Genomic DNA, 56404 nt, shown 5'->3' with positions numbered 1-56404 from the left:
TTGGCGCGGAGTCGGGTGCGGGCGTGCGGCCCGCGGTGGAGGAGGTGCTGGTGGGGGCGTGCCCGTGGCCCGCGGCGGGTCACGTCGGCCCCTCGGCTTCCCGCACGCGGCTCAGGTGGTCGTGGGCGCGCCGGATCTCGGTGTCCAGCGCGGAGACCGTGCTGGACATGGAGTCGGCGGCGCGGGCCTTGAACGTGTCGATCGCGTCGATCGCCGCGTAGATCTGGTCGAACGAGGTCCGCACCGCGTCGATGCCCACGGCCGGGGTCGAGGCGATGCGCTGGATCTCCTCGCCCTGCAACGACATCAGCGTCGCGTTCGAGCGCAGGATCGAGTCGGTGAGGCCGCGCACGGCGTCGACCTGGTCGATCACCTCGCGCTGCCCGGCCAGTGCCGCCGCCACCGCCACGCCGATCCGCAACGCCGTGACGGTCGTGCTGACCGCCCGTTCGATGCCCTTGACCAGCTCGTCGTTGTTGCGGCGCACCACGTCCAGCGCCATGTACCCCTGCGCGCACACGGCGAGCTGGGTGAGCAGGTCCTGATGCCGTTGCCGCAGCCCGAAAAGCACGTCGGCACGCAACGCCTGGGCGCGGCCGGGCTCGGCCAGGTCCAGGATCGCGACCTGCCGTTCGACGGCCTCGTCCATCTCGGCGGCCAGCGCGGCGTCCTGCGACAGCTTGGTCATCAGGTCCCACAACCGCTGCCGCTCGCCCTTGATCGCGGCGTTGTCGCGCTTCAGCGCGTCCTGGCCGGACCGCAGCTTCAGCACGATGCGGTTGAGCGGCTCGTCGGCCGCGCGCAGCCGTGCCAGCAGACCGCGGGCCGAGTTGCCGCCGGGGATGAACCCGAGGATCTTCCGGCCGGTCAGCTTGCTCAGGTCCTGCGGGTCGAGCTCGCGAACGGACCGCCGCAGCTCGGTCAGGCTGGTCGAGACCTGGGCGCCGTGCGGTGACGAGACGGACGCGAGCGTGCGGTCGAGCAGCCGGCCCGCGATCTGCGCCGCCAGCCGCATCTCCGCCTCACCGAGCACCAGTGCCTCGTCGGCGATGCGGCTGAAGTCCGGTGACTGCGGGTCGACGGCACCCAACGCCGAGATGAAGGCCTCGGCGCGCGACGACAGCTCGACCTTGGCGTCGTCGGCGACGGGGATGAGCCCGGCCGCGCGGTCGACCGGCACGGGCTCGACGGGATCCGGTGGTGTCAGAACGAAATCGGTCATGGTCAATACTGCTTCGCGATCGCTTCGAGCATCCGCTCCAGCGTCTCGTGCGCGGGCGGTTCGACCACGTCCACGATCGTCTGCGGCACGGTCAGGCTCTTCTCCTTGACGATGTCGTTGAAGTGCTTGGGATCGGCGGTGCGGAACCCGAACGTCGCGGCGAGCCTGCCCAGTTCGGCGTCGCTCTGCAGCAGCTGCCCGACGCGGTCACCGGACTCGCGCAACGGCACGAGCGTGTGCTTGGACAGCACCGTCGGCGCCGGGTAGAGCAGCTTCATGTCCGGCCGGATCGAGGAGTCGCCCCGCACCACCCTGTCCACGAACTGCGCCTCGTACGCCAGCACCAGCGGCGTCTTGCCCATCCCCGCGGACAGGTAGTCCTCGAACGGTCCCTCGGTGCTGCTCTGCGTGTATCCCTGGTCCAGGAACAGCTTCGACACCGCCGGCACCACCCTGGCCTCGGCGTCCTGCGACGACACCACCCCGCCGTTGGCGACGAACGACGTGATCGCCAGGTACATCGCCGCCGAGTTCGAGTCACGCGGATCGGTCGTGGTGACCAGCAGGTTCTTGCGCGCGGGATAGGAGGTGTTGCCCGGCAACTGGTCCCAGCGCGTGCCCTTCGCCGCGAGCTCCAGGTAGGCCTGCACGTCGAACGTCGGGTAGCCCGGCCCGGACTTCACCACGCCCGCCTTCGTCAGCAGGTCGACGATCGGGTCGAACGTGGCGACCACCATCGGCGACGAGAACGGCGCGTACGTCCGCGCGGCCTTGCGATCGCGCTGGATCTTCTCCGCCGCCGGGGCGCTCGAGGGAAACGCGAAGTCGTACGAGTTCAGGTCCGTGGCGGTCGCGATCTGGCGCGACCCGGCCGGATCCACCTCGACCTTGAGCCCGTGCTTCGCGAACACGTCCTTGACCCGCTGGTCGGCGAAGAAGGCGAGCTTCTCCGAGCCGATCACCCCGCGCACGGTCTGGAGCTGGGCCGGTTCGCCGCCGCCCTGTCCCAGGACGATGGCTGTCACGACACCCACGAGCAGCACGACCGCAAGACCGATGCCGAGCGTTCTCTTCACTGTCCACCTCTGCCGAAAAGCCCTGTCAGGGAACAGATCTTTCGTGACTTGGACGCCCGGCCGGGGTGGGTCGTCGCAATCGTGAGGTGAACAGTCGGTGAACGGACCGACGAGTTTCGGGAGGCTCAGGAGTCGGTATGGCTGAAGAGTCCGAATCGAGGAGGTTCCACGATGAAGTTCGTGACGATCGGCTACGGAGAGCGTGCGGACTATGACCGAACGGCGCCGGCCGTTCGCGATGAGGCGCACGCCCACGACGAACGACTGAGGGCGGCGGGGGTCGAGATGGGGATCGCCGGAGCACCGGTCCAGGTCCGCAACCACGGCAACGCCGGCACGACCGTGGAGGACGGTCCGTTCCTCAAGTCCGACCTGCCGATCGCGGGTTTCGCGATCATCGAGGCGGAGTCCGTGGAAGAGGCTGTGCGCATGGTGGCCGGGACTCCGTGCGCGGTCGCGCACGGAGTCGTCGAGGTGTGGCCGCTGCAATCAGCCCAGGGGTGATCGGTCGCCCACGGACCACTTGTGGCCGAACGGATCCGTGAAGCCGCCCTGCCGGTGGGTGCCCCAAGGCGCTTCATGACTCACGACCGCGGAACCAGCTGCTCCCGCGGCCACGGCCTGGGCGACGACGCCGTCGGGGTCGTCGGTGAACAGCTCGATCCGCACGCTGGTGACTCCGCCGGGACTGGACTCCGCGGGGTTGTCCGGGTTGACCGCGTGGACGAAGAACGGCGCGCCGCCGATCTCCAGACCGGCGACGCCGCCGAGGTTCCACAGCTCCGTGGCGCCCAACGCGGCCTTGTACCAGGCAACGGCCGCGTCGGCGTCCGGAACGATCAGCATCACCGAGATCACCGGAGGTGTCGACATGGCGCTCAGCCTGCCGGATCAGCTCACGGATCGCCGGACGATCAACGGCGACGCAACCGCTTGTCCTGGGACCTAACTCAGCAGCCAAGCGACGTCGCGCACCAGCGCGTGCCGCCAGCCCGCCCGGTCGTGCCCGGCGGGGGAGCGGTTCACCCGCACCGTCGCACCCGCCTGCGCCGCAAGCTCTTCCACGGCCTCGCAGTGCCGGTGCATCCTCGGCTCGTGCTCGCCGACGTCGAACGCGACGCGCAGCCCGGACAGATCCGGCAGGGCTCCCAGGCGTTCGGCCGTGTCACCGCCGGCCGGGCCGTCGAGCGAAAGACCGTGTTCGGGCAGGTCACGCGCCCACCAGAACGACCCGGACTGGCAGGCCACCTTCGACACCAGGTCCGGGAAGTCCAGTGCGGCACGGAACGCGCTGAGCCCGCCCAGACTCTGACCCGCGACCACGAACCGCGCCAGGTCCACGGTCACGCCGTTCTCCGAGAGCAACGGCAGCAGCTCGTCCCTGATCGCCTGCCACAGCGCGGAAGAGCTGTACTCGGCATCGCGATCACGAGGTGTGGGAAGGAAGACCAGCGTGGCGGGCGGCATCTCGCCGTTCTTCACCGCCGACTCGAACGCGGCCACGGCCGGGTGCACGTACATCCAGTCGTCGCCGTCGAGCAGCAGCACGACCGGCTCACCGCCCTGGTGCACGCGAACTGTCTTGCGCCCCAACGCTCCGTTCCACCGGATGCGCAGTGAAGGCACGTCCAGCACCTCGTCCGGGCCGACGACCGGCCAGTGCGGCTGCGGTTCGAGATCAGGGGTGGCGAAGATCGACCGGTTCGGGCCCGCGCCGGACGGATTCGACGGATCGGCGTGTTCGTCGCCGTCGAAGAAGTGGTACGTCACCCGCAGCCGGGCCGGCATCTCGACCTCGGCGGACCAGAGGTCGTCCTTCTCGTGGGTCAGCTCGACCGGCTCCAGCACGCTCTCGAACCGCACCGACGCCGGGCCGCCACGCCACTCGAACCTCGTCATCGGGCCACCGCCAGCTGGTAGGAGGAGTCACGGCCGAGCAGTTCGCGGTGCGTGCCCTCGGACGTCACCGAGCCGTCGTCGAGCACGATCACCCGGTCGGCCACGTCGAGCAACGCCGGGCTGCTGGTGATCACGATCGTCGTGCGGCCGCGGCGCAACGCGGTGAGGTTGCGGGCGATGAGCTGCTCGGTCACCGCGTCGACCGCCGTGGTCGGGTCGTGCAGCACCAGGATCTCCGGGTTCGCGGCCAACGCACGGGCCAGCGACAACCGCTGCCGCTGCCCGCCGGACAGGTTCGCACCCCGGTCGCGCACGGCGTAGTCGAGGCCGTCGGAGTGCAGGGCCACGACGTCGGTCAGCATCGCGGCGGACACCGCTTCCTCCAACAGTGCGCTGGAACCGGCCGGATCCACGTTCTCCCGCAACGTTCCCGCGAACACCTCGTGGTGCGACGGGTTGACCAGCAGGTGGGTGCGCACGCTCTCGATCGTCAGCGACGCGACCTCCTGCTTGCCCACGCGCACAACGCCTTCGTAGGAAGCCGGCGGCACGTCGACCGACAGCACCGACGCCAGTTCGGCCGCCGCCTGTGGCTGGTAGGCCGCGATCGCCACGAACTCGCCGGGCTGCACGGAGAACGTCAAGTCCCGCAACGTTCCGTGCGTGACGCCGGAAACCTCGAGCCCGCTCTCCGGACCGGGTTCTTCGACACCGGGCGTCATCAGCGCGGGGGCCGCCAGGATCAACGCCATCCGTTCCGCCGAGGCCCGCGCGATCATCACGTACTTGGGCATCTCCGAGAACAGCTTCAGCGGCTCGATCAGGAACTGCGCCAGGCCGACCGCCATCACGAGCTGACCGATGGTGATCTCGCCCTGGAACGTCAGCAGGCCCGCCCACAGCGTCACCGCCGCCGCCAGCAACGAGTTCAGCGCCAGCGCCAGCCCGGCGTAGACACCGTTCACGCGGGCCACGACGATCGACTGCTTCTTCGCCTCGGTGCTGACCCGGCGGTAGGCCTGGAAAGCCGCGTAGCTGCCGCCGAACCCGTGCAGCGGCCGCAGTCCGGCGATCAGGTCGGACACCTTCGCCCCGGCCCGCGCGACCTTCGCCTGCTGCACCTGGGTGTTCGTGCCGATCCGCCGCGACATCACGCTGAGCACGCTCAGGATCGCGGCCGTGCCGACGAACACCAGCACGCCGAGCGGCACGCTGATCACCGCCAGCACGACACCCGTGATCACCACCGACACCAGCGAGCTGATCAGCAGCGGCACCACCTCGATGATGTCCGCGGTCTGGTCGGCGTCCTCGGTGGCGATGGTGAGCACCTCGCCGGACTTCACGTCGACCTCGCGCGCCACCGGCTGCAGGCCGCGGTCCGCGACCTCGACCCGCCAGCGGTGTGCCTCGGTCGTGTTCGCCTTCTGCAGGATGCGCATGCCGAACCGCCACGAGTACGACACCGTGGCCATCACGAGGCCGAGCGCGAGCAGCGCCAGCCCGAGCGAGCTGAGCCGCCCGCCGCGCAACGCGTACTCGACGATCACGCCGAGCAGGATCGGCACGGCGGTCTCGGCGGCCTGGTAGGACCCCATCAGCAGGGTCCCGGACGCCATGGCGCCTCGGTTGCGGCGCAGGGCGACCCGCAGGATCTCCTTGCCGGTGCGGACTTCAGTGTTCGTCAACGTGCCGCGCAATCGCTTCGGGGGTGGAGAGGGACAGCAGGTCGCGGATCGTGACCACGGGACCGAACTCGCGGCGGAGCAGACCGATCAGCCGGACCGCGAGCATCGAGTGCCCGCCCAGGTCGGTGAAGCCGCTCGTCATGCCCACCTCGTCGTCGTCGAGATCGAGCGCCTCCGCGAACATCTCGCGGACGACGATCTCGGTCTCGGTCAGTTCGCGTTCCTCGACCTTGGTCATCAGCGTGCCGAGCGGACGGGCCTCGGGCAAGGCAGACGTGTCCGCCTTGCCGTTGACCGTGAGCGGGATCGCGTCCACCGCGGCGTAGTGCGAGGGCCGCAGGTAGTCGGGCAGGCCGGCCCCGACCTCCGCCGCGATCGACGGGATGTCCGCACCGTCCGCGAGTACGAGGTAGGCGGCGAGCCGGTACGCGCCGTCGACCTGCGGGTCGGCCTGCGCGACGGCCGCGACGAACCGGACGCCGTCGTGGGCGGCGAACCGCGCCTCGACCTCGCCCAGCTCCACGCGGTGCCCGCGGATCTTGACCTGCTTGTCGGTGCGGCCCAGGTAGAGCAGGTTGCCGTCCGGGCGCCGGATGACCAGGTCGCCGGTCCGGTACATCCGCTCACCGGGCACCCACGGGCAGGCCACGAACCGTTCGGCGGACTGCCCCGGCTGCCCGAGGTAGCCCCGCGCGATGCCCACGCCCGACACGTACAGCTCGCCCGCGACACCGTCCGGCACGTGCCGCAGCCACGGGTCCAGGACGTAGACGTCGGTGTTGTCGATCGCCACGCCGACCACTGGGTCGACGCAGTCGAACGTGCCGACGCCCAGCGTGTTGATCGTGTACTCCGTTGGCCCGTAAAGGTTGTAGCCGATCGTCCCGGGGGTGTCCGCGAGCTGCTGCCACAACGTCGGCGTGACGGCCTCACCGCCCAGCAGCACCAGCGCGGGCCTGTGCTCTGCCGCGAGCAGGCCTTCGGCTACCAGTTGCTGCGCGTAGGTCGGCGTCACGTTGATGACGTCGATCTCGTGCCGGAGGCAGTACTCGACCAGCCCGGTGGCGTCGCGGCGCAGCTCCTCGTCGCAGATGTGCACCTCGTGGCCGTCGGCGAGCCAGAGCAGCTCCTCCCACGACATGTCGAAGGCGAACGACACGGTGTGCGCGATCCGGAACGTCCGGTGCCCGTGCTCGGCCAGCACCGGCTCGAAGATCCGCCGCTGGTGGTTGACCAGCATGTTCGTCAGGCCGGCGTACTCGGTCACGACGCCCTTGGGCTTGCCGGTCGAACCCGAGGTGTAGATCGTGTAGGCCGCGTGCTTGAGCCTGTTCGGATCCTCGGGCGCGAACGTGACCACCGGTTCGGCGTCCGGCCACGGCTCGTCCAGGTTGAAGGTCTCGCTCTGGATCCTCGGTGCTACGGCGCTGGTCGTGATGATCAACGACGGCTGGGCGTCCTCGATGATCGCGGCGATCCGCTCGTCCGGGTGGTCCAGCTCCAGCGGCACGTACGCCGCCCCGCAGCGCAGGATCCCGAACAGCGCGACGACCCAGTCCAGCGACCGCGGCACCGCGATGGCGACCGACGTCTCGACGCCGATTCCCTTGCCCGCCAGCACTCCGGCCAGATGACGGCTGCGGTCCCTGAGCTCCGCGAACGTCATCGTCTTGCCGTGCGCGACCAAAGCCGTTCGGCTCGGGTCGCGGTCGGCGGCCTGGTCGAACAGGTCGACGACGGTCAGGTTGCCGAAGTCGTTGGCGGGGTTGAGTTCCGGCTCCGGTCCCGTGCCGCGGATCGTGCCCAGCGGACCTTCGGTGGTGGCGAGGTCGCCGAGGATCCGCAGGTAGTCGTCGAACAGCCGCTCGGCCAGCGCGGGGTCGGTGACCTGCGGCCGGTACTCCAGCTTGACCGTGAGCTGACGGCCCGGCGTCACGACCCAGGTGAACGGGTAGTGCGTCGAGTCCTCCGACTCGTGGTCGACGATCCCGTTGCGCGCGTTGAGCTCGTCGAACGTGCTGTCGTCCAGGAAGTTCTGGAGCACGAACAGGTTGTCGAACAGCTGGTCGTGCCCGCTCGCCCGCTGGATCTCGCCGAGCCCGACGTGCTCGTGCTCCATGGCGTCGACCCGGGAGGCCTGCACGTTCGCGAGGAACTCGGCCGCGGTGTCGCCCGGCTTGGCCGACACCCGCATTGGCACGGTGTTGAGCAGCACGCCGACGATGTTCTCGGTGCCCTCTTCTTCACGCCCGGAGACCGTGACGCCGAAGACCGCGTCGCCCCGCCCGGTCTCGCTGCCGAGCATCAGCCCGAGCGCGCCGGTGACGACCGAGTTGAGCGTGACGCCGTGCCTGCTCGCCGCCTCACGGAGGCGGCTGGAGTCCTCTTCGGACAGCGTCCGCACGATCTTCGTCGGCAGAGTGTCCGAAGTGGACCCGTCGCCGAGCAGCGTCGGACCGGGAAGCTCCGCCAGGTACCGGGCCCAGAACTGTTCGGCAGCCTGCTGGTCCTTGGCCGCCAGCGCCCGGCAGTAGTTCTCGAAGCTCGGCGTCGCGGGCGTGGAGTCGACCGGCTCGCCCGCGAGGAGCGACTGGTAGGCGCCGAACAGGTCGCGCAGCACGATCTCGCGCGACCAGCCGTCCCACAGCAGCAGGTGGTAGCTGAACAGCAACGCGTCCCGGCCGTCCGGCAGCCGCAGCACGGTGAGCCGGACCAGCGGGGGCCGTTCGAGGTCGAAGCCCGTGCCGCGGTCCTCGATCCGCAGCGCGTCCACCGCGTCCTGGTTCAGCACGTCGACCGTGCGGACCTCGACCTGGCCACCGGACGTGAGGACCTGGACCGGCGTGCCGTCCTCGTCCGCGAAGCCCGCGCCGACGACCGGATGCTTGGCGATGACGTGCGCCATCGCCTTGCCGAGCTTGTCGGCGTCGAGGCGGCGGTCGAACGTGAAGTAGCTCTGCGCCACGTAATGTCCGGCCGCGCTCAGTGCGGCCTGGAAGTACAGACCGCGTTGCAACGGTGACACCGGCGCGGTACGGGTCGCGGTGACCGAGGTGTCCGCGATCCGTTCCAGCGCGAGCAGCCAGCGCGCCGCGATCTCGTCCGACACGTCCTCGCTGAGCGCGAACGTCGCCCGCAGACTGCCCGTGCCCGTGTCGACCCAGCAGTTGACCTCGACGGCGTACGGGCTCGGCTGCGAGCCCATGTCGAGGTTTATTGCCTGCGACTCGCTGCCCCGGCCGAGGTAATTGAACAGCACCTGCGGCCTCGGCAGCGCGGCCAGCACGGGCGCGGTCTGCGGGTTCAGGTACCGCAGCCGGCCGTACCCGACGTGCTGCTCCTCGTCCGGCTGACGCTGCACGAGCTCGCGTGCGGCATCGACGGGGTTGGTGTGCGGGCTGAGCTTCACGGGCGCGATGGAGGTGAACCAGCCGACCGTGCGCGTGTAGTCGTGATGCTCCAGCACCGGGACACGGCCGTGACGCTCCAGTTCGACCACCAGGTCTGTGGGCGTGCCCTGGATCTCGGTGAGTGCGGTGCGCAGCGCGCCTGCCAGCAGCTCGGTCAGGCCGATGCCGAGCGCGGTCGGCGCGGTGTGCACGACGCGGTCGGTGATGTCGGCGGACAGGTTGACCGTGACCTCGCGCTGGTCACCGATCTGCGGGGTGAGGGACGGGGTGTCGAGCACCTCGATCCAGTGGCGCAGGCCGGTGCCGGACTGGGCCTGGAGCGTGAGGGCCCTGGTGTAGGCGCTGAACGGGGTGGTGGCGGGTGCGAGAGTTTCGCCTCGCATGACCGCGTTGATGTCGTCGAGCAGGATCAGCCATGAGACGGCGTCCACGGCCAGGTGGTGGACCACGACGACGAGGGTCTGGGTGGATTCGAGCCACGTGAAGGCGGCCATCACACCGGCTTCGGGGGCTAGGCGACGAGCGGCCTCGTCGGCGGCCGCTTCAAGATCATCAGACCTGTCAGACCCGCTTGAGACGATTGGAGTGGGGACCCGATCCCCCCTGGGGGTCTGCGAGTCGGAATCGATTCCGAGCGCCCACACCCCGTCCGTGACCGTCAGCCGCATCCGCAGGGCGGCGTGAGCCTTCACCACGGCGTCGGCGGCACGTTGCGCGTCTGCCAGGCTCGCGCACTCGACCTGCCGCGCCTGGGCGAACAGGTTCAGCTCCCCGCCCAGCTCCCGCTGCCGCAGCACGATCGGCGTCGGCACCACCGGCCCGTCCTGCTCCGCGACCACGACCGGCGCGGCGGCAGGCGCCACCGCGAACTTCGCAGCCAACGCCCGCGGAGTCTTGTGCAGGAACAGGTCCCGAGGCGCGATCCGCACGCCGCAAGCCCGAGCCCGGTTCACCACCCCGATCGCGATGATGCTGTCCCCACCGGCCACGAAGAAGTCCGTGTCCGCGTCCACCACAGCGCCAGGCAGCACGTCCGCGAAGATGCCGACCAGCGAGTCCAAGGCAGGCGAGTCACCGGCAGCAACCGGCGCGTCCTCAGACACACGGGCACGCTCTTCCAACGCCTTGCGGTCGAGCTTGCCGTTGACCGTCAAAGGCAAGGCGTCCAGCGGGAGAACCCGCTGCGGCACCATGTGCACCGGCAGCTTCGACCCGAGCACGGCGAGAACATCGGAAGCAGGCGACCCCACCACGTGCGCGATCAGGTGGTCGGCGGTGTCCGCCACCGTCACGGCCACGTCGACCACGCCGGGCACCGAGCGAACAGCCGACTCGACCTCGCCCAGTTCGATCCGGAATCCCTTGAGCTGCACCTGGTTGTCGGCCCGTCCGACGAACTCCAACGAGCCGTCCACCGTGCGCCGGGCCAGGTCGCCCGAGTTGTACATCCGCGAACCATCAGCGGCAAAAGGGTCCGCCACGAACCGGCTGCACGTCAGATCCGGCCGGTTGTGATAGCCCAGAGCGAGCTGCGCGCCCGCCACGTAGATCGCGCCGACCTGTCCGGGAGCGACCGGACGCAACGACGAGTCCAGCAGGTACGTGCGCAGACCGGGGATCGGGCCGCCGATCGGGCTGACCTCGCGCCCTGATGCGAAGTCCGCGGAGTCCAGCACCCGATGCGTCACATGGACCGTGGTCTCGGTGATGCCGTACATGTTGACCAGTTCGGGCCGCGCGGCGCCGTAGCGCTCGACCCAGCCACGCATCCGCGACAGCTCCAGCGCCTCGCCGCCGAAGATCACCCGCCGCAACGCGGGCAGCGGCTCGTCCAGCCGGTCCGCCTCGATGAACTGGTAGAACGCCGACGGAGTCTGGTTCAGCACGGTGACACCACGCCGGCGAACCAGCTTGTGGAAGTCGACCGGCGAGCGGGTCAGGCCGTGGTCGGGGACGAGCAGCTCGCCGCCGTGGAGCAGCGCGCCCCACAGCTCCCAGACCGCGAAGTCGAACGAGTACGAGTGGAACTGCGTCCACACGTCGTCCGGCCCGAAGTTCATGTCCGGCTGGGTGTTCGCCAGCAGCGACACCACGCCGGCGTGCGACACGACGACGCCCTTGGGGCGGCCGGTCGAGCCGGACGTGTAGATCACGTAGGCCGGGTTGCGCCAGTCGAACGACGGCACCTGCGCCTCGCCGGGCACTTCCTCGCCGTACACCAGCACCCGCGCCGGCACGCCGGCCGCGACAAGCAGACGCTCGAAGCGTTCGCGATGCTCAGCCTCGACCAGCACCACCTGTGGCGCGGAGTCGGCGAGGACGTACTGAAGCCGCTCGTCCGGGTAGGCAAGATCCAAAGGCACGTACGCGCCACCCGCCGACACGATGCCGACGAGCGCGACGACCTGCTGCAACGAACGCCCGATCGCGACCGCGACCCGTTGGCGCGGAACGACTCCCGCGTTCACCAAACTACGAGCGAGCCGGTTCTTGGCGTCGGCCAGCATCCCGTACGACAGACCCTCGGCACTGCCGTCGAGGTGGCACATCGTCACGGCCCGCGCGGACGGGTCACGCACCGCGGCGGCGTCGAACAGCTGAGCCAGCGTCACAGGCTCAACCGAGGCCGCGGCCCGCGCGGACGAGAGCGAGACCGCGGGGATGTTCTCCTCGTGCAGCAACGAGTTCAGCGTGTCCGAGAAGGCCCGCAAGATCGTGCGGGCGCCGTCCGCGCGCACGACCGTCGTGTCGTAGATCAGATTGAACCGCAGCGCGCCGTCGAGGGACCGCTCGACCACCAGCGTCAACGGGTAGTGCGGCGCGCCCTCGTTCACGACCTCGGCGATCGTGAACGGGCCCTCCAACGCGGTCACGTCCGTGGCGACGTCGAAGACGACGAGCGTGTCGAACGCCGAACCGTGCGGTGCCTGGCGCCCGATCCGGGTCAGCGACACGTGCTGATGCGGCAGCACCGCGGTCTGGTGCGCCCGCACCGATTCCAGCAACGAACGCGCGGAAGAACCAGACCAGCCGACGCGCACGGGAATCGTGTTGATGAACAGTCCGACCATCTCGGCGATGCCGGGAACGTCGGCGTCACGACCGGACACCGTCGACCCGAACACGACGTCCTGGCTGCCCAGGATGCCGCCCAGCGTCACGCCCCACGCGCTGTGCACGGCGACGCTCAGCGACACACCGGCCGCACGCGCCGCGGCGTCCAGGTCGGGAGCCGCGTCGATCACCACGTCGTCGAACAGCTCGGACGGCGTGTGCCCCTCCGCCACGAACGAAGGCGCCGCAAGCCCGGCGAGCTCCTCGGACCAGACCCGGTCGCTCTCCGAGGCGTCGGCGTTCACCAGCCAGCGCACGTAGTCGGCGTAACCGCCACGCGGGTGCACCGAACCCGGTGTGGCGTACTCGGCCAGCAGCGCGCGCAGCATCGGCGGCACCGACCAGCCGTCCGCGATGATGTGGTGCACGGTCTGCACCAGCACAAAACGTTGCGGTGCCACCCGGATCAGCGTGAAGCGCATCAACGGGCCGCGCGCGAGATCGAACCCGGCGACGCGGTCTCGTTCGGCGTACTCCCCGATCTCCTCGTCGGTCATGCCCTGACCGTCCACAGTGGAGAACTCCGGCCGGACACCGGACTCCAGCACCGAGACGACCCGCCCGTCGGCGAGACCGACGAACCGGGCGGCGAGGTTCGGGAACAGCTCCAGCACGCGGGTCGCGGCCGCCTCGAGCCTGCGCGCGTCCACGGGCCCGGTCAGGGTGAGCAGCTGCTGCTCGACGTACCGGTGCGCCGACTCGTCGTCGAACACCGAGTGGAAGTAGAGGCCCTCCTGCAACGGCGTCAACGGCAGGATGTCGCGCAGAACAGCGGAATCCAGCGAGTCCACATCGGACTGAGTGAGCGGCAGCAGGTCGAAGTCGCTGGGGGAGTGGCCGCCCTGCGTCAACGCGGCGAGCCCCTCCAGCGCGGCCACGAAGTACGCGCCGATCCGCGCGGTGTCCTCGTCGCTGAACACCCCGGACGGCCACGAGATCACCGTGACCAGTTCCAGGTCGCCGTCCGCGCCGGGCTCGGCCGATGCGTTGAACTCCAGCGCCCGGGGCAGCCGCATCGCCGGGTCGCGCTTCTCGCCGAGCTGACCGGCGTTCTCCGCGAGCTGCCAGTCACCGGTCGCACCACCGGCGAACCGGCCGAGGTAGTTGAACAGCACCTGCGGCCGGGACGCGTCGAACTCCGCGCGCCCCAGGTACTTCAACGCGCCGTACGAGACACCGTTGCTCGGCACCCGAGCGAGGTCCTCCTTGACCCGCTTCAAAGCCGCACCCAGGTCATCGGCCGAACCCGGATCCACCGTCACCGGGAACAGCGTCGTGAACCAGCCGACCGTGCGCGACAGGTCGGGGTCGAGCGGCACGAACCGGCCTTCACGGCCGTGTCCCTCCAGCTCGATGTGCGCGAACGTCTGGTCCTGCCCGTTGTCACGGCGCCACCGGGCAAGCGCGACCGCGAGACCCGTCAGCAGCACGTCGTTGACCTTCGCGTGGAACAACGCCGGCACGTCACCCAGCAACGCGGCTGTGGCGGCGGATCCAACGATCACCGTGCGAACCTGTTCACCCGCGACGACATCGGCGTCGGTCAGCTCACGCCGGCCGAGCAGCTGATCCACCCCCGGCAACGCACGCTCGTAGTACGACCGGTCGCCCTCGAACCCGGCCTTCTCCAGCAGCTGGGTCCAGCGCCGGAACGACGTGCCGACCGGCCGCAGCTCGACCGGAACCCCGGAGGAGACCTGCTGCCAGGCCTGCGCGAGATCGTCGAAGAGGATGCGCCACGAGACACCGTCGATCACCACGTGGTGGATCACGATCACGAGCTGCCGAGCCTCAGAGCGCCACACCGCGCGCAGCATGACGCCCGCGTCCGGGTTCAGCCCCTCGGTCGCCGCCGCGACGCACTCCTCGAGAGAAGCATCGCTCTCCTCCCACAACGCGTTCCCGCCCGAAGGGATGTCGAACGACCACCGCTCGCCCCGAACGAGCTTGGCGCGCAACATGTCGTGCCGCGCGACCACCGCGTCGAGGATCTGGGTGAGCGCGTCTGCGGTCAAGGAAGCCGGTGCGTTGAGCACGACCGACTGCACGAACCCGTCGATCGCGTCCGTCGTCTCCCCGAGCCACTGCACGATCGGCAGCCCCGCGACCGGACCGGTCGGAACGTCGTCGTGGTCGACCGCGGCAGCGCCGTCACGTGACGCGACAGCGGCAAGCGCACGGGGAGTGCGGTTCACGAAGATCTGGGTGGCGGTGACGAACACGCCCTCCGCCCGCAACGCGCTGAGCAGCGAGATCGCCAGGATGCTGTCGCCGCCCAGCTCGAAGAAGTCCTGGTCGGCGCCGACCTGCTCGACCCGCAGCACCGACGCGACGGCGGCGCAGATCACGGCCTCGTCGTCGTTGGCCGCCGCCGTCACCGGCCCGGTCTCCACCACGGGCTCCGGCAGGGCGCGCCGGTCGAGCTTTCCGTTGGCGGTCAAAGGGAACTCGCTCATCACCACGATGTGCGTGGGAACCATGTACTCGACGAGGTTCTCGACCGCCCACTGCTTCACGGCGTCCGAGGTCAGGCCCGAGTCGGACGGCACGACGTACCCGACGAGGTAGTTGCCGCCCGCCGAGTTCTTCCTGACCACGACACAGGTGTGGCGGACCTGCGGGTGCTCGGCCAGCGCGACCTCGACGTCCTCCAGTTCGAGCCGCATGCCGCGGATCTTGACCTGGTTGTCGACGCGGCCGAGGAAGTCGAGCGACCCGTCCGGCGCGAACCGCGCCAGGTCACCGGTCCGGTAGAGGCGTGACCCGTCGGTGGCGAACGGGTTCGCCACGAACCGCGACGCCGTCAGGCCGGGAGCGTTCACATACCCGCGCCCCAGCAGGAAACCGCCGATGTACAGCTCGCCGCCGACACCGACCGGGCACGGCCGCAGCTCGTCGTCCAGCACGTAGAGGTCGGTGTTCGGGTTCGCCTTGCCGATCGACGTCGACAGCCGCTCGGCCTCGCCGCGATAGATCACGTGCGAGACGCCGATCGTCGCCTCGGCCGGGCCATAGCCGTGGTACATCGGGATGTCGAGCTGCGTGCGGAACCGGTCGTACAGCTCGGGAGTGAGTACCTCGCCGCCGCACCACACGTGCCGCAGGCTGGCCAGCTCGCCGTGGCCCGCGATGTTCAGCAGCACGTCCAGCATCGAGGACACCAGGTACACGAACGTCACGCGGTGGCGGTCGATCGTGTGCAGCAGGTGGTGCGGGTCGCGCTCGCCGCCGGACCGCACGACGACGGTCCGGCCGCCGCACACGAGCGGCAGGAAGATCTCGTTGATGGAGATGTCGAACGACAGCGGTGCCTTGAACAGCGACGCGTCGGAGTGTCCGAAGTGGAGGATCTGGTCGACCTGCCACAGCAGGCGTTCGCTGATCGCCTCGTGCCGGATCATCGCGCCCTTGGGGCGGCCGGTCGAGCCGGACGTGAACATCACGTACGCGAGCTGCGCGCCGCGGATCGTGACATCGGTGGGATCGCCCGAGTAGTCCGGGAAACCCCAGTCGGAGAGGTCGACCGCGACGGACGCGGGCTCGCCTTCCTGGCCACTGCCCAGAAGCAGGACGACCTGCGCGTCGGTGATCACGGACTCGCGGCGCGAGGCCGGCCACTGCGGGTCGAGCGGCACGAACGCCGCCCCGGCCTGGAGCACGGCGAGCAGGCTGATCACCATCTCGGCGGAGCGATCCAGCGAGATGCCGACGACCTGCTCTGCGGTGAGACCGCGTTCGAGCAGGTGGCGGGCGAGCTGGTTGGAACGGGTCAGCGCCTCGCCGTAGGTGAAGGCGCGGTCACCGTCGTTGATCGCGACGGCGTCCGGGCGCTGCCGGGCCTGTTCGCGGAACAGCTCCACGATGCTCGGCCGGTCACGCGGGAACTCGTTGTCGTTCCAGCGGGCCAGGTCCGCGAGCCGCTCGTCGAGCGTCTGGGAGGTCAGCGTGCCGATGGCGCGGTTGGGGAACTCGGCCAGGTCGTCCAGCGCGCGCTCGGCCTCGGCCAGGTCCACGCCGTCCGGAACAGGAACGGCCCAGCCGTCCGGTCGTTCGGTGACGTCGGAGGACTGGCCCTTGTCGGCCCACACGAGCAGGTCGCTGAACAGCGTCGCGGGCGTGAGCTCGAAGCCGTCGACCCGAAAACCGGGGGTCGCCCAGTGGTTCAGTGCGACGGCACTCGCGACGGCGATGGTCCGCTGCGGGTACTCACCGGCACGGCGCCGAACGGAGGCGATCCGGGCGGTCGAAAGAAGTACGTCACGGTCGGCCATCTGTTCCATCGACGACTCAGCCATCCCTTCACAATCGGTGAAGGAAGCCTAACCTAAGTAGTTGCCGTTCCGAATCGCCAAGCGGCCCAAAGAGCCGCGTAACGCCCATCACGCGCCACGAGTTCTTCGTGCGTTCCGTGTTCCAGCACGCGACCTGCGTCGAGCACGGCGATCCGGTCCGCGGCGATGGCCTGGGTCAGGCGGTGTGCGACCAGAAGTGTTGTGCGGCCCCGGCAAGCCGCGAGCGCGGCTCGTTCCAGCGCGGCGGCACCCTGGCTGCCCGCCTCGGCCGTCGACTCGTCCAGCACGACGACGGGGGAGCGGCCGAGCACCAGCCGGGCCAGCGCGATCTGGGCGATCTTGGTCACGTCGAGGCGTTCGCCACCCTCGCCGACGTCGGTCTGCAAGCCCAGAGGCAACGCCTCGACCCACGTGTCCGCGCCAACGGTCCGCAACGCGTCCATGAGCTCGTCGTCGGTCGCGTCCGGTGCTGCCAAACGCAGATCCTCGGCCAGCGGACCGGCGAAGACGTGGGCCTCCTGGGTCAGGATGCTGACCAACGCGCGTGCGCCTGCCTCGTCCAGATCGACGAGATCGGAGGAACCGATGTGCACGGACCCGGCCAGCGGAGTGCCGGTGCCGGCGACCAAAGCAGCCAACGTCGTCTTGCCCGCACCGGTCGCCCCGACCAGTGCGAGTGAGGTGCCGGCGGGGATCTCCAGGTCGATGTCCTGGAGCACGTCGTGCTCGGATTCGGGATAGCGGAAGGAAAGCCCGCGCACCGACACCGGAAGTGGTCGTGCGTCCGCGTCGACGGCCACCGCGCTGCGGACGAGTTCGTCGCCGTCGGACTCGGTGGTCACGCCGACCAGCCGCGTCAGCCCGGCACCGGACTTCTGCGCTTCGTCGAAGAACGCCATGATCAGGCCGAGCGGCACGAACAACTTGTGGAACAGCAGCGCGGCGACGGAGACCTGGCCCAGCGAGGACTGCTCGTTGGTCACCAGGAAGTAGCCGACGACGATGATCAGCCCGAGTCCGATGAACTCGGCACGGTTCTCCCTGCCGATGAACCGGCCGAAGAACCGGAAGACGTCGATGCCGATGTTGCGCACCCGCCACGACTCCGCGGTCACCTTGTCCCGGAAGACGTTCTCCAGGCGGTACGCGCGCACGGTGGCGATGCCGTCGAGGCCGCTGATCAACGCCTGCGCGCGATCGGCCTGCGCCTCGGAACGGGCGCGGTAGAGAGGCTGCGAGCGGGGCAGGTACCAGCGCAACGCCAGCCAGTAGGCGGGCAGCGCGCAGGCACCGGCGAGGCCGAGCCGCCAGTCGAGGCCGAACATGCCGGCGGTCGCGATCACGACCAGCACGACCGCCGAGAAGATCGTCGGAATGGCCGTGCGGAAGCCCTTGGAGATCACCGCGACGTCGTCACCGACGCGCGAAAGCACGTCACCGCGGCCGACCTCCTCGATGCGCGCGCTCGGCATCCCGAGCACCGCGCGCACCGCGCCCTCCCGCAGGCGCGCCAGCATCTCCGCGCCCACCCGGCCGACGAGATAGGTGGAGACCGCGGTCATGACCGCGCCGGCCAGAGCCGAGACGACGGTGGCGATGCCGATCGACCAGAGGATCGACGCGTCGCGGCCCTGGGTGACTCCGTCCACCACGGTGCCCAGCAGGAACACCGGGATGATCTGGAGCACCGCCCCGGCCGCCGTCGCCAGCACGGTGGCGATCGGCAGGCCGGGGGCGGACCGGCAGTGGTCGAGCACCCAGCGAGAGGCCTCCCGCCCGGACGCCGTGCGCAGGATCTTCGCCGGCGGGGCGGAGACGCTCGTGGTCACGAGGGGAGGCCTTTCGCTGGAACTGTTGTGTCAGAACGAGATCAGCCGACGGACTTGGCGGCCTTCACGAGCTCGTCCACCGCGTACGGCATGGACGCGAGGGTCGCCTGCGAGATCGCGGCACCGACGGCCGCGCCCTCGCTGTCGAGGATGTAGTGGACCTTGCCGGCCTTGACCGCGGGCAGGTTGTTGAAGAGCTCGAAACCCTTGAGCGCCTTCAGGTCCGCCTCGTCGTTGATGATGAAGATGCGGTCGACGTTCATCACGTCGATGCGCTCGGGGGACAGGGACACGAAGAACTTGCCGGCGGCGAGCTCGTCGACCTTCGTGTTGCCCTTGAAGCCGATGCCGGTGAGGACCTGGCTGCGCACGTCGGTCGTGGAGAACGGCCCGATGGCGTCCTTGTACCAGGACGCGACGACCGCGGTCTCGTTCGCCCAGGCCGGGTTCGCTTTCTTGGCCTCGGCGAGCTTGTCGTCGATCGCCTTGATGGCCTTGGCGCCCTCGTCACCCTTGCCGACCGCCTTCGCGACCTGGAGCGCGTTGTCCTGCCACTTGGCGGAGAAGGGCTCCTTCTCCTCCTTGGTGCGGCCGACCACCGGCGCGATCTTGGAGAGCTTGTCGTACCACTCCTGGGTCGCCTCGGAGTAGACGGCGACGATCAGGTCGGGACGCAGCTGCGCGATCTTCTCGAAGTTCGGCTCGGTGTCACCGTTCTTCATGACGACTTCGGGCGTGGTCGTACCCCACTTGTCCTTCACCCACGGCCACTGGGTGTTGATGTCGGGCGTCTTGCCCTCGGGGTTCGGGTACTGGTCGACCATGCCGACCGGGACGACGCCCAGCGCCAGCAGCGTCTGCTCGTCGGTGTAGCCGAGGGAGACGACGCGCTTGGGCGCTTCCTTGATCTCCGTCGTGCCGAAGAAGTGCTCGACCTTGGTCGGGAACGTGCCACCGGAGGCGCCGTTCGTCGCGGGGGTCGTTGCAGGCGTGGAAGAACCGCACCCGGCGAGGACGCTGGCACCGACAACGGCGGCTGCTGCCACAGCTGTCAGTCGCTTCCAGGTCATGGTCGTTCTCTGGCCCATTCGGCACCTCGTTCTTCGCTGCCCACGCGGCGGGGGAAATTAGGACAGGCGAACCTTATCACCCGGTTAGGGCAGGCTAACTTTCGTCTTGGTCACTCTTCGATACCACGTGGGTCCGGCCGATGGGGACGATCAACGGTCGCTCGCTGACGGGGTCGTCGATGACCTTCGCCTGCAGGCCGAACGTCTCCAGCAACAACCCGCTCGTGATCACTTCGCTCGGATGTCCTTGCGCGACAATGGATCCCGACTTCATCACGATCAGGTTGTCGCTGTAGCGGACGGCCAGGTTCAGGTCGTGCAGGACCATGACGATCGTGCAGCCGCCCTCGTGCAGGTCGTCGACGAGGTCGATCACGTCGATCGCGTGCGCGAGGTCCAGGTAGGTCGTCGGCTCGTCGAGCAGCAGCAGGTCCGTGCCCTGGGCGAGCGTCATGGAGATCCACACCCGCTGCCGCTGCCCGCCCGAGAGCGAGTCGACCGGGCGGTGGGCCAGATCGGCCACGCCCGTCATGTGCAACGCCTTGGCCACGACGTCCGCGTCGTCGCTCGACCACTGCCGCACCCAGCTCTGGTGCGGGTGCCGGCCGCGGGCCACGAGGTCGGCGACGGTGAGGCCCTCCGGCGCGATCGGGGTCTGCGGGAGCAGGCCCATCCTCTTCGCGACGTCCTTGGTCTTCAGGCGCGCGATGTCGCCGCCGTCGAGCAGCACCGTGCCCTGGCGCGGTTTGAGCAGCCGGCACAGCGTCCGCAGCAACGTCGACTTGCCGCAGCCGTTGGGGCCGATGACCGTCGTGATCACCCCGGTCGGGATGGCGACGTCCAGGTTGTCGAGCACGACCCGGTCGGCGTACCCGACCGTGACGCCCTTGGCGCCCAGTCGGGCGGCGTCGTTGCGCAGCGCGGTCATAGGGCAACCTTACTTAATGAAGGCTTGCCTCAGGGCGCGCGGTTCACGGCAGCGTCACCGAGACGACCAGGCCACCACCGTCACGGGGCTTCGCCCGCACGGAACCGCTGTGGGCGTGGGCGATCGAGGCGACGATCGACAGGCCGAGTCCGACCCCGCGGTTCGGGCCTGACCGGTCCCTGTCGAGCCGCACGAACGGTTCGAACAACGTCTCCGCGCGGTCCGCGGGCACCAGGCATCCGGTGTTGGCGACCTCGATCGCGGGACTGCCCCCGACCCGGACCTCGACGGTGCCGCCGTTGTTGTACTTGATCGCGTTGTCCAGGAGGTTGGTCACCAGGCGTTCGAGCAGGACGGGGTCGCCGCGCACGGTGCGCCGCGCGATGTCCGGGTGCAGCCGCACGCCGGCCTGGGCGAGCGCCGGTCCGGTGGCGACGAGGACCTGGCTCACGAGCCGGTCCAGCGGCACGTCCTCCAGGTGCTCCAGCCCGCTGTCGGTACTGGCCAGCACGAGCAGCCCCTCGATCAGGTCCTCGCTGCGCGCGTTGACCACCAGGAGCTTCTCGCACAGCTCCCTGGTGGCCCGGTCCTTGCCCAGCTTCACCAGGGCGACCTCGACCATGGTGCGCTGGGTGGCCAACGGTGTGCGCAGCTCGTGCGAGGCGTTGGCGACGAACCGCCGTTGGCTGTCGAACGAGCGGGCCAGCCGGTCGAGCATCTCGTCGAACGTGTCGGCCAGCTCGGTCAGCTCGTCCTTCGGCCCCGGCAGATGGATGCGCTGGTCGAGGTTGTCGGCGCTGAGCTTGCGGGCGGTGGCCACCACCTGGTGCACCGGCCGCAGCATCCCCGCGGCGGCGAGCCTGCCCAGCAGCAGCGCGATCGCGCCCGCGCCGGCCAGGGCGATGCCCGACTGGATGAGCAGCGTCCGGAGCACGTCGGACCGGTACTGCTCGATGGTCATCGGACGGACGACGCTCTGCGCGTTCGCGCTGTCCTCGTGCGTCTGCGGCGCGTCGGTGGCGTTCGACGATCCCGCGGCGGCCGGCCCGCCGTCCTCCAGCAGCGCGCCGCGAACGAGCAGGTAGTTCGTCGTCAGCAGCAGCGCGCCGCTGAACAGCAGCAGCGTGCCGATCAGCAACGACAGCCTGGTCTTGACCGAGAACCGCTTCCGCTTCACCCGGCGAGCTGGTAGCCCACCCCCGGCAGGGTCCTGATCACCGCCGGCAGGCCCAGTTTCCTGCGCAACGTGACCATCGTGACCCGCACCGCGTTCGTGAACGGGTCGATGTGCTCGTCCCATGCCTGCTCCAGCAACTCCTCGGCGCTGACGACGGACCCGTTCGCCCGCATGAGCACTTCCAGGACGGCGAACTCCTTGCGGGACAAGTAGATGAACCTGTCCTCACGCGACACCTGGTGCCGCGGCACGTTCATCTCGATGTCGCCCCACCGCAGCACGGGCGGCAGGGCGGGCTGTGCGCGCCTGCCCAGCGCGTGCACCCTGGCGACCAGTTCCGCGAGGGCGAACGGCTTCGTCAGGTAGTCGTCGGCGCCGATGCCGAGGCCGTGCACCCGTTCCATGACGTTGCGGGCCGCGGTCAGCATGATCACTCGCGTGGTGCTGTGCGAGGACACGAGCGTCTGGCACACCTGGTCGCCGTGCACGTGCGGCAGGTCGCGGTCGAGCACGACGATGTCGTAGCGGTTGACCGCCACGCGTTCCAGCGCGGCCGCTCCGTCGAAGCACACGTCGACGGCCATCGCCTGCTGCCTCAGCCCCTCGGCAATGGCTTCGGCGAGCATCTCCTCGTCTTCGACCACCAGAACTCGCATGCGCCCCATTATGCGCAGCGGGCCGTAAGCAAACCATATGCATTCCCCTTACGGGGTAGAGATCCACTCGTCGGTAGAACTGGTCCGCAAAGGTGGTTTCTCATTCGGAGGCGATTCATGGGTATCCGTACCGGCGGTATTCTCGTCGCATTGGCATGCGTGCTGACCGTGGGTGCCTGCTCCAGTGGCAACGGGGCGGCCGGCGTGCCCTCGCTGCCCGGTGCCCCCTCCAGCGGAGCCTCCACGGGCTCCTCCTCGCTCGGCGAGGACGCGTTCACCAAGTGCATGAAGGAGAACGGGGTCGACGTCAACACACCCGACCAGGAGGGGCAGGGGAAGTCGGAGAGCACCTCGTCGCCGGGTGATCAGGGCCGGTACGACCAGGCGCTGGAGAAATGCCGGAAGTTCATGCCCGACGGTGGCACGAACCCGAAGGCGAGCGAGGAGGAGTTGCGCAAGGCCGTCGAATTCGCCAAGTGCATGCGCGCCAAAGGCGTGAACTATCCCGACCCTGATCCGAATGCCGGTGCGGGAAACGGGGCGGTGCGAATTCCTGAGGGTGTGGACGGCAACGATCCCGTGTTCCGCGAGAAGATGAAGACCTGTCTGCGCGAGTCGAGCGGTCTCGTCCCGGAGGGCGGCAAGTGACCGCGCCGGATGGACGGGAAGCGCTCCGCAGACGCGTGCGGCGCCGGCTGCTGGTGACCACCGTCGTGCTCGTGGTGCTCGCCACGGGAGGCGTCGTGCTGGCCACCGGGGTCGCGACCTCGCCGCGGTCCGCGCCGAAGTCCGCGCCACCGCCTCCGGCCACGGCGAAGATCGTGAAGACCGACCTGGTCGACCAGGTCAAGGTGGACGGCACCGTGGGGCACGGCACCGCGACCGCGCTGGCCGGGCGCAAGGCGGGCACGCTGACGTGGCTGCCGGAGCAGGGCAAGGTGATCGGCCGCGGCGAGTCGCTCTACGCCGTCGACGCGGTCGGCGTGAAGCTGCTGCTCGGCACGACCCCGCTGTACCGGGAGATCCGCGCCGGCGTGCCGCCGGGGCCGGACGTCACCGTGCTGCAGGAGAACCTGGTGGCGCTCGGGCACAAGGACGCGGGACCGCCCGACGGGGAGTTCGGGGCGAAGACCGAGCGTGCGCTGAAGAAGTGGCAGAAGGCGGCCGGGCTGCCGCAGACCGGCACGCTGGGTCCCGGCGACGCCCTGGTGCTGCCGGCCGCGGTGCGGGTCGACGCCGTCACCGCGCAGCTCGGCGCGGCCGCGGAGGGCGAGCTGATGAAGGTCACCGGAACCGGACGGCTGGTGACCGCCAAGATCGACCAGGCGCGCCGGGCCTACGTCGCGGTCGGAGCGAAGGTGGAGGTCGTGCTGCCCGGCTCGCGGACCGTTCCGGGCAAGGTGCTCTCGGTGGCGACGGGCACCGGCAAGGAGCAGGAGAACGACCTGGTGGCCGTGATCGGCCTCGACGACCCGGCGGCGGTCCCGGAGTCCGGCCAGGTGTCGGTCGTGCTGTCCGGCGCGCGACGGGACGGCGTGCTCGCCGTGCCGGTGCGGGCGCTCGTGGCTCCGGCCGGTGGCGGTTACGCCGTGGAGGTCGTGCGCGACGGACGGCGCGACCTGATCAGGGTCGAGCCGGGCATGTTCGCGTCCGGCCTCGTCGAGGTGTCGGGTGAAGGCCTGGCCGAAGGCGCCGAGGTGGTGATCGCGTCATGACGGCGGTCCTCGAACTGGTCGACGTGTCGAAGGTCCACCCCGGCCCGGTGGTGGCGCTGCGGGGCGCGTCGATCCGGGTGGTCCCCGGTGAACTGGTCGCCATCGTCGGACCCTCCGGTTCCGGCAAGTCGACGATGCTGCACCTGCTGGGCGCACTCGACCTGCCCAGCACCGGCCGGGTCCTGGTCAACGGGCACGACGTGAGCGAGCTGACCGACCGGCGGCTGTCCGCGCTGCGGGCGTCGTGGCTGGGCTTCGTGTTCCAGCAGTTCCACCTGACCGAGGGACTGACCGCACGGGAGAACGTGGTGGCCGCCGAGGTCTACCGCGGCGTGCCGAGGCGGGAACGGCGCGCCCGCGCGGACGAGGCACTGGCCCGCGTCGGGCTGACCCACCGGGCCGACCACTTCCCCTCCGAGCTGTCCGGCGGCGAGAAGCAGCGGGTCGCGATCGCCCGCGCGGTGGTGAACCGGCCCGCCGTCGTGCTGGCCGACGAACCGACCGGGAACCTCGACTCCGCCTCCGGCACGGAGGTGCTCGCGTTGCTGCGGGAGCTGAACGCCACGGGCACGACGGTCGTGCTGATCACGCACGACCGCGCCATCGCCGAGGCCACGCCCCGGCGCGTGGAGGTCCTCGACGGCCGGATCAGCCTCGACACCGGAGGCCGAGCATGATCCCGCTGCCGAAACCCAACCGCCTCCCACCGCGCGACGTCCTGGTGCTGGGCCTCGCGGGATTGCGCACCCGGCTGACCCGCACCGCGCTCGCCGCGCTCGGCATCTCCATCGGGATCGCCGCGCTGGTCGCCGTGGTCGGCGTGCCGGCGTCGAGCCAGGCCGCGCTCCGGGCGCAGCTCGCCGCGCTCGGACCGAACCTGCTGACCGTGGCGCCGGGCGAGGACCTGCTCAGCTCGTCCAAGGCCAAGCTCCCGCCGGACTCGCTGGCCATGATCCGGCGCATCCCGCCGGTGCAGGCCGTGTCCGCCACCGGCGCGACGACGGCGACGGTGCGGCGCAGCGATCTGGTTCCGCGCGACGAGAACGGCGGCATCAGGGTCGCGGCGAGCGCGCTCGACCTGCTCGCCGTGGTGCAGGGCCGGGTCCGCGCCGGGGCGTTCCTCTCGACCGCGACCGAGGGGTACCCGGTGGTGGTGCTGGGAGACCGGGCCGCCCGCGTGCTGGGGGTCGAGCCGCGTGAGGACGGGGCCGCGTCCTCGGTGTGGATCGCGGACCGGCAGTTCGTGGTGGCGGGAGTGCTGGAGCCGGTGCCGCTCGCGCCGGAGCTCGACAGCTCCGCGCTGGTGGGATGGTCCGCCGCGCAGCGCTACCTCGGCTTCGACGGCACACCGGGTCTCGTCTACGTGCGGGCGGCGGAGCACGCCGTCGAGGCGGTGAAGGCGGTGCTGGGACGCACGGTCAACCCGGAGCGTCCGAACGAGGTGCTGGTCAGCAGGCCGTCCGACGTGCTGGTCGCGCAGCGGGCCACCGAACGCGCGTACTCCGCGCTGTTCCTGGGGCTCGGCGCGGTGGCACTGCTCGTCGGCGGCATCGGGGTGGCCAACACGATGGTCATCTCGGTGCTGGAACGGCGCAGGGAGATCGGGCTGCGCCGGGCCCTGGGGGCGACCCGGCGCCAGATCGGTGCCCAGTTCCTCACCGAGTCGGTCGGGCTCGCCGTGGCCGGTGGCCTCGCGGGCGTCCTGCTCGGCACCGCGGTCACGACCGGTTACTCGATCGTGCAGGGCTGGCCGGCTGTGCTTCCCCTGCCCGTGTTGCTCGGCGGAGTCGGCGCCGCAGTGGTCATCGGCGTCCTCGCCGGTGTGTATCCGGCGATCCGCGCGGCGCGCCTACCCCCCACGGCAGCGCTCGCGGACGCCTGAGCGACACGCGGAAGCGGTCCCCGGCAGCAGCGCCGGGGACCGCGTTCGTGACAGGACTGCGCGAGATCAGCCTCTGCTCTGGATACCGGAGCCGGTGCGGTAGTAGCCGGACGGGCAGACCTGGAGGATGTACCAGGACCCGCGACCGAGCCACCGGGTGTAGTAGGTCCAGCCGTTGCTGCAGGACAGGTACGACCGGATCTCCCCGGAGTTGACGGTGCAGTCGCGCTCCACGCCGTTGCTGTAGAGCACGCTGTAGCAGCTCCAGACCGCTGCCGTCGACGGTGGCGCCGCCTCGACGACCGGCGCGGCCTGCACCGCCGCCGACTGGGGCGCGGCCGAGGCCCCCTGCGCTCCCAGGGCACCCCCGGCGACGAGGACGAGCGACAGGACCAGCATCTTGAACAGGCGCGTGAAGGGCGCACTCGTGTGACGGATGTTCATCGGCGGACTGTCCTCCTTGGATTGAAACAATTGCGGACGGCAGAATTCTGACCGCAAATCCCAGGAGTCATGAGTAATGGAAGTAAATACTTCCAGGTCGCATAAATTTGTCATGGCGAATCGTTGCCGCCGCAATGCCGCTAGCACGCCGGCGGCGCCGAGGGAAGTCGTGGAAGCGGTGTCTTCCGTGTGTCCTTCGGGGTCATCCGGATGGCGCAGCCGAATGGTCGGCTTATGATTTTCTTATGCGGCTGGTGGCACACTCGTTGCGGGGAGCATCGCGCAGGGGGGAATATTCCGCCGCAGGACTATTCCATCCGCGATGGTCGTCTGCGCCGGAGGGGGAAGCCGGATGGAAAGTTCAGAACCGCATAGAAGTCGTTCGTCACCGTGGAGACGATCTCCTGGCCGGCCGCGCCACGGGAGGGAGGCCCCGGTGCTGAACGTGGACGAGTTCGCGGCGGCGATCGGGGTGACGACCCGCACGGTCCGCGCCTACCACGCGCGGGGGCTGTTGCCGCCGCCGGTGAGGGCCGGGCGCACGCCGTACTACCTGCGCGGGCATCTGGTTCGCATGCGGCAGGTCCTGTGGTTTCAGCGGCAGGGGCTGTCGCTGGACGCCGTTCAGGCACTGCTCGAACCGGACGCGTTCCTGAGTCGCGTGCTGACGGTAGGCCGCGGCGTGACCGAGGCGATCCGCGAGCGCGCCGACCTGACGGAGTCGATGGTGGAGGGCGGCCTGCTGGCCAGGCGGGCGGACGGCACGGTGGAGGTCTGCGCGCCGCGAGCTCTGCTGCTCGCCTCCGCCCAGGGAACGTCCACGGTCGCCGCGCTGGTACGGCTCGCCGAGGTCGCGGAGGACATCGCGCCCCAGGCGGACGCGGTGCTCGACGTGTTGTGGCGGGCGAATCCCTGCCCGACCGGGAACAACGGACTGACCCTCGAAGAACTGGCCGCTCTCGCCATCGAGGTCATTCGCGCGCGGGTAACGCACGTGGTGCGCCAGCAAAGCCTGCTCGTCCCGCCTGGCTGAAACTCCGCCGAGGTGTTTCGTCGAATCGCGGAAAATCACTTCTCATTCATTCCGGCGAGCGGGTGAATTCCTGGAGTCGCGACCCCGTGCACATTAGGCGAAGACGTCAGGCCGCGCGCTTCACGTTCGCGCGCACCAGCAGGTAGACCAGGAATGGTCCGCCGATGATCGCCGTGACGACGCCCACCGGGAGATCGTTGGGCAGCACGCTCCGCGCGAGCAGATCGGAGCCGATCAGCAGCAGCGCGCCGAACAGACCGGACGCCAGCAACGGCGGCACGGGGGAGCGCAGCAGTCGCATGGTGATCTGCGGCGCGACCAGGGCGACGAACGGCACCGGGCCCGCGGCGGAGACCGCGACGCCCGCGAGCAGCACCGCGCACAACAACAGGACGGCGCGCACGGCCGAGTACCGGACGCCGAGTCCGGCGGCGACGTCGTCGCCGAAGTGCATCGGCTGGAGCTGGAAGGCGATCACCATCACCACGACGACCAGCGCGATCGTGACCCAGAGCGTCGTCCAGACCTCGGTCCACCTCCGCGAGTCGAGCGACCCGACGAGCCAGCGTTGCGCGCGGGCGACGTCGCGGATGTCGGCCAGCACCAGCAGCCACGTCGTGAGCGCCTGCATGACCGCGCTGACCGAGACGCCGATGAGGATCAGCCGGAACCCGTCGATGCCCTTCTTCCACGTCATGAAGTAGACGAGCAACCCCGTCAGCAGGCCGCCGGTCAGCGCCGCCGCCGGCAGTCCCATGGCGCCGCCGATCGCCGTGCCACCACCGGCCGTCACGATGAACACCGCGGTCGCGCTGGCTCCGCCGGTGATGCCGAGCACGTCCGGGCTGGCCAGCGCGTTGCGGGCGATCGACTGCGTCAGCGCGCCGGAGATCCCGAGCGAGACCCCGGCGATGAGACCGACCAGGGCGCGCGGCATCCGCAGGTCCATGATCACGAACTCGTCGACCCGCTCGCCCTGCCCGAACAGCGTCCTGACCACCGCGGGCAGCTCGATCGTGAAGTCGCCGATCGAGATCGACACGCAGAAGATCAGAAACGTCAGCGCGGCCAGCACGACCGTCACGAGCACGACCCACGGCCGCCAGACCCAGGACCAGCCGCCGACGCGGACGCCGCGGTGCATTTCGGGTGCGTTGATCATGCCTGCCTGAACTTCCCGAGCCAGACCAGCACCGCGAAGAACGGGGCGCCGATGAGGGCGATGACGATGCCGGCCTGCAGTTCGGCGGGCCGTACGACGAGCCGTCCCGCGATGTCGCCGAGCAGCAGCACGGCCGCGCCGAGCAACCCCGCGTACGGCACGAGCCAGCGGTAGTCCGGTCCGGTGAGCCACCGCGCGATGTGCGCGACCATCAGACCGAGGAACGCGATAGGCCCGCACGCCGCCGTGGCCGCGCCCGCGAGCAGCGTGACGGCGACGACGCCGACGGTGCGTCCCGCCGCGATGTTCACGCCGAGGCCGCGCGCGACGTCGTCACCGAGGTTGAACAGGTTGAGCACCGGCAGGTTGACCAGCGCCAGTACGAGCCCGACGGCGACGAAGATCGCCGCGACCACGATCACGTCCCACCCGACGCCCTGCACCGAGCCCGCGTTCCAGAACCGCAGCACGTCGAGCGTCTGCTTGTCGCCCAACGCCACCGCGGTCGTCATCGCGGCCAGGAACACCGTGACGCCCTGACCCGCCAACGCGAGCGTGAGCGGGTTGCCCGCGCCGCGGCCCAGGCTCGACAGCCCGAACACCACCACGCCCGCCGCCGCGGCGCCGAGGAACGCGAACCACATGTACTGGACCGGGTTCTGCAGGCCGAACAGGTAGACCGACAACACCACGGCGAACGACGCCCCGGAGTTGACGCCGAGCAGACCGGTGTCCGCGATGGGGTTGCGCGTGTGTCCCTGGATCAACGCGCCCGCGACGCCGAGCGCGAGGCCCGCCACGAGCGCGAGCACCGTCCGCGGCACGCGCAGCGTCTGCACGATCAACGTGATCTCGGTGAGCCGCTGGTCGCCGCCGGGATCGCCGAACAGCCCCTGCCACACCTCGGCCGGGGTGAGCGACCGCGCGCCGACCACCAGCGACAGCACCGATGCCACGGCCAGCAACACCAGCAACCCCACCAGCCCGAGACGCCGTCGCCGGTGCGGGCGCTCCTGTGCTGGCGCGGGTTCGAGCCCGCGTTGCTCCACGACCATGCTCACGACGGGTTACGTTAGCTGCCGCCCGGCGCGTTGACCTAGGGCACCCTTACCTAACCCCGGGTCTCGATGGCCTTCACGGTCTTCGCGAGAGCTCCGCCGAGCACCTTCCCGCCGAGCAGCCCGAGTGCGAGACCGAGCAGCTTTCCCTTGAGGTTCTTGCCTTCGCGCACCACTTCGGCGCGCACGAGCGTCGTGCCGTCGGCCTGCCTGGTGAACGTGTAGGTGTGACCGGAACGGCCGCCCCACACGTTGGAGTCGACGGTGGTCAGCACGACGTGGCTGAGATCGGACCAGTCGTAGTGCAGGCGTTCCCAGATGCCGCCGGACCCCTCGGTGACGTCGGCGAACGTGTCGCCCCGGTCGTGCACCCGCAGGTCGGCGTCGGCGCTGTTGGGAAAGAGCTCCGCGCGGCCGGGGCCGAAGTCGGTGAGCCCGGCGACGAACTGCTCGGGCGTCGCGGTGGTCTGCTGGGTCAGGGTGATGGTGGGCATGTCGTCCGCTCCTCGTGCTGCTGTGTGCAGGAGTCAGACTTCCCGGGCCGGGCGGTTGTTCGCGCCCGTGAGTGTCCCTGGTCCGAGTTGGGCGGGGAACACCCGGCCGCGGTGCGGTTGGCGGTGAAACCGAGCCACGCCGCCGCTGCCACACCGGTAGTCCGGCCGCGACTGGCACGGCCTCCAGGAGAAGCCGGCGTCTTGCCATGCGCACCGCGTCCTCGTCGACGATTCTGGGAGCGCTCCCAGAATTCGGTCCGGATCGTCGAGGGCCAAGACGACGTTCGGAGTCTTCGCGCAAGCCGAGACCGTCCACATTCGACAGTCGAATCGAGTCGAATGCTTTGGGGGAATGAGGAAACCGGAGACGTGATGTCAGGACGGTTGGCCGAGGTCCGGCAGCCCCCGCGGCTCGAGGCGGCCACGTCTGTCACTCAATGCACCGTTGCGATCTCGGAGGGTGATGGATAAGGTGAAATTGGGAGCGCTCCCAGATCGATCGCTGTTGCTCGATCATCGGAGAATGGAGGCTCAACCATGCGTCTGCACACTTCCTCCGGTTCCGTCGCCAGACGTAGAGGCATTGTTGCCGTGATCGTCGGAATGCTGGCCTGCACCGCCCTCTGGGCCCCGCCGGCCTCGGCGCACGGCACCATCGTCGGCCCCGCGACCCGCGCCTACCAGTGCTGGAAGACCTGGGGCAGCCAGCACACGAATCCCGCTATGCAGCAACAGGATCCCATGTGCTGGCAAGCCTTCCAGGCCAACGCCGACACGATGTGGAACTGGATGAGCGCGCTGCGGGACGGGCTCGGCCGAAACTTCCAGGGGGCGACCCCGGACGGGCAGCTCTGCAGCAACGCCCTCTCCCGCAACAACTCCCTGAACACACCTGGCCGGTGGAAGACCACCAACGTCGGCAGCACCTTCTCGATGCACCTGTACGACCAGGCGACTCACGGTGCCGACTTCTTCCGGGTCTACGTGAGCAAGAACGGGTACGACCCCACCACTCAGAGACTCGGGTGGGGCAACCTGGACTTCATCATGCAGACCGGCAGGTACGCCCCGGCCAAGGACATCACGTTCAACGTCCAGACCTCCGGCGCCTACCGCGGTCACCACGTCGTGTTCACGATCTGGCAGGCGTCGCACCTGGACCAGGCCTACATGTGGTGCAGTGACGTGAACTTCGGTTAGAAGGTCCATCCGATGTGGTGCGTGCCCTCGGTGCTTCCCGTGGGCACGCACCCGCGTCGTCAGCCGGCGACCAGGCGCCGGCGGTCGTCCGTGCTGCCGCTGCCGGGGTGGTGATCAACGTCCATCTGCGGTCGGCGGTGCCGTCGGCGTTCGGGGTTGGAGTTGCTCGCGCAGGCGCCCGGCCTCCTCCTCGCGGCCCTGTTGTTCGAGCATGCCCAACGCCCGTTGCCAGACCTTCGCGGCCTGTTCGGACTGTCCGAGCGCGAGGTGGGTGCGGCCGAGGTTCATCAACGTGTTGGCGGTGCCGTAGTCGTCGTCCGCCGTCCGGTACAGCTCGATCGCGCGCTCGTAGCCTTGTCACGGAGCTTCCGGAACCGCGCGAGGTCCACAGGCGACTCGTCCGCGACGAGCACGTGTCCGGAAGGCCCGCCGGCCAGTGTGACCGCGTCGGCGAAGGCGTGGCGCAACCGCGAGAGGTAGCTGTGCAACGTGGCCCGCGACCGCTGCGGCGGGTCGGCGCCCCAGACGTGTTCGGTCAGCTGCCGCACGGTCACGACCTTGCCGACGTCGATCGCCAGCGCGGCCGGCACGCACCGCTGCCGCGCGTGCCCCAGTTCGACGGGGTGGCCGTCGACCCGCGCGCTCACCTCTCCGAGCAGCGCGATCTCGACCGTCACGACCGCCCTCCGATCAGCTGTCCTTCTCGGCGGCGAGAAGCGACACGACGGCCAGCCCGGTGTTGACGGCGGAGATGATCGTGGTCAGCTTCGCCGCCCTGGCCGGCAGCTCGCCGCGCCTGCCGGCGTAGACAGCGGCAGCGGTGTCCGTGGCGTGAATGAGCACGGCCTGCCGCAACACCCGGCGGGCGTTCGCGTCACCGCTCTTCAACGTCAGCAGGTCCACGCCGAGGACGAGCGTGCGGATGCCGAACATGCGGGCCGGGTAGACGAACCTCTTGTCGTCGCCCAGTTCGTCGCCGAGGCTCTTCGCCATCCGTTCGGCGGCGACCAGTCCCAGCGCGCCGTTGAAGATCCGGACGCAGGCCAGAGCGGTCCGCGTGACATCGCCCAGCTTCATGTCGCCACCTCGTGTCGATCACCCTTGAGCGGAGTTTAGGTGTTCGCCGAGCCACTGCTCGATGTCGTGCCAGGCCGCCCGCGCCATGCCGTTGTCCCGGTTGGTGAAGCCGTGCCGCGACTCCGGGTAGACCTTGAGATCGACCTCGCCGCCCGCCCCGACGACGCGCGCCGCCATCGCCAGGTTGTCCTCCAGGATGACGTCCTGGTCGCCGACGACCATCAGGAACGGCGGCAGTCCGCGCAGATCGGCGAAGACGGGGGACAGGTCCGGGATCGTCCTGTCCGGCACGTGCCCCGCGTAGGCCTCGATGAAGTACTCGTCCGCGATCAACCGGCCTGCCGGGGTCAGCCCGCTCACGTCGTAGGTGCCGAACTGGAGAACCGCCCCGCTGAACCGCGCAGCCTTGCCCTGGTCGCGCAGTCGCAGCAGCGTGGTGACGGCGAGGGTCGATCCCGCCGAGAAACCCCCGATGGCGAGCCGGTCCGTGCCGAACCGCTCCCCGGCGTTGTCCAGGAGCCAGTGCGCTGCCGTCTCGGCGTCGTCGGGAGCGGCGGGCCAGGGGTGTTCCGGGGCGAGCCGGTAGTCGACGCTTACGACCACGATGCCGAGCGCGTCCGCGAGCCGCTGGTTGCGGGCGTCGTCCTGCGCCGCCGAACCCAGGTAGAAGCCGCCACCGTGGAAGTCCAGGTAGACGCCGCGCGGCGCGCTCGTGGGATGGAGGATCCTGATGGGCACCTGCCGGCCGTCGGCTTCGATCAGGGTGTTGTCGTCGGGGGCTTCGGTCCGGAACTCCCGCAGTTCGCCGGGGTTGCTCGGACCTCGCCTCATGCCCCGCTCGGCGTTCGTCCGGCGCGACTCCTCGACGTGCGCGGCCAGTTTTGGATCAATGAAGCTCTCCAGTCGCATGGACAAGTCCTATCGTGTGGCCATGAGCCGGGGCAGGGCGGCAGTGGTGCTGCGCAGGAAGTTCGACAGCGTCCTCAGCTGGACCGTGACGCTGGGCATGCTGGTCACGACCGTGTACGTGCTGCTCACCCCGTTTCCCGGCAACGGGTTCGCGCAGCGGCTGGAGTTCATCGCGATCATGGCGCCGATCACCTGGTTCGTGTGGATGGTCGGTGCGCACGCGGCGGTGAAGATCTACGACTCGGGCGTGCTGGTGGTGAACTGGTTCCGCGCGTACTGGGTGCCGTGGGCCGACCTCGCGTCGGTCGAGTCGAAGCGCGAGGTCCACCTCGTCACCACGGCGGGGGAGCGGATCAACGTCGCCGCCGGGGCGTTCTCCGTCGCGAGCTCCCTGAACGGAAGCCGGGTGCAGCACCGGATCCGGGAGGAGATCGAACGGCACCGGCCGGACCCCGTGCCGGCGGAGAACGGGGTGCGCAGGAGCTTCGACCTGGTGCTGTGGCAGTTCGCGGGCGTGGTGGGGTTCCTGCTCGTCGTCGCGTGGATCGGTGCGCGCATCAACGCCGGGTAGACGATTGGACAGGCGGCGCGGCTTCTCGCCCATGTGCCGGTGGTGATCCGCCCGTGTTCAATCGGACTCATGAGCGATTCGCTGACCACCGAGGATCTGGAGTTCCTGCGCCGCCCGCTCTACGGGTTCCTGTCCGTCGCGGCGGGGCCGGTGCCCGCACAGCCGCGGCCGGTGTGGTTCGAGGCCACGGCCGAGGGGACGATCCAGCTGTTCACCGACCCGAACTCGCTGAAGGTCCGCCGCCTGCGCCGCGATCCCCGCGCCTCGATCGTCGTCGCCGCCCCGGTGAGGGAACGCGAGCGCTGGCTGGCGGTCTCCGGCCACGTCACGGTGGAGACCGACGGGGCGCACGAACTGGCCGAACGGCTGGCTGCCCGCTACTGGGACGCCGACGACCCGTCCCGCGTCGCCGACCTCGCCGAGATCCTCGGCGCCGACCAGGTCCGGCTCGTCCTCCAGCCGGACGACGTGCGCCGGTTCGTCTACTGAGCCGTCAGTTCCACGGTGGATCCCATTCCCAGCGCATGCCGTAGACGCCGGGTGCCGCGTCCGGCTGGGCGATCATCGCGGTGCCACGGCTGATCAGCGTGGCGTCGCCCTGGTCGGTTCCGCGTGGTGTGCCGAGGAACCGCACACACCGGGCGGGTGAAGGGGTTCTGCGAAAGGAGACCTGGAGGACGTACAGGTTCGTCGGCTGGGTGATCACCCGGAAGTACTCGTCCTCGGCCAGCGGCCGGTCGAAGACGCAGTCGTACTCGATGACGAACGTCTCGTCCCGCCGGTAGACCCGGTCGAGCAGTAGTTCGGTTCCGAGCAGGTGGGCCGAGTCGTCGCGCACCGTGGTGCCGGTCCGGCAGCGGCGGACCGGCACCACGCGGATGTCGTTCAGGTCCCGCTTCGGTTCCGCCGTGCAGCCGACGCACCAGCGGTCCACCGCGTGGCTGCCCGTCACCGTTCCCATGATCTTGGTGCGAACGGTGCGCAGCAGGCGGTTCTCGCTCACGTGGACCTGGTCCTCGGTCAGGAGCACGCGGACCGGCGCGTTCGAGCCGAGGTGGCTGATCATCCTGCCGATCGCGCTCCACCCGGACGGCACGGTGCTCGCGGTCCTGCCGCGCGGCCTGCGCGGGCCGAGCAGCCGGATCAGCGAGCCGGCCGGAAGCGCGAGCAACTGTTCGATCGCGGCGACGGCGCGCAGCGACTCGGCTCGTTCCGGCCGGTTGTGGCCTGACTGCCAGCTGCTCAGCGTCGCCAGGCCGATCACGATGCCGTGCTGGGCGAGTCTGTTGCGCACGCTCTGGAGCGTCAGACCCCTGGCCCTGATGGCGGACCGCAACGCCGTGCCGAACTCGGCCTCGTTCATCTCACCTCCGGGGAAGACGCCGGAATTCCAGAGTTCTTCCAGAGACTCGTGCCGTGCCAGGCACAGCGCTCGCCGGTTTTCGCTCACCACCGGCCGTGCCCGGTCGATCGCTTGTCGTGACGCGGCCCGTCGATAGTGTCGGCGATCCCTGCACTCCGCTCAAGAACTGGAGTTTCTCGTGTCCCTGCGCAAACTTGTCGCGACGATGGCCGGTGTGGCCGCGCTCGCCCTGACGGTGGTCGCCGCCCCCGCGGCCTCCGCCGAGTCCTCAGCCGCCCTGGCCCGGACCATCACCGTCAGCGGCGGCGGTGAGTACGCGGGCTATGTCCCGCAAGCGATCCAGGTGTGGAACAGCCGGGTTCCGAACATCAGGATGGTCCAGACGAGCGGGGCCGGGAACATCCGGATCTCGGTGACCAGTGGTGGTGGCTCGCGTGCGACCATCGGGCACGGTTCCGGGCAGATCATCCTCGACCGGTTGCAGATCAACGAGGGCTACTCGCCGCTGCGGGTGATCACCCACGAGATGGGCCACACCCTCGGCCTGCGGGACAACTACAACGGCAACTGCAACATCCTGATGTCCGGTGGCAGCGCCGGGTACTCCTGCCGCAACGTGTACCCCAGCGCGGGCGAGGCGAACTGGGTGAACCAGAGCTTCGCGAACGGTCGCGCGGCGAAGTCCGCGGAGCCCACCGAGTGGGTCGTCGAACCGACTTCGTTCGAACACCTCGCGGCGCTCGCGAGCTAGCACGGGGCCGTCCGGGTGGGCCGCGGCCCACCCGGATTCGGCCGCCTTCACGGCAAACGGAACTCAGGAGTCCCGCCGTGCGCCGTAACGCGCTGATCAGTTCGGCCGACAGTCCAGCAGCGAGTCGCGTGAGGACGGTGCGCGAATCTTTGTACCAAGCGATGTCGGTCGGTCGGGGGTAGTGGTGGCGCGCAGGCACCTGCTGGTGATGTTGTTGTGCGTCGGCGCTTGCTCGGCCGAACCCGCGGCGCCGTCACCGTTGCCGCAGACCTCGCTTCAGGTGCCGACGCTGGTCAACGAGGTGGTGCCGCCACAGGACGTGCTCACCGTCGTGCGGGACGTGATCGACGGCCGTACCGTCGAGTTCGCCGACGGCACCAAGGTCCGCATCGCCCTGCTCGCGGAACCCAAGGAGTGCTTCGCGAAGGCCGCGCTCGACTACGCGAGATCGACGTTGCTGGCGAGCTCCGTCCGGTTCACCGTGCTGGCGATCGGCGAGGTGAACCTGGAGTTGGAGGACGGCACGGACTACGCGGTGCTCGCCGTGCGGCAGGGCGCGTTGAAGCCGGAAGGTGTCGACGGCGGGCCGTTGATCGCCGCACGGGACGAGGCCACCGCGGCCAAGCGGGGTTTGTGGGGCCCGCCCTGCGAGGGTTCCGACACGTCCAAGTCCCCGCCCACCACGACGACGACTTCCGCCCCGCCGCGCACGACGACCGCGGTACCGCCGAAGCCGGCGAAGGCCTGCGCCGCCGCCTACCGGATCACCGGGCAGTCGCAGGGCAGGTTCCAGGCGATCCTGACCGTGCGCAACACCGGTTCCGCGGTGGTGAACGGCTGGTCGCTGCTCTGGACGGTGTCGAACGGAGACACCCTCAACGACGTGTCGAACGCCACCGGGCGGCAGACCGGGGCGGTCGTCAGCGTCGCCAACGAGACCTACAACCGGCAGATCGCATCGGGCGGGTCGGTGCAGCTCGGGATCACCGGCACCACGCGCAGCACGCACAAGGCGCCGACCACGTTCTCCCTCAACGGCGTGCAGTGCGCGGTGGAATAGCCAGCGAGGCCAGTGGGACGTGGTGCTGTCCGGCGTGGATGTCGCGGTCCATCAACCCACCCTGGGGGACGGGCCGGGGGAACGAGATCTTGACGACGTTCAGCGACGGGATCCGGAAGATCTGGACGTCCTCGGCGCGCACGCCGTACAGGAACGCGATGGCGTCCTCGTTGATGATCTCGGGCGCGGCTGCCAGGGCGTAGTCCGCGGGGTTGCGCAGGAACAGTTCCATCGTGACCCAGAACGGTCCGGCGTTCTTGGACCGGACCTCCAGCGCGATGTCGCCGAACGTCTGCGCGGGCTGGTCAGTCATGGGCGTGAGCCTTCCGGTGCTCGATGCGGAACATCTCGGTAGGGGTGCGGGTGTCGACGACGTGGTTGAGCGCGAACTCGTAGACCGGGCCGCGTTCGGTCTCGGCGGGGGAGGTCGCGAACGCGAGGCTGGGCAGGTAGGCCATGTCCGGGGTCGGCAGGTGCAGCATCAACGGGTTGGCGACCTTGGCGACGGCGGTCGCGAGCTCCTGGGTGGCGGCGCGGACCAGCAGCATCACGCCGATCTCGCGCGGCGGGCGGGTGGCCGGTTCGAGTTCGCCCAGCACGGCGTCGTAGCCGTAGCGGCGCAGGTCGAAGGAGTAGTCGGCGCTGTCGAGTCCGAGGGTCTGCTCGACTCGCGCGGTGAAGACCTTGACGAACAGGTCGGTCCACTCCTCGATGTTCGCGAGGATGTGCTCGTCGCGGATGGCCGTGAACGACATCGTCTCGTAGCCGGTGATCCTGGCTCCCTCCAGCTTGACCGTGTGCTGCTCGGCCGGGTGGAACTGTGAGCCCTCGACGCGCACGCGCCGTTCGTCGAGGGCCGTGTAGGTGGCCTCGGTGACGTCCAGTTCGCCGGCGGGCTCGCGCATCCGGAACGGGTTCACCGTCTCGTAGAGCATGTGTGCGGCAACGGAGATCGGCGTGCAGGCGGCGTCGGGGTCGAGCGGTTCGATGGTGAAACCGGTGTGGTCGATCGTGGCGAGAACGCCGCCGGTGCGCGGGTTCGTGGTGCACTGCCCGCCGCACTCGACGATCTTCGCCGCGTGCCACGCCGGACCCGCGGGCATGCCCCTCATCAACGGCACCGCGGCGGCGAGAGCGGTGTCGGTCGCGCGGCCCGCCAGCACCACGTCGGCTCCGGCGCGCAGTGCCTCCTCGATCGGTTCGTGTCCCATCATTCCGACGATGTGGGTGCAACCGTCCACAGTGGTCTCGTCGAGTTCGGCGGCCGGTGCCAGCGGGTGCACCGCGCGTTCCCGAAGGCGCTGCTTCACGAAGTCGGCACGTTGCCCGCTCAGGATCGTCGCGACGGACAGGTCGAGCTTCTCCTCGCACAGGATGTCCTCGACGATCCCGGCGACCCAGGCGACGCCCGAGTCGGTGCCGCTGGTGCCGCAGGACCCGACGATCAGCGGAATGCGTGCCTGGGCGGCGGCGCGGAGCAGGATCCGCAGGTCGCGGGCCACGGCAGCGGCGGTCGTCTTGGCGGTGCCCGAACCGAGGTAGTGCGGGCCCGAGTCGGTCGATCCGCCGTCGACGGCGATGACGTCGGCGCCCAGCTCCAGCCCGCGGTCCACAGAGGACTGGGTGAAGCCGGCGCCGAGCATACCGGTGGGCGTCAGGACGCGGACAGCTCCGACAGGAGCGTTCATGTGCGGTTTTCCTTTCTACAGCGAGACGGAGCGACGTCGGCTCAGGACGGCGACGCGCAGGATCACGACGGTGGCGAGCGCGGTGATCAGGGCGATGTCGAGGAGCATGTAGCGCCAGCCGGTGATGTCGACCATCGCGCCGACCACCCCAGGTCCGATGAACCCACCCGCTGCCCAGCTCACCGTGTACAGGCCCGTGTACACGCCGATCACGCGGGCGGACGGCGCCAGGTTCCACAGCACGACGGCGGCGTTGATCAGGAACCCGGACGCTCCGGCGGCCGCGACGCAGAACGCGACGACGGTGGCGGTGGGAGTCGGCACGAGGCTGCCGAACGCGAGCGAGAGGCCGAAGACGACCATCCCGATCGTCATGGTCCGGATGCGCCCGATGCATTCGGCGAGCAACGCGGCGGGGTAGGCGGCGAGGAGGAACGCGACGCCGCTCGGGAAAGTGAGCGAGCCCGCCTCACCTCGGGACAGGTCAAGGGTTTCCATGCCGTACGGGGTGAACAACGATCGGGAGGAGAACCAGGCGGACGCGAACAGCAGGACCGCGGTGACGACGAGCAGCCGGCTGCGGTCGGGGTCGTGCAGGATGTCCTTGGCCAGGTCGCGCAGTCGCACGGACGTCTCGTCGTGGGCGTCTTCGGTGAGCGCGAGCTGATAGGCCCTCGACGTGTTGTCGCGCACCCGTGACACGAGAACCGCCGTGCACACCAGCATGATCAGTGCTGGGACGGTGAACGCGAGCTTCGGGTGGTCGTCCACCATGAACGCGCTGACGAGCGCGGACACGATGACCGTCGTGCCGGAGGCGATCTTCACCACCGCGTTCGCCCTGCCCCGGCGTTCCGGCTCGATGAAGTCCGGCAGCAACGCCTGGGCGATCGGCTTGAAGCTGTTGCCCACCAACGAGTAGACGAAGATGACCGCGATCAGCGCCGGTAACGCCGTCGCCAGCGGGATGAGGGTGAACAGCACCGCGGCGAGCGGCATGCCCACCGCGAGATAGGGAATCCGGCGGCCCCACCGCGTGCGGGTGTTGTCCGAGCGGTTCGCGATCCAGGGCTGGACGAAGATGCCGAGCAGGTTGTCCATGCCCATGAGCAGGCCGACGATCGCGGTGCTGGCGATGTGCTCGCGCAACAGTGGCGGTACCTGGGCGTCGTAGAAGTCCCAGGTCGTCTCCTGCGCGAACACGGCGAGCGCGACGAAGAACGTGATGCGCCTGGTGAGCCGCCGGTCGACCGGCGCGACGAGTGACGACATCGGGAAGCCTCCGTTGGCTCGGGAACGTCGCGGGGACCCCAAGCTAGGATGCTATAGCAAAATTAGCAAGCAATAGCTTATGTGCTTGCCGTAGTATCGGCGCTCGTGATGGCCGACAAGGATCCTCAGTCCGACACGCTGGCCGGCCGGGCGTACCGCTCGGTCCAGGAGGCCATCGCCGCAGGTGAACTGGCCCCCGGCGAGAAGATCACCGAACGCGGCCTCGCCGAACGGCTGTCGATGAGCCCCACGCCGGTCCGGGAGGCCATCCGCCGGCTGGAACAGGACGGCCTGATCAACAGGATCGGCCCGCGCACGGTCGTCGTCGCGGACATCGGCGCCTCCGCCGTCGAGGACCTCGCCGAGGTCGAGATCGCGCTGCGCGGCCTCATCGCCCGGTTCGCCGCCCGCCACGCGACCACCGCCCAGCTCGACGAGCTCGACGCCGTTCTCGACGAGGCGGACGACCTGCTGATCGTCATCAAGCAGCGCGACGCCGAGGGGCGCCCGGTCGAGAAACACCTGAACGTCCTGCTGGACACCATGCAACGCTTCAACGACGCGGTCGCCGCGTGCGCGGGCAACGCCGTTCTGACCCGGCTGCTGGAGCAGACCAGGGTGTTCACGCGGGCGGAGCGCCGGACCCGGATGCTGGACCGGGTGCTCGCGAACCACCAGTTCGGCCTCGACCGCTACACCAGCCACCGCGCACTCGTCCGCGCCCTGCGTGCCGGTGACTCGGCCGCCGCCGAGCAGATCACGATCGACGACGTCCGCGGCGGGCTGGACGACCTGCGGCGCGAGCCCGGCCGGGTGCCGTCAGCGAACTGAGAGCAGCGCGTCGAGCAGCGCCTCGGGCGACTCGACCTGCGGCAGGTGCCCGGTGTTGGGCAGCAGGGTGAACGTCGACCGCGGGATCGCGGCAGCGAACGCCTTGCCGTACTCCGGGGAGACGATGCCGTCGCTCTCGCCCCACATCACGTGGACGGGCACCGGGGTCTGGCCGAGCCGCTCGGCGAGCGTCGGATCGGCCATCGCCGGCCCGGTGTAGCCGATCAGGGCCTGCACGTCCGGGCCAGGTCCGGTGGTCGCGGGCTGCGGCGCCTTGCTCGGGTCGTGCCACGAGAGCTTCCGCAGTTCGGCCGGCGAGAGGCCGCGGACATCGGTGACGGGGTGGCCGTCGACCTCGACGCCGATCCCGTTGGCGATCACCGCGCTGCTCACGCGCGGGCTGCCGAGCAGCGCGATCTCGGCGGCGACCCAGCCGCCGAAGGAGTTGCCGACCACGGTGACGCCGGTGAGGTCGAGGCGGTCGAGTAGCTCGACGTACGTCCGGGCCAGGTCGGCGACGCCGACGAGGTCCGCCGGTTTCGGGGTGCCGCCGAAACCGGGGTGCGTGGGCAGCAGCACCCGTGCGTGAGCGCGTTCGGCGAGCAGGCCGGCGAAACCGGCCATCGTCGGCACGCCACCGCCGCCGTGCAGCAGCAGGAACGTCCGGGTGCGGTCGAGGTCGAGCACGGTCAGTTCGGAGGTCATATAAGGAACCTTAGATAAGGATCCTTATATAAGCAACCTGTCCTCAGTCGGGTAGGCTGCCCGCATGCCTCACCGTCCCGCCGACGTCGGCCTGGCCGTCAAGCGCCTGCAACACCGCCACCACCGAACGATGAGCCAGGCGCTGGCGCCGCTCGGCCTTTCGCTGGTGCAGTGGGACACGCTGCGGCACCTGGCCCGCAACCCGGACGCCTCGCTGCACGACCTCGCAGTCCTGACGTTCCAGACCGACCAGTCCTTCGGGTCACTGGCCACGCGGATGGCCGACCGCGGTCTGATCGAACGGGTGCCGGGACCGGGGCGTCCCGTGCGGCATCGGCTCACCGAGGAGGGGGAGAGGCTGTTCAAGGCCGGTCAGGACCTCGCGGACGGCGTTCTGGACACCTCGTTCCGGAACCTCTCGGCGGCTCAGCTCGACCAGTTGGGTGACCTGCTCGCCCTCGCGCTCGGAGCCGACCCGACCGCGTGACCTGTCACCACCCGCGCAGCCGGCTCCACGTGGTCTGGGAGTTGCCGCTCGCGACGTGGTAGCGGTCGTGCTGGGCGGCGGTGGCGCAGGCGTGGTTGGGCAGGATCCGCAGGCGCGTTCCGATGGGCAGGTCGGGCACCGGCTTGCCGTCCCTGGTGCTCAGGACGCCGTGTTCCTGGCTCGCCCCGGTCATGAGCAGATCAGGAATCAGGTCGCCGTGCTCGTCGGCGACGAGTCCGTAACTCTGGTCGACGGCCTGCACCTGCGTGCCGCGGTCCCGTGAGGTGGCCATCCAGCCGCCGTCGGTGAGCACCCAGTTCTTGTCGTGCCGGTGACCGATCACCGTGACGACCACGGAGAGCGCGAGGTCGTCGACGCCGCAGACGCCGATGCCCGCCATGACGAGGTCGAAGAAGACGTAGTTGCCGGCTCGGACCTCGGTGACGCCCGCCAGGTCGGTCGCCGCGTGCGCGGTGGGGGTGGAGCCGACGCTGACGATCGGGCAGTGCAGCCCGTTGGCGCGCAAGGTCTCCGCGGCGGCGACGGCGACGTCCCGCTCGTTCTGCGCGGCCTGCCGCAACGCCTCTGGTGTGTAGGCGAAGTAGGACTCGCCCGCGTGGGTGAGCACCCCGGCCAGGTGGGGGCCGAGTGACCGTCCGATGTGGACGAGAGCGGGATCGGCGGGTGCGACGCCACCTCGGTGCCCGTCGCAGTCGATCTCGATCAACGCCGGGACACGGAGGTTCTCCTCGGCCGCGAACCGGGTCAGTGCCTCGGCCTGCGCGAGGCTGTCGAGCAGGACGGTGAGGGTCACGCCTCGACGCAGCAGGGCGGCGACGCGGGGCAGCTTGTGCGGGTCGATGCCGACCGCGTAGAGGATGTCCCGGTAGCCCGCGTCGGCGAAGTGCTCGGCCTCGGCGAGGGTGGACACCGTGATCGGCCCGTCCGCGTGGACCCGCCGCGCGACCTCGACGGACTTGGACGTCTTGACGTGCAGGCGCAACGGCACGCCGAGCCCGCTCAGGTGGTCGCGGAGCCGAGCCGCGTTGCGGTCGAGCCGGTCGATGTCGATCAGGGCGAACGGGGTGTCCACAGTGGTCATTCGGAGTCTCCGTGGGAAGCGGCGCGGCGACGCAGCAGGGCGGCGGCGAGAGTGAGGTCCTGCAAGGCGAATCCGGAGCTGTCGAACACCGTCACGTCCTCCGGTGAGGTCCGCCCGTCGGCGTCGCCGGCGAGCACGGCCCCGAGCGCGACGGGCAGGGAGCGGGCGTGCTGGAACTCGCCGATGGCCTGGGACTGCTCGGGAATGTCGCAGAACAGCGAGGCACGGTCGTACAGCGCGACCGGCAACTCCTGCTTGCCGGGACCGTCGGCACCCATGGCGGAGATGTGCGTGCCCGCCGTGACCCAGTTCGCGTCGAACAGGGCCTCGCGGGCGGTCGTGGCCGTGACGAGCACGTCCGCCGCCGCGACCCCGGTCCTGGCGTCGACGGGTTCGGCGGGCAGCCCTGTCGCCGCGGTCACCTGAGCGGCGAACGCCCGCGCCGCGTCAGCGCGTCTGCCGACGACGAGGACCCGGTCGATCGGCCGCACCCGGCTGACGGCACGGACCTCGTGCAGGGCCTGGTGCCCGGTGCCGATCACGGTCAGCGTGCGGGAGTCCTTGCGGGCCAGCGCATCCACGGCGAGCGCGTCGGCGGCCGCCGTGCGGTAGGCGTTGGCGGCCGCGGCCTCGACGACGGCGCGCAGCCTGCCGGTGGCGGGATCGAGCAGCACGATCGTGGAGCTGTGCCGGGGCAGATCGACGTTGCCGGGCCAGAAGCTGCCGATCTTCACGCCGACGAGGTCGCCTGCAGCGCCGGACTTGAGGGTGAACCTGTTGTGCGGCAGGGACTGCCCGATCACGACGGGGAACGTCGATCCCGTCGCGGTGGCCAGGAACGCCTCCCGCGCGGCGGCGAACGCGAGGTCGTCGTCGACCAGGGCGGCCGACTCGGACTCGCTGAGGAAGGCAGGGCTGCCGGTCACGGGGTGTCCTTCTTCAGCTCGGCGAGGTCGTTGTACAGACCGGTGCGGGAGATGCCCAGCCGCTGGGCGATACGTCCTGGCGCGCCACGCAACGCGAACACGCCGGCCTCGTTCAGCGACCGGACGAGCACGAGCCGCTCGTCGCGTCCCAGCGCTGCCACCGGCACGGCGTGCGCGCGTTCGGCGCGTTCGATCAGGGACTCGACGACCTGGTCCAGATCGCCGGAGAAGTTCGTGGACGCGGCCGGCTCCTCCAGCGCGGACAGGCCGAGCAGGTCGGAGAGCACGCCGGTGGCGCGGTTGATGGCCGAGACGTCGATGTTGACGCACAACGCGCCGATCAACGTCCCGTCCACGTCCCGCAACGGCAGCGTCGTGCACTTGAGCACCCGCCCGTCCTGCGCGCGGGTGAGGTAGCCGACCTCGTTGCGGGCGTCGTCCCCGGCGGCGAGGACGCGCAGGCCGATCTCGCTCATCGCGTCGCCGACCTCCCGGCCCGTGACGGACCCCGCGACCGCGACGACGGACCGTTCCTGGTCCCGGTAGTCGTGCAGCACCACCTCGCAGCTTCGCCCGAAGGTCGCCGCGATGCCCTCGATGACGGGGGACAACGCGGCGAACACGGCGTCGGCGGTGTTGCCTGCGGATTCAGGGAGTTCTCGCACGGGATCTCCAGGGCTGAACGAAGTGTCAGATGCTGGACAAAGTGTCACACGAGCGAGCCCCCGGCGTCCAGCGAGGGTCAGATCTGGTTCTCGCCGCCGTCGACGTACACGTTGGCGCCGAGCATGAAGCTGCTGTCCGAGGAGGCGAGGAAGGCCACCGCGGCCGCGACCTCGTCCACGTGGCCCATCCGCCCGATGGCGATCCGGGCGGCCTCGTTCGCCTTGAACGCCGCCGCGTTCTCCTCGCCCACGAGCTCCGTGATCCCGTTGGTGTCGGTCGGCCCCGGCGAGATGGCGTTCACCCGGACGCCGCGGTCCTTGAGCTCGTTCGCCCAGGCGCGCGTGAACGTCCGCAACGCCGCCTTCGACGCGGCGTACACGCCGAATCCCGCGGTGCCCCGATCGGCGGCGGTGGACGCGTTGATGATCACCGAGGCGCCCTTGTTGAGCAGCGGAAGTGCTTTCTGCACCGTGAAGATGGTGCCCTTCACGTTCACGCCGAAGGTCTGGTCGAAGTCCTGCTCGGTGATCGTCTCGATGGTCGCGAACGAGGCTGTGGCCGAGTTGGCGAACAGCACGTCCAGCCCCTGCCCGCGCGCGGCGACCGTCTCGTAGAGCCGGTCCAGGTCGTCCGGGTTCGTGATGTCGCCCGGCACCGCCGTCACGTTCCGGCCGATGACCTCCACGGCCTCGTCCAGTTCGGTCTTGCGGCGGCCGGTGATGAACACGTGCGCGCCCTCTTCGACCAGCCGTGCGGCGGTGGCCCTGCCGATGCCTCGCGTGCCGCCACCGGTGATGACCGCGGTCTTGCCTTCCAGCCTGCGCATTCCCTGACCTCCACGCTTTTGTGCACCGATCGGTGCACAACGCGACCGTAGCACTTCTGCACCGATCGGTGCGGAAGGGTAGGATGTGGCGGTGGAGAAGGCGCAGATCGGTCGGCCGCGAGAGTTCGACGCCGAGGAGGCCCTCCAGAAGGCGATGGTGGTCTTCTGGGAGCAGGGCTACGAGGGCGCCAGCCTCGCCGACCTGACCGAGCGCATGGGCATCTCCCGCAAGAGCATGTACGCGGCCTTCGGCAACAAAGAGGAGCTCTTCCGCAAGGCGTTGCAGCGCTACACGGACGGCACGGCCTCCTACGCCGCCAAAGCGCTGGCGGCGGCCACCGCGCGCGAGGTCGCGGAGGCGTTCCTGGCCGGCTCGGTCCGCGCCAACACCCAGCCCGGCTGCCCCGCCGGCTGCCTCGGGGTGCAGGGCGCGCTGGCCGTCGGCGAGACGGGCCGGATCGCGCGCGACATCCTGGCCGACTGGCGTGCGTGGGGCCAGGGGCTCCTGCGCGACCGGTTCCAGCGGGCCGTGCAGGAGGGCGACCTGCCCGCCGGTGCCGATCCGGACCTGATCTCCCGCTACGTCATGACGATCGCGAACGGCATGGCCGTGCAGGCCGCGGGTGGTGCGGCGCGCGAGGATCTCCAGCGGGTGGCTGACGCCGCCCTGCGGAGCTGGCCGCCGGCCTGATCGCGAGTCGGTTCGCGATGAGGCGCCGCATTGCGGAACCGGCCGCCGGCCTGACCGCGAGTCGGTTCGCGATCAGGCGCCGTATTGCGGAGCTGGCCGCTGGCCTGACCACGAGTCGGTTCGCGACCAGGCCGACGCCGCCCTGCGGAGCTGGCCGCGGCCTGATCGCGACTCGGTTCGCGATCAGGCGCCGTATTGCGGAGCTGGCCGCCGGCCTGACCGCGACTCAGTTCGCGACCAGCCGCCAGCGGTTGTCTGCGCTGCCGTTGTCGGAGTCCTGCACGACCTGCGCTCCCGCGCTGCCGGAGCCGTTGAGGACGCCGAGCAGCTTGCCGCTGTGGGCGTTGCGGATCTTGTAGGTGCCGTCGCCCTGAGCGATCAGCGTCCACCTGTGGTCGGCCGTGCCGTTGTCGGACCACTGCAGGACGCGGGCGTTGTCGGCGGTGGACATGTTCTCCACGCCCAGCACCTTCCCGCTGTGGACGTTGAGGAACCGGACGTCGGACCCGTCGGTGATCAGCTGCCAGTCGTGGTCGGCGGTTCCGCTGTCGTGCCACTGCACGGCCAAGCCGCCGTCCACAGTGGACATGTTCTGGACGCCCAGCACCATGCCGGTGCCGGCGTTGAGCAGCCGGTGGCTCGTGCCGCCGGTGCGCCAGTAGACGGTGTAGTTGAAGCCCTGCGCGTCGTGGAACGGCCCCAGGTCGACCCGCGTGCCGTTCGCCGTCGCGGTGAACGCCAGCGACGACGCGCTGGTCCGGGTCACGGAGCCGACGTCCAGCGCGGGCAACGCGGACAGGCCGGTGTTGCCGTAGTTGCCCGCCAGCACGGCGGGGCCGTAGGTCAGCGCGACTACGCCGGCGTTGTCGTTGGAGGCCTGGGCGATCACGCGCATCGGCAACCGCAGCGTCACCACGTCGCCGGACGTCCACGTCCGGGTCAGGGACGCGTAGGTGCCGGGCGTGGTGGTCACGTTCTGCGCGACGCCGTTGACGCTGATCGTCGCGCCCGTGGTCCAGGAAGGGATGCGGAGCCGCATCGTCCACGACCCGCCCGCGTTGCCGGTGACGGTCAGCGTCGTGGTGTCGCTCGCCGGGTAGCTCGTGCTCTGGGTGACTGTGATGGCGCGGGCCGACCACGTCAGCACCGACGGCGTGTAGAGGTTCACCGTGAGCGTGGTGCCGTTGAAGAAGTAGACGGAGTCGGCGAGCTTGGTGTTGGTCTCCAGCGCGGTGCCCTGGCAGCACCAGAACGTGCCGTAGTCCGTGCTCCAGTTGCCGCCGCCCCACGCGGGTCCGGTGTTGCCGCGCCGGTGGCCGGGGTTGAGGCCGGTGAAGTAGCAGATGTGGCCGTGGGGGTCGGCCGGGTTCTGCTGGCCGATCAGGTGGTTGAGCAGGGCGCGCTCGTAGTAGTCGAAGTAGGCGGCCCTGCCGGGATCGGTCAGCCACAGCTCACGGGTCAGCTTGAGCATGTTGAAGGTGTTGCACGCCTCGCACGCGTCGGTGCTCAGGTACGCGGCGATGGCGTTGGGCGCGCGGAAGTGCTCTGCCTGGCTGTTGCCGCCGATCACGTAGGTGTGCGCGCCGACGGTGATCGTCCACGCGTTGAGGGCGATGTCGCGGTAGCGGGTGGTCCCGGTCGCCTTGTACTCGCGGGCGGCGCCGATCCACTTCGGCACCTGGGTGTTGGCGTGCAGGCCGTTCAGCCGGTCCTGGTTGGCGGCGAGGGGGGCGAACACCGCGGCGTGGTCGAACCGCTGGGCCGTCGTCAGCCAGCGCGCGTCGCCCGTCTGCTGGTAGAGGTCGGCGAGCACCGCGTTCATGCCGCCGAACTCCGTGCCCAGGACGTTCTGCATCGTGCTGTAGGACAGCCGGGCCGTGCGCCAGTCGACCCAGCCGGCGAACCGCAGCAGCACGTCCCGCGCCTGCGCGTTGCCGATGTAGCGCCATGCGTCCAGCAGTCCGGCAAGGGTTTTGTGGAGGGAGTAGTACGACACGGACTTGGGCGAACCGGCCTCCATCGCATCGAAGTCCGACTCCGGGAAGCCCGACAGATAACCGGGGTTGAACCCCGCCGCCGAGTTGTTCGCCTGACACTTGGCCAGCTCGGCCACCATGTGGTTCGCCCTGTCGCGGCACGTCGTGTCGCCCAGGACCGCCCACGCCTGCGCCCACGCCGTGAGGAAGTGTCCCTGGCTGTGAGTGCGGAACGGGAAGTCCGGGGCTTCCCATCCACCTAGCGCGGCGGCGCCGTTCGTGGACAGCCGGTGGTTGGCGCGGAAGTTGTAGAGCAGCCGGTCGACGTCGACGAACCGCAGGTAGGACAGCGTGCGGTTCTGGTTGTCCAGCCATCGGCCTTGCGTGAGGCGGACCTCGGACAGGTCGAACGGGTAGGCGGACACACCTGCGTCGGGGCGCGCAGGCGGCACCGAGGCCGCCTGTGCGGAACCCGCCATCAGTGACGGCGCCGTGGTCGCGATGGCGGCCACCCCCGCGGCTTGGAAGAGCCTGCGTCGACTCAACGATGAGGACATGAGGATGCTCCAGTCGCTCGGCGAAACTCCAGTCGCGGCGCGCAACGGAATGTAGCCAGGACATCACCGAACGGTCAACGATTGATGTTAACGCTAACTTGTGGTGAAGTAGCGATCTGGAGCAGCTCTCGATGATCGACCGGTCTTGCGCTGTTAGCGCTCACACTGCTGAGGATGACCTCGGCGGATTCGGCGGCTGGACTTCTTCGGTTTCTCGCCGACGGCGCGCTGGCTGATGTCGGCGACGCGTCGGCTGATCTCGCCGGCGCGCTGCCTGATGCCGGCGACGCGCCGGCTGATCTCGGCGACGCGCGGCCCGACCTGGGTGACGCGCAGCCTGGCCTCGTCGACGAGCGTCGAGACCAGGCCCTTCCCGGCGGGAGCAGGGCCCGCAGCCCCGTGACGCGTCGTCCGACGGCCGCCAGCGCGTCCTAAGTGGACGCTGGCGCGGTCGTGCCTCGCGGCAGGTAGCGGGCGGTCGGCGACCAGCGCGGCGTGACCGGGCCGCCGTCGATCCGTTCGAGCACCGACTCCGCCACCGACACGCCGAACTGGTGGACGTCGACGCTCATCGTCGTGAGGGCGGGGGAGGCGAGCCGGCACAGCGTCGAGTCGTCCCACGCCACCAGACTGAGCCGCTCCGGCACCGCGACACCGAGTTCGGCGGCCGCGGCGAGTCCGGCGACTGCCATCACGTCGTTGTCGTAGAGGATCGCGGTGGGCGGTTCCGGTCCACTCAGGAGCGACGAGGTGAGCTTGGCACCCGCCTCCTCCGAGTAGTCGCCCTCGACGATCACCGGAACGACACCCGCCTGCGCGCATCCGGCCAGCAGCGCGTCGGTGCGGGCCCGCGTGTGCTGCAACGCCGAGGGGCCGGTGACCCTGGCGATCCGCCGGTGCCCCAGCGTGAGCAGGTGCCCGAGCGCTTCGGCGACCGGACCGGCGTGATCGGTGCGGACCGAGGGCAGCACCGGGTCGTCGCCGACGACGACCGCGGGCAGCGCGATCTCGGCGAGCACGGCGGGGCGGGGATCGTCCGCCACCGGGTTCACCACCACGACGGCGTCGGCCAGGCCGCGGCTCGCCCAGCGGCGGTAGGCGGCGATCTCGGCGTCGTGGTCCGCGACGACGTGCAGCAGGACGGACAGGTCGCGTTCGGCGAGCCGTTCCTCGATCCCCGCGATGAACTCCATGAAGAACGGCTCGACGCCGAGCAGGCGCGCGGGCCGCGCGAGCACCAGCCCGATCGCGCCGGTCGGTTCAGCGGGCATCGGGCACCGCGCAGAGGTCGTTGGCACAGCGCAGGACCAGCGGGTCGGTGAAGGCCGCGGGATCGACGAAAGCATCCGTGCGGATGTGGAACACGCGCACCTCTCCGGCCAGCATCGGCACGAGCGAGTCGTCGGCGACCGCGTCCGGGGCGACCCGGTCGGCCAGGACCGCGACGTCCTGCGCGAACGAGCCGGCGCGCACCTCGACCTCGTACCCGCCGCGCACGGCTTTCGCCTGGGCGGAAAGAGGATGCGGGTCGTACGCCAGCTCGACGTCCTCCCGGAACGGCAGGACCGCGCGGGCTTCGGCGGTGGTCGCCACCATCACCTCCGCGTCGTCGTGCACCGGTCGCAGCAGCGCCTCCTCCAGGTCCAGGGCGAGGACCGAGCGGGGCGGCACCGTCCGGCGCAGTCTAGCCAGGTGCAGCGTGACACCCCGGAACGTCTGGCGTTCCAGGGTGAGGTGCGCGTCCCACGGCTCGTCGTGGTCGTTGACGGCGATGAGCACGAGCCGGTCGCCGCGCGGCTGGAAGGTGAGGAGCCGGGGCGCGTACGCGTGGCGCAGCCCGTACCACAGCGGCTTCACCCGCTCCTCGCTGTCGATCGCCGCCCAGGACGTGACGGGCCAGCAGTCGTTGAGCTGCCAGACGATCGCACCGGCCGTGCGTGGCCACCACGAGCGGAAGTGCTCGATGCCGAAGCTCACCGCCCGCGCCTGGTTGAGCTGCGTCGCCCAGTGCCAGTCCTCGAACCGGGCAGGGACGGGCAGGTGCGCCGCCAGTCCGCGCGCGAGCTTTCCGTTGCCGTCCTCGGCTTTCTGGTGTGCGAGGAAGCTCGGTGAGTCCGGGGACAGCGGCTGGTCGTGGATCCACCGGGTCAGCGTGGACCACGCCGGCGGGCCCTGGAACCCGAACTCCGAGCAGAACCTCGGCACGTGGTCGCGGTAGCGCGGGTAGCCGGCCTGGTTCCAGACGTTCCAGTCGTGGCGCGTGCCGTGGTTCTCGTCGTTCGGATGCACGCCGTCGACCGGGCTGTACGGGCTGCTGGGGCAGTAGAACCGGGTCGGGTCGAGCTCGGCCACGATCCGCGGCAGCAGGTCGTCGTAGTAGCCCAGGCCCCACGTCCGGCCGTCCAGCTGCTCGGGCCAGCCCCAGTCGGCGAACCCCCACAGGTTCTCGTTGCCGCCGTTCCAGAGCGCCAGCGAGGCGTGCGACATCAGGCGAGTGACGTTCTCGCGGGCCTCGGCCTCCAGTTCGCCGCGCACCGGTTCCTCCTCCGGGTACGCGGCGCACGCGAGCGGGAAGTCCTGCCACACCAGGACTCCGCGTTCGTCGCAGACGTCGTAGAAGTCGTCGGACTCGTAGATCCCGCCGCCCCACACCCGCAGCAGGTTGACGTGTGCGGCCACGGCCTGGTCCACCCGCCGCGCCAGCCGGTCGCGGGTGATCCGGGTGAGGAAGTGGTCGTCGGGAATCCAGTTGGCGCCCTTGACGAAGACGGGCTTGTCGTTGACGACGATCGTGAACGGCGTGCCGTGCTCGTCCGGAGTCGTGTCGACGGTGATCGTGCGGAACCCGATCCGCCTGGCTGTGCTGTCGAGCTGCTCGGACCCGCCGCGCAGCACGACGTCCAGGTTGTAGAGCGGTTGCCGGCCGTACCCGGCGGGCCACCAGAGTTCGGCGTCGGGCACGTCCACGCGGGCGACCACGGTCTTCTGCCCGGCCGGGATGACGACGATGCGCTTGTGCGCGCCCACGGTGATCAGCAGCGTCAGGGTCTCGGCGGCGTCCGGCGCCCACTCGACGTCGACGTGCAGCTCGACCTGGCCGGTCCCGTCCGGGGCGACCGTCACGATCGGACGGACGCGGGCCAGGCGCGCGGTGTGCCAGCGCTCCAGCCGCACCGGCCGCCAGATCCCCGCGGTCTGCAGGTCCGGTCCCCAGTCCCAGCCGAAGCTGCAGGCCATCTTGCGGATCATGTTGAACGGGTGCGCGTTGACGTGCTCACGCCGGCCCAGCGCGGCCTCGACCTTCTCCGCGTGGGTGAGCGCGGAGGAGAACGACACGGTGAGGTCGTTGGCGCCGTCCACGAGGAACGGCCGGACGTCGAAGCGGTGGCTCCGGTGCATGTTCGCGGTGTGGCCGAGCAGGTGACCGTTGAGCTCGACGGTAGCGATGGTGTCCAGCCCGTCGAAGACGAGGTCGGCCCGCTGCCCGGACGTGACGGCGGCGGCGAGGAACTGGGTGCCGTACCGCCAGTCCGCGCGGTGCGTCCAGGCCAGCTCCTCCTCGGCGCGGTCGAGGAACGGATCGGTGATCAGCCCGGACGCGAGCAGGTCGAGGTGGGTGCTGCCGGGCACGGTCGCGGGCACCGTCCTGCCGCGGACGTTGTCCGGCACCTCGTTCGTCGCCGCGGTCAGCTGCCAGCCGTCGTGCAGGTACTGCCGGATCAAGACGGACCTCCCTGGAGGAAGCGGGTTTCGGGGTCGGGAGCGGCGGCGGCCAGCTGCCGGGTGTACGGGTGCTGGGGACGCAGGAGCACGTCGTCGCCCGGCCCGCGTTCGACGATGCGGCCCCGGTGCATCACCAGGACCTCGTCGGAGAAGTGCTGGGCGGTGGCAAGGTCGTGCGTGATGTAGAGGACCGCGAGGTCCTCCTCGCGTTGCAGGCGATCGAGCAGCTTGAGCACGCCGAGCCGGATCGAGACGTCCAGCATGGACACCGGCTCGTCCGCGACGATCACCGTGGCACCCGGTGCGAGTGCTCGAGCGATGGCGACGCGCTGGCGTTGCCCGCCGGACAGTTCGTGCGGACGGCGGCGCGCGAAGTCCGGTGTGAGGCTCACCCGCTCCAGCAGGTGTGGCACCTCCGCCCGAGTGCGGCCGTGCAGCAGCAACGGCCGGGCGAGGTGGTGTTCGACGGTGTGGAACGGGTTGAGCGACGCGAACGGGTCCTGGAAGATCATCTGCACGTGGTCCCGGTAGCGCCGCGACGGCACCGGTTCGCCGTCCGGACCGGTCAGCGTGATCTCGCCGGAGGTGGGCCGGACCAGGCGGGCGATCATCCTCGCGATCGTCGACTTGCCCGACCCGGACTCGCCGACCAGCGCGACGGTCCGCCCGGCGGTGAGCGTGAACGAGACACCGCCGACCGCGCGGTGCCGGTGGAACGTCTTGGTGAGGTCGCGGACTTCGAGCGTGGTCATCGGATCAGGGCTCCTCGCTCGCCGGTCAGGCTCGGGAACGACCCCAGCAGCTGCCGGGTATACGGGTGCTGTGGCCGCAGGTAGATCTCCTCGGCCGGGGCGTACTCGACCACCTCGCCGTCGCGCATCACCGCGATCCGGTCGCTCAGTTCCAGCAGCAACGGCAGGTCGTGCGTGATGAACACGACCGCGAACCGCAACTCGTCGCGCAAGCGCTTGATCTCGTTGAGAATCTCGCGCTGCACCAGCACGTCGAGCGCGGTGGTGGGTTCGTCCATGATCATGACCTGCGGTTCGAGCAGCAGTGCCATGGCGATCATGACGCGCTGCCGCATGCCGCCGGACAGCTCGTGCGGGTACGAGCCGAGCCTGGCCGGGTCGACGCCGACGAGCCGCAGCACCTCCACGCACCGGGCTTCCCGGTCCGAAGTGGACATCGACGGACGATGTGTGCGCAGGACGTCCTGCAACTGCGCGCGGATCGGCGTGACCGGGTTCAGGGAGTTCATGGCGCCCTGGAAGACCATGGACAGCCTGACCCAGCGGAACGCGCGGAGCTCTTCCGGGCCCAGCGCCAGCACGTCGACACCGTCGAAGACGACGGAGCCGGACGTGACCTCCGCCGGTGGCCGGTGCAGGCGGTTGATCGCGTAGGCGAGCGTGGTCTTGCCGCACCCGGACTCGCCGGCCAGGCCGAGGATCTCGCCCCGTCGCAACGTCAGCGACACGTCCTTGACCGCGTGCACGGGTGCGGCGCCCTGGTAGACGACGTTGAGGTTCGTGACCGTCAGGACGGCGTCTTCGTCGGCCACCGCAGGTGTGGTGGCCACGACGTCACGCCTGCGCCGGGGCCGTTCACGCAACGCGGGGTTGATGATCTCGTCGATGCTGAAGTTGATGAGCGACAACGCGCCGCCGAACAGCGCGATGATCAACCCCGGCGGGACGAACCACCACCACGCGTCCCGTTGCAGCGCGAACCCGTTCTGCGCGTAGTAGAGCATCGTGCCGAGCGTCGAGGAGTCGGCCGCGCCGAGCCCGAGGAACGACAGGCCCGCCTCGCTCAGGATCGCCAGCACGACGGCGAACACGAACTGGGAGGCCAGGATCGGCAACAGGTTCGGCAGGATCTCCACGCAGATCACCCGCCAGGTCTTCTCGCCGGAGACCCGTGCCGCGGCCACGTAGTCGCGGTTGCGCAACGACAACGTTTGCGCGCGCAGCACCCGCGCCGCCGCGGCCCACCCGGTGATCGCGAGCACGAGCGAGATCGTCCACGTGCCGCGCTGGTCGGCGGGCACGAACCCGGCGATGACGATGACCAACGGCAGACCCGGGATCACCAGCATCACGTTGGAGAACAACGAGAACGCCTCGTCCACGACGCCACCCGCGTACGCGCCGACGATGCCGAAGATCCCGGACAGGACGGTCGCCATGACTCCGACGAGCACGCCGATCCACAGCGAGCCGCGAGTGGCGTGCGTGAGCTGGGCGAGGACGTCCTGGCCGATGATCGTGGTGCCGAGCAGGTGGTCACCGCCGGGTGAGGTGAGCCCGATGTCCCTGATGGTGGCCGGATCGCCGGTGAGCAGTGGGCCGAGCAGTCCGAAGAGGACGATCAGCCCGGCCAGGCCGAGCCCGGCGCCGAGTTTCCCTGACCAGGTCATGACACCGTGCTCCGATCCCTCGTGCGGGCGTCGATCAGCCCGTACAGCAGGTCGACGACCAGGTTCGCGCCGAGCACCGCGACCGTGATCACCAGGAAGATCCCCTGCATCAGCGCGTAGTCGTTGTTCTGCACGGCCTGAAGCAGCTTCGAGCCGATGCCGGGGTAGGAGAACACCTGCTCGGTGACGATCGACCCGGACACCACGAACCCGAGCGAGATCGCGAACCCGGCGACGGAGGGCAGCACGGCGTTGCGCGCCGCGTACCGGATCATCACCCGGCTGCCGGTGAGGCCCTTGGCCCGCGCGGTCAGCACGTAGTCCTCCGACATGGCCGAGACCATCATGTTGCGCATGCCGAGCAGCCAGCCGCCGACCGACGAGACGACGATCGTCAGCGCGGGCAGGATGCCGTGGTAGAGCGCCGACCCGAGGAACTCCGGACTCCAGCCGGGATCCAGGACCACGTCGTAGCCGCCGTTCAGCGGGAACCAGCCGAGCCCTGACGACAGCAGCGCGACCAGGATCAGCGCCAGCCAGAAGTACGGCACCGCGGCCAGCATGGTGGTCGCGGGCACCAGCGAGTCGAGCCAGGTGCCGCGCTTCCAGCCGACGAGCGCGCCGAGCCCGATGCCCAGCGCGAACGAGATCAGCGTCGCGAGCCCGACCAGCACCACGGTCCACGGCAGCGAGGCGCCGATCACGTCGGAGACCTTCGCCGGGAACGCGCTGACCGACACCCCGAGGTCACCGCGCAGCAGGCTGCCCAGGTACGCCAGGTACTCCTGCGCGAACGACTCGCGCCCGCCGGTGCCGAGCAGCGTCTCGTAGGCCTGGCGGGCGGCGGGGTCGACGGACCCGCCGCGCTGCTGGAGCTTGGCCATCAGGATGTCCACCGGGTTGCCCGGCAACAGCCGCGGGATGACGAAGTTCAACGTCACCGCCGCCCACAGCGCCGCCAGGTAGAAGGCGACCTTGCGCAGGTGGTAGCCCATCGTCAGGACCCGGCGGGCTTGAGCTTCGCGTACACCTGCGAGGCGTCCGGCCGCTTCCACACGGCGGGGAACGCGTACAGGTCGTCCTTGGTGGGCCAGCCGGTGAAGGCCTTGTCGTTGTACTCGTTCGGGATGCCGCCGGTCAGCACCGGGATGTACGGCATGGACTTCTCGAGCTCGACCTGGATGGTGTCGTAGTACTGCTGCCGTGCGGGGTTGCCCCGGTCGGTCTTCTTGAGCTCGGCCAGCGCGGCGTCCACGACCGGGCTGCTGAACCGGGCGAAGTTCGGGTTGGCCGCCTCACCGACCGGCGCGGTCGTCGCCGTCGAGAAGAAGTAGCTGTAGGTGTAGTACGGGTCCGGCGCCGGGCCCTGCTCCACCGAGTCGATCAGCAGCTCGAACTGGCCGCGGCCGCGGGCGTCCGCCCACTCGTTCCACGACAGCTGTTGCGGCGTGA

General features: G+C 69.9%; 50 protein-coding genes (1 of these 50 only partly in view). 15 read left to right on the top strand and 35 right to left on the bottom strand.

Features of this window, described 5'->3' with window-relative positions:
• Positions 1-79: 79 nt before the first annotated feature.
• On the bottom strand, positions 80-1222 hold the full coding sequence (locus BM417_RS09845; protein WP_093590281.1) for a toxic anion resistance protein: 1143 nt from the start codon (positions 1220-1222) through the stop codon (positions 80-82).
• Between the two features lie 2 nt (positions 1223-1224).
• A complete protein-coding gene (locus tag BM417_RS09840; RefSeq protein ID WP_093590278.1) occupies positions 1225-2298 on the bottom strand; it encodes a hypothetical protein in 1074 nt (357 codons plus the stop codon).
• 171 nt (positions 2299-2469) lie between these two features.
• On the opposite strand from BM417_RS09840, the gene BM417_RS09835 reads away from it, so the two are divergent.
• Positions 2470-2802, top strand: a complete 333-nt coding sequence (locus BM417_RS09835; protein ID WP_093590275.1) for a YciI family protein — start codon at positions 2470-2472, stop codon at positions 2800-2802.
• Here the strand turns inward: BM417_RS09835 and BM417_RS09830 are convergent.
• The 9 genes from BM417_RS09830 to BM417_RS09790 all read right to left on the bottom strand — a co-directional run bounded on the left by BM417_RS09830 (position 2788) and on the right by BM417_RS09790 (position 22361).
• Positions 2788-3171 carry a VOC family protein gene (locus tag BM417_RS09830; RefSeq protein WP_093590272.1) on the bottom strand — a complete coding sequence of 128 codons (384 nt, stop codon included), beginning with the start codon at positions 3169-3171 and terminating at the stop codon, positions 2788-2790. The genes BM417_RS09835 and BM417_RS09830 overlap by 15 nt on opposite strands.
• Before the next feature lie 72 nt (positions 3172-3243).
• Complete coding sequence (locus BM417_RS09825) at positions 3244-4197, bottom strand: alpha/beta hydrolase-fold protein (RefSeq protein WP_093590269.1); 954 nt, start codon at positions 4195-4197, stop codon at positions 3244-3246.
• Entirely contained in the window at positions 4194-5885 is a 1692-nt protein-coding gene (locus tag BM417_RS09820; protein ID WP_218164414.1) for an ABC transporter ATP-binding protein, read from the bottom strand. The genes BM417_RS09825 and BM417_RS09820 overlap by 4 nt, the downstream gene beginning before the upstream one ends.
• Complete coding sequence (locus BM417_RS09815; protein WP_218164413.1) at positions 5872-16704, bottom strand: non-ribosomal peptide synthetase; 10833 nt, start codon at positions 16702-16704, stop codon at positions 5872-5874. Before BM417_RS09815 ends, BM417_RS09820 begins: the two co-directional genes overlap by 14 nt.
• A 29-nt stretch (positions 16705-16733) precedes the next feature.
• A complete protein-coding gene (locus tag BM417_RS09810; RefSeq protein ID WP_093590266.1) occupies positions 16734-18530 on the bottom strand; it encodes an ABC transporter ATP-binding protein in 1797 nt (598 codons plus the stop codon).
• Positions 18531-18571: 41 nt separating this feature from the next.
• On the bottom strand, positions 18572-19600 hold the full coding sequence (locus tag BM417_RS09805; RefSeq protein ID WP_218164412.1) for an iron-siderophore ABC transporter substrate-binding protein: 1029 nt from the start codon (positions 19598-19600) through the stop codon (positions 18572-18574).
• A 94-nt stretch (positions 19601-19694) separates the two neighbouring features.
• Positions 19695-20528 (bottom strand): ABC transporter ATP-binding protein, encoded by an 834-nt coding sequence (locus BM417_RS09800; RefSeq protein WP_093590260.1) that lies wholly within the window; start codon positions 20526-20528, stop codon positions 19695-19697.
• A 43-nt stretch (positions 20529-20571) separates the two neighbouring features.
• Positions 20572-21705 carry a sensor histidine kinase gene (locus BM417_RS09795; protein ID WP_093590257.1) on the bottom strand — a complete coding sequence of 378 codons (1134 nt, stop codon included), beginning with the start codon at positions 21703-21705 and terminating at the stop codon, positions 20572-20574.
• Complete coding sequence (locus BM417_RS09790) at positions 21702-22361, bottom strand: response regulator transcription factor (RefSeq protein WP_093590254.1); 660 nt, start codon at positions 22359-22361, stop codon at positions 21702-21704. The genes BM417_RS09795 and BM417_RS09790 overlap by 4 nt, the downstream gene beginning before the upstream one ends.
• 117 nt (positions 22362-22478) lie before the next feature.
• Here BM417_RS09790 and BM417_RS09785 point away from each other — a divergent pair, with 117 nt between their 5' ends.
• Genes BM417_RS09785 through BM417_RS09770 form a run of 4 tightly spaced genes read left to right on the top strand, consistent with a single transcriptional unit; the run spans position 22479 to position 25958 of the window.
• The gene (locus BM417_RS09785; protein ID WP_143138579.1) at positions 22479-23009 is read left to right on the top strand and encodes a hypothetical protein; all 531 of its coding nucleotides are present in this window, start codon (positions 22479-22481) and stop codon (positions 23007-23009) included.
• Entirely contained in the window at positions 23006-24076 is a 1071-nt protein-coding gene (locus BM417_RS09780; RefSeq protein ID WP_245821813.1) for a peptidoglycan-binding protein, read from the top strand. The genes BM417_RS09785 and BM417_RS09780 overlap by 4 nt, the downstream gene beginning before the upstream one ends.
• Positions 24073-24753 (top strand): ABC transporter ATP-binding protein, encoded by a 681-nt coding sequence (locus tag BM417_RS09775; protein ID WP_093590246.1) that lies wholly within the window; start codon positions 24073-24075, stop codon positions 24751-24753. Before BM417_RS09780 ends, BM417_RS09775 begins: the two co-directional genes overlap by 4 nt.
• Positions 24750-25958: an ABC transporter permease gene (locus BM417_RS09770; RefSeq protein ID WP_093590243.1), complete on the top strand. Its 1209-nt coding sequence runs from the start codon at positions 24750-24752 to the stop codon at positions 25956-25958. Before BM417_RS09775 ends, BM417_RS09770 begins: the two co-directional genes overlap by 4 nt.
• Positions 25959-26024: 66 nt before the next feature.
• Here BM417_RS09770 and BM417_RS09765 read toward each other — a convergent pair whose 3' ends face one another.
• Positions 26025-26402: a hypothetical protein gene (locus tag BM417_RS09765; RefSeq protein WP_093590240.1), complete on the bottom strand. Its 378-nt coding sequence runs from the start codon at positions 26400-26402 to the stop codon at positions 26025-26027.
• Between the two features lie 436 nt (positions 26403-26838).
• Here BM417_RS09765 and BM417_RS09760 point away from each other — a divergent pair, with 436 nt between their 5' ends.
• On the top strand, positions 26839-27435 hold the full coding sequence (locus tag BM417_RS09760; protein WP_177320352.1) for a MerR family transcriptional regulator: 597 nt from the start codon (positions 26839-26841) through the stop codon (positions 27433-27435).
• A 106-nt stretch (positions 27436-27541) separates the two neighbouring features.
• On the opposite strand, the gene BM417_RS09755 is transcribed toward BM417_RS09760, so the two are convergent.
• The 3 genes from BM417_RS09755 to BM417_RS09745 are packed head-to-tail and all read right to left on the bottom strand — an operon-like array spanning position 27542 to position 30149.
• The gene (locus BM417_RS09755) at positions 27542-28597 is read right to left on the bottom strand and encodes a FecCD family ABC transporter permease (protein WP_218164410.1); all 1056 of its coding nucleotides are present in this window, start codon (positions 28595-28597) and stop codon (positions 27542-27544) included.
• The gene (locus BM417_RS09750) at positions 28594-29652 is read right to left on the bottom strand and encodes a FecCD family ABC transporter permease (protein ID WP_093591068.1); all 1059 of its coding nucleotides are present in this window, start codon (positions 29650-29652) and stop codon (positions 28594-28596) included. Before BM417_RS09750 ends, BM417_RS09755 begins: the two co-directional genes overlap by 4 nt.
• A 56-nt stretch (positions 29653-29708) precedes the next feature.
• Positions 29709-30149, bottom strand: a complete 441-nt coding sequence (locus tag BM417_RS09745) for a hypothetical protein (protein ID WP_093590234.1) — start codon at positions 30147-30149, stop codon at positions 29709-29711.
• Positions 30150-30686: 537 nt separating this feature from the next.
• Here BM417_RS09745 and BM417_RS09740 point away from each other — a divergent pair.
• On the top strand, positions 30687-31349 hold the full coding sequence (locus tag BM417_RS09740; RefSeq protein ID WP_093590231.1) for a lytic polysaccharide monooxygenase auxiliary activity family 9 protein: 663 nt from the start codon (positions 30687-30689) through the stop codon (positions 31347-31349).
• A gap of 114 nt (positions 31350-31463) precedes the next feature.
• On the opposite strand, the gene BM417_RS09735 is transcribed toward BM417_RS09740, so the two are convergent.
• Genes BM417_RS09735 through BM417_RS09720 form a run of 4 tightly spaced genes read right to left on the bottom strand, consistent with a single transcriptional unit; the run spans position 31464 to position 33335 of the window.
• Entirely contained in the window at positions 31464-31640 is a 177-nt protein-coding gene (locus BM417_RS09735; RefSeq protein ID WP_245821812.1) for a hypothetical protein, read from the bottom strand.
• On the bottom strand, positions 31637-32026 hold the full coding sequence (locus BM417_RS09730; RefSeq protein ID WP_093590225.1) for an AfsR/SARP family transcriptional regulator: 390 nt from the start codon (positions 32024-32026) through the stop codon (positions 31637-31639). Before BM417_RS09730 ends, BM417_RS09735 begins: the two co-directional genes overlap by 4 nt.
• Positions 32027-32039: 13 nt before the next feature.
• Positions 32040-32426 carry a hypothetical protein gene (locus BM417_RS09725; protein WP_093590222.1) on the bottom strand — a complete coding sequence of 129 codons (387 nt, stop codon included), beginning with the start codon at positions 32424-32426 and terminating at the stop codon, positions 32040-32042.
• An 18-nt stretch (positions 32427-32444) separates the two neighbouring features.
• Positions 32445-33335 carry an alpha/beta hydrolase gene (locus tag BM417_RS09720; RefSeq protein ID WP_093590220.1) on the bottom strand — a complete coding sequence of 297 codons (891 nt, stop codon included), beginning with the start codon at positions 33333-33335 and terminating at the stop codon, positions 32445-32447.
• A 22-nt stretch (positions 33336-33357) separates the two neighbouring features.
• Here BM417_RS09720 and BM417_RS09715 point away from each other — a divergent pair, with 22 nt between their 5' ends.
• The gene (locus tag BM417_RS09715; protein WP_177320351.1) at positions 33358-33906 is read left to right on the top strand and encodes a PH domain-containing protein; all 549 of its coding nucleotides are present in this window, start codon (positions 33358-33360) and stop codon (positions 33904-33906) included.
• A 69-nt stretch (positions 33907-33975) separates the two neighbouring features.
• Complete coding sequence (locus BM417_RS09710) at positions 33976-34395, top strand: pyridoxamine 5'-phosphate oxidase family protein (RefSeq protein ID WP_093590214.1); 420 nt, start codon at positions 33976-33978, stop codon at positions 34393-34395.
• 4 nt (positions 34396-34399) lie between these two features.
• On the opposite strand, the gene BM417_RS09705 is transcribed toward BM417_RS09710, so the two are convergent.
• Positions 34400-35269: a hypothetical protein gene (locus BM417_RS09705; RefSeq protein WP_093590211.1), complete on the bottom strand. Its 870-nt coding sequence runs from the start codon at positions 35267-35269 to the stop codon at positions 34400-34402.
• Between the two features lie 178 nt (positions 35270-35447).
• Here BM417_RS09705 and BM417_RS09700 point away from each other — a divergent pair, with 178 nt between their 5' ends.
• The gene (locus BM417_RS09700; RefSeq protein WP_245821811.1) at positions 35448-36020 is read left to right on the top strand and encodes a snapalysin family zinc-dependent metalloprotease; all 573 of its coding nucleotides are present in this window, start codon (positions 35448-35450) and stop codon (positions 36018-36020) included.
• A gap of 184 nt (positions 36021-36204) precedes the next feature.
• The gene (locus BM417_RS09695) at positions 36205-37080 is read left to right on the top strand and encodes a cellulose binding domain-containing protein (RefSeq protein ID WP_143138577.1); all 876 of its coding nucleotides are present in this window, start codon (positions 36205-36207) and stop codon (positions 37078-37080) included.
• Here the strand turns inward: BM417_RS09695 and BM417_RS09690 are convergent.
• The 3 genes from BM417_RS09690 to BM417_RS09680 are packed head-to-tail and all read right to left on the bottom strand — an operon-like array spanning position 37052 to position 40040.
• Positions 37052-37393, bottom strand: a complete 342-nt coding sequence (locus BM417_RS09690; protein ID WP_093590205.1) for a DUF4387 domain-containing protein — start codon at positions 37391-37393, stop codon at positions 37052-37054. The genes BM417_RS09695 and BM417_RS09690 overlap by 29 nt on opposite strands.
• Positions 37386-38768 (bottom strand): acyclic terpene utilization AtuA family protein, encoded by a 1383-nt coding sequence (locus tag BM417_RS09685; protein ID WP_093590202.1) that lies wholly within the window; start codon positions 38766-38768, stop codon positions 37386-37388. The genes BM417_RS09690 and BM417_RS09685 overlap by 8 nt, the downstream gene beginning before the upstream one ends.
• 15 nt (positions 38769-38783) lie before the next feature.
• A complete protein-coding gene (locus tag BM417_RS09680; RefSeq protein WP_093590199.1) occupies positions 38784-40040 on the bottom strand; it encodes an MFS transporter in 1257 nt (418 codons plus the stop codon).
• Between the two features lie 108 nt (positions 40041-40148).
• Here BM417_RS09680 and BM417_RS09675 point away from each other — a divergent pair, with 108 nt between their 5' ends.
• Positions 40149-40871: a GntR family transcriptional regulator gene (locus BM417_RS09675; protein ID WP_093590196.1), complete on the top strand. Its 723-nt coding sequence runs from the start codon at positions 40149-40151 to the stop codon at positions 40869-40871.
• On the opposite strand, the gene BM417_RS09670 is transcribed toward BM417_RS09675, so the two are convergent.
• Positions 40860-41576 carry an alpha/beta fold hydrolase gene (locus tag BM417_RS09670; protein WP_093590193.1) on the bottom strand — a complete coding sequence of 239 codons (717 nt, stop codon included), beginning with the start codon at positions 41574-41576 and terminating at the stop codon, positions 40860-40862. The genes BM417_RS09675 and BM417_RS09670 overlap by 12 nt on opposite strands.
• A gap of 64 nt (positions 41577-41640) precedes the next feature.
• On the opposite strand from BM417_RS09670, the gene BM417_RS09665 reads away from it, so the two are divergent.
• Complete coding sequence (locus BM417_RS09665; RefSeq protein WP_093590190.1) at positions 41641-42063, top strand: MarR family winged helix-turn-helix transcriptional regulator; 423 nt, start codon at positions 41641-41643, stop codon at positions 42061-42063.
• 4 nt (positions 42064-42067) lie between these two features.
• Here the strand turns inward: BM417_RS09665 and BM417_RS09660 are convergent, their stop codons facing one another.
• From BM417_RS09660 to BM417_RS09645, 4 genes are all read right to left on the bottom strand, one after another.
• Entirely contained in the window at positions 42068-43165 is a 1098-nt protein-coding gene (locus BM417_RS09660; RefSeq protein WP_093590187.1) for a DSD1 family PLP-dependent enzyme, read from the bottom strand.
• Positions 43162-44091: an ornithine cyclodeaminase family protein gene (locus BM417_RS09655; protein WP_093590184.1), complete on the bottom strand. Its 930-nt coding sequence runs from the start codon at positions 44089-44091 to the stop codon at positions 43162-43164. The genes BM417_RS09660 and BM417_RS09655 overlap by 4 nt, the downstream gene beginning before the upstream one ends.
• Entirely contained in the window at positions 44088-44756 is a 669-nt protein-coding gene (locus tag BM417_RS09650; protein ID WP_093590181.1) for a helix-turn-helix transcriptional regulator, read from the bottom strand. The genes BM417_RS09655 and BM417_RS09650 overlap by 4 nt, the downstream gene beginning before the upstream one ends.
• Before the next feature lie 77 nt (positions 44757-44833).
• Positions 44834-45583, bottom strand: coding sequence for an SDR family NAD(P)-dependent oxidoreductase (locus BM417_RS09645; protein ID WP_093590178.1), 750 nt, complete (start codon positions 45581-45583; stop codon positions 44834-44836).
• Between the two features lie 91 nt (positions 45584-45674).
• Here BM417_RS09645 and BM417_RS09640 point away from each other — a divergent pair, with 91 nt between their 5' ends.
• On the top strand, positions 45675-46274 hold the full coding sequence (locus tag BM417_RS09640; protein WP_245821810.1) for a TetR/AcrR family transcriptional regulator: 600 nt from the start codon (positions 45675-45677) through the stop codon (positions 46272-46274).
• A gap of 226 nt (positions 46275-46500) precedes the next feature.
• Here BM417_RS09640 and BM417_RS09635 read toward each other — a convergent pair whose 3' ends face one another.
• Positions 46501-48807, bottom strand: a complete 2307-nt coding sequence (locus BM417_RS09635) for a beta-L-arabinofuranosidase domain-containing protein (protein ID WP_093590175.1) — start codon at positions 48805-48807, stop codon at positions 46501-46503.
• Between the two features lie 174 nt (positions 48808-48981).
• On the opposite strand from BM417_RS09635, the gene BM417_RS09630 reads away from it, so the two are divergent.
• Positions 48982-49242 carry a hypothetical protein gene (locus tag BM417_RS09630; protein WP_093590172.1) on the top strand — a complete coding sequence of 87 codons (261 nt, stop codon included), beginning with the start codon at positions 48982-48984 and terminating at the stop codon, positions 49240-49242.
• Here the strand turns inward: BM417_RS09630 and BM417_RS09625 are convergent.
• The 6 genes in view from BM417_RS09625 to BM417_RS09600 are tightly spaced (at most 2 nt apart) and all read right to left on the bottom strand, a layout consistent with a single transcriptional unit that may run on beyond the window.
• The gene (locus BM417_RS09625; RefSeq protein WP_093590169.1) at positions 49239-50078 is read right to left on the bottom strand and encodes a LacI family DNA-binding transcriptional regulator; all 840 of its coding nucleotides are present in this window, start codon (positions 50076-50078) and stop codon (positions 49239-49241) included. The two genes, BM417_RS09630 and BM417_RS09625, sit on opposite strands and share 4 nt — an antisense overlap.
• Entirely contained in the window at positions 50068-52530 is a 2463-nt protein-coding gene (locus BM417_RS09620; RefSeq protein ID WP_093590166.1) for a glycoside hydrolase family 2 protein, read from the bottom strand. Before BM417_RS09620 ends, BM417_RS09625 begins: the two co-directional genes overlap by 11 nt.
• A complete protein-coding gene (locus BM417_RS09615) occupies positions 52527-53282 on the bottom strand; it encodes an ABC transporter ATP-binding protein (protein WP_093590163.1) in 756 nt (251 codons plus the stop codon). The genes BM417_RS09620 and BM417_RS09615 overlap by 4 nt, the downstream gene beginning before the upstream one ends.
• Positions 53279-54952, bottom strand: a complete 1674-nt coding sequence (locus tag BM417_RS09610; RefSeq protein ID WP_093590160.1) for a dipeptide/oligopeptide/nickel ABC transporter permease/ATP-binding protein — start codon at positions 54950-54952, stop codon at positions 53279-53281. Before BM417_RS09610 ends, BM417_RS09615 begins: the two co-directional genes overlap by 4 nt.
• Complete coding sequence (locus BM417_RS09605) at positions 54949-55947, bottom strand: ABC transporter permease (protein WP_093590157.1); 999 nt, start codon at positions 55945-55947, stop codon at positions 54949-54951. The genes BM417_RS09610 and BM417_RS09605 overlap by 4 nt, the downstream gene beginning before the upstream one ends.
• 2 nt (positions 55948-55949) lie before the next feature.
• Positions 55950-56404 carry the 3' end of an ABC transporter substrate-binding protein gene (locus BM417_RS09600; protein WP_093590154.1) on the bottom strand. Its footprint extends 1210 nt past the window's final position, so 455 of the gene's 1665 nt are visible here — the last part of the coding sequence; the start codon falls outside the window, past its right edge; its stop codon occupies positions 55950-55952.

This window comes from Lentzea waywayandensis (genome assembly GCF_900115955.1).
Lineage (GTDB): Bacteria > Actinomycetota > Actinomycetes > Mycobacteriales > Pseudonocardiaceae > Lentzea > Lentzea waywayandensis.
The sequence above is the reverse complement of the archived record's forward strand: the minus strand, read 5'-3'. Positions and strand labels throughout refer to the sequence as shown.

Excerpts from the sequence above, each read along its gene's own strand:
- BM417_RS09845 (WP_093590281.1), bottom strand. The coding sequence starts at position 1,222 with ATGACCGATTTCGTTCTGACACCACCGGATCCCGTCGAGCCCGTGCCG.
- BM417_RS09835 (WP_093590275.1), top strand. The coding sequence starts at position 2,470 with ATGAAGTTCGTGACGATCGGCTACGGAGAGCGTGCGGACTATGACCGA.
- BM417_RS09830 (WP_093590272.1), bottom strand. The coding sequence starts at position 3,171 with ATGTCGACACCTCCGGTGATCTCGGTGATGCTGATCGTTCCGGACGCC.
- BM417_RS09825 (WP_093590269.1), bottom strand. The coding sequence starts at position 4,197 with ATGACGAGGTTCGAGTGGCGTGGCGGCCCGGCGTCGGTGCGGTTCGAG.
- BM417_RS09815 (WP_218164413.1), bottom strand. The coding sequence starts at position 16,704 with ATGGCTGAGTCGTCGATGGAACAGATGGCCGACCGTGACGTACTTCTT.
- BM417_RS09805 (WP_218164412.1), bottom strand. The coding sequence starts at position 19,600 with ATGACCTGGAAGCGACTGACAGCTGTGGCAGCAGCCGCCGTTGTCGGT.
- BM417_RS09800 (WP_093590260.1), bottom strand. The coding sequence starts at position 20,528 with ATGACCGCGCTGCGCAACGACGCCGCCCGACTGGGCGCCAAGGGCGTC.
- BM417_RS09790 (WP_093590254.1), bottom strand. The coding sequence starts at position 22,361 with ATGCGAGTTCTGGTGGTCGAAGACGAGGAGATGCTCGCCGAAGCCATT.
- BM417_RS09785 (WP_143138579.1), top strand. The coding sequence starts at position 22,479 with ATGGGTATCCGTACCGGCGGTATTCTCGTCGCATTGGCATGCGTGCTG.
- BM417_RS09775 (WP_093590246.1), top strand. The coding sequence starts at position 24,073 with ATGACGGCGGTCCTCGAACTGGTCGACGTGTCGAAGGTCCACCCCGGC.
- BM417_RS09770 (WP_093590243.1), top strand. The coding sequence starts at position 24,750 with ATGATCCCGCTGCCGAAACCCAACCGCCTCCCACCGCGCGACGTCCTG.
- BM417_RS09765 (WP_093590240.1), bottom strand. The coding sequence starts at position 26,402 with ATGAACATCCGTCACACGAGTGCGCCCTTCACGCGCCTGTTCAAGATG.
- BM417_RS09755 (WP_218164410.1), bottom strand. The coding sequence starts at position 28,597 with ATGATCAACGCACCCGAAATGCACCGCGGCGTCCGCGTCGGCGGCTGG.
- BM417_RS09750 (WP_093591068.1), bottom strand. The coding sequence starts at position 29,652 with ATGGTCGTGGAGCAACGCGGGCTCGAACCCGCGCCAGCACAGGAGCGC.
- BM417_RS09745 (WP_093590234.1), bottom strand. The coding sequence starts at position 30,149 with ATGCCCACCATCACCCTGACCCAGCAGACCACCGCGACGCCCGAGCAG.
- BM417_RS09740 (WP_093590231.1), top strand. The coding sequence starts at position 30,687 with ATGCGTCTGCACACTTCCTCCGGTTCCGTCGCCAGACGTAGAGGCATT.
- BM417_RS09725 (WP_093590222.1), bottom strand. The coding sequence starts at position 32,426 with ATGAAGCTGGGCGATGTCACGCGGACCGCTCTGGCCTGCGTCCGGATC.
- BM417_RS09720 (WP_093590220.1), bottom strand. The coding sequence starts at position 33,335 with ATGCGACTGGAGAGCTTCATTGATCCAAAACTGGCCGCGCACGTCGAG.
- BM417_RS09715 (WP_177320351.1), top strand. The coding sequence starts at position 33,358 with ATGAGCCGGGGCAGGGCGGCAGTGGTGCTGCGCAGGAAGTTCGACAGC.
- BM417_RS09710 (WP_093590214.1), top strand. The coding sequence starts at position 33,976 with ATGAGCGATTCGCTGACCACCGAGGATCTGGAGTTCCTGCGCCGCCCG.
- BM417_RS09705 (WP_093590211.1), bottom strand. The coding sequence starts at position 35,269 with ATGAACGAGGCCGAGTTCGGCACGGCGTTGCGGTCCGCCATCAGGGCC.
- BM417_RS09690 (WP_093590205.1), bottom strand. The coding sequence starts at position 37,393 with ATGACTGACCAGCCCGCGCAGACGTTCGGCGACATCGCGCTGGAGGTC.
- BM417_RS09685 (WP_093590202.1), bottom strand. The coding sequence starts at position 38,768 with ATGAACGCTCCTGTCGGAGCTGTCCGCGTCCTGACGCCCACCGGTATG.
- BM417_RS09680 (WP_093590199.1), bottom strand. The coding sequence starts at position 40,040 with ATGTCGTCACTCGTCGCGCCGGTCGACCGGCGGCTCACCAGGCGCATC.
- BM417_RS09675 (WP_093590196.1), top strand. The coding sequence starts at position 40,149 with ATGGCCGACAAGGATCCTCAGTCCGACACGCTGGCCGGCCGGGCGTAC.
- BM417_RS09670 (WP_093590193.1), bottom strand. The coding sequence starts at position 41,576 with ATGACCTCCGAACTGACCGTGCTCGACCTCGACCGCACCCGGACGTTC.
- BM417_RS09665 (WP_093590190.1), top strand. The coding sequence starts at position 41,641 with ATGCCTCACCGTCCCGCCGACGTCGGCCTGGCCGTCAAGCGCCTGCAA.
- BM417_RS09660 (WP_093590187.1), bottom strand. The coding sequence starts at position 43,165 with ATGACCACTGTGGACACCCCGTTCGCCCTGATCGACATCGACCGGCTC.
- BM417_RS09645 (WP_093590178.1), bottom strand. The coding sequence starts at position 45,583 with ATGCGCAGGCTGGAAGGCAAGACCGCGGTCATCACCGGTGGCGGCACG.
- BM417_RS09635 (WP_093590175.1), bottom strand. The coding sequence starts at position 48,807 with ATGTCCTCATCGTTGAGTCGACGCAGGCTCTTCCAAGCCGCGGGGGTG.
- BM417_RS09630 (WP_093590172.1), top strand. The coding sequence starts at position 48,982 with ATGACCTCGGCGGATTCGGCGGCTGGACTTCTTCGGTTTCTCGCCGAC.
- BM417_RS09625 (WP_093590169.1), bottom strand. The coding sequence starts at position 50,078 with ATGCCCGCTGAACCGACCGGCGCGATCGGGCTGGTGCTCGCGCGGCCC.
- BM417_RS09615 (WP_093590163.1), bottom strand. The coding sequence starts at position 53,282 with ATGACCACGCTCGAAGTCCGCGACCTCACCAAGACGTTCCACCGGCAC.
- BM417_RS09610 (WP_093590160.1), bottom strand. The coding sequence starts at position 54,952 with ATGACCTGGTCAGGGAAACTCGGCGCCGGGCTCGGCCTGGCCGGGCTG.
- BM417_RS09605 (WP_093590157.1), bottom strand. The coding sequence starts at position 55,947 with ATGGGCTACCACCTGCGCAAGGTCGCCTTCTACCTGGCGGCGCTGTGG.